The sequence below is a fragment of the Streptomyces sp. NPDC001933 genome, from assembly GCF_042890955.1.
Classification (GTDB): domain Bacteria; phylum Actinomycetota; class Actinomycetes; order Streptomycetales; family Streptomycetaceae; genus Streptomyces.
The window spans coordinates 37,195-94,865 of record NZ_JBIASS010000017.1; the positions used below are offsets into that span (position 1 = coordinate 37,195).

Here is a 57,671-nt window from a genome sequence, read left to right on the forward strand (position 1 = left end):
GTCCCCGCCCCCCCAAATAAAACACCCCCGCCCCCCCCCCCCGCCCCCGCCGCCGCGCCCCCCCCCCCCCCCGCCCCCCCCCCCCCCCGCGGCGGCCCCCCCCCCCCCCGGGCCCCCCCCCCCCCCGCGGCTCTGTCGTACCCGGTCCGCCGGGCGGCCCGGTCCGTCCGGCGGCCGTGTCCTGCCTCGGCCGCCGGACGCCCGGCTCAGGGAGTCAGCGGCGGGCGGGGGCCCTCGTCGTGGCGTGCGCCCGGCTGTGCGCCGTCCTCGCGGATGACCTCACCCTGGACGATCTTTCCGTCCGGCCGGTGGATGCGGGCCTGCTGGAAGGCGTCGGAAAGGCTGCCGGGGGTCGCGGCACGCATCCGGCGCTCCAGCGACCGTTCTGCGTACCGGCCGAGCCAGGAACGGACCGGCGGTACCAGCAGCAGGAGCCCCGCCACGTCCGAGATGATGCCCGGGATCATCAGCAGCAGGCCGCCGAGCATCAGGAAGCCGTTGCCCTTGCCGCCCGAGCCCTCGGCCGGCGGGGCGGCCGCGGCGCCGGGCTGCCCCGGCATCTGCTGGAGCGTCTGGGTGAGGTTGCTGAAGGCCCGGCGGCCGGCCCGCTTCATCACGGCGGCGCCGAGCACGATGCCCGCCACCAGGAGCAGCAGCACGGTGAACCCGCCCGCCGCGTTTGCCACGACGGTGAGCAGCCAGATCTCCAGCACCGCCCAGGCGGCGATGGCGAGGGGGACGAGGGTACGGGCGCGGGAGCGCTTGGGGGCGGTCGGGGGCGGTGTGCCGGTCGTCATGGTCCCCAGTGTGCCCGTACGGACGTCCGAGCGGCGCAAGGGGGTGATCACGGGCGCCGGGAGTGACGCCCGCCGCCGGTCCGCGGCGGGGCTCGGCGGATCAGATCGCCTTGCGGCCCAGGACCCGGTTCGTACGGGAGGTGACGCCCCAGGAGGTGACCCGCCAGAGGGCCTCGACCAGGATGTCGCGGCTCATCTTCGAGTCGCCGATCTCCCGGTCGACGAAGGTGATCGGCACCTCTACGACGTGGTAGCCGGCCTCGACGGCCCGGCGGGCCAGGTCGACCTGGAAGCAGTAGCCCTGCGAGGCGACCTGGTCGAGGCCGATGCCGTCCAGGGTCTCGGCGCGGAAGGCCCGGTAGCCGCCGGTGACGTCCCTGGTCCGCAGCCCGAGGAGGAGCCGGGAGTAGGTGCTGCCGCCGCGGGAGATCATTTCGCGGGACTTGGGCCAGTTGACCACGCGCCCGCCCGGCACCCAGCGCGATCCGAGCACCAGGTCGGCGCCCTTGAGCGCGGTCAGCAGCCTGGGCAGTTCCTCGGGCTGGTGGGAGCCGTCGGCGTCCATCTCCACGAGCACGCCGTAGCCGTGCTCGGTGCCCCAGCGGAAGCCCGCGAGATAGGCCGCGCCCAGCCCTTCCTTGCCCTTGCGGTGCAGCACCTGGACCTGGCTGTCCTCGGCGGCGATCTCGTCGGCGACCTTGCCGGTGCCGTCGGGGCTGTTGTCGTCGGCGACCAGGATGTCGGCGTCCGGCACAGCGGCGCGCACCCGGCTGACGATCGGCTTGATGTTCTCGGCCTCGTTGTAGGTCGGAATGATCACCAGGATTCTGCCGAGCGGGCCGTACCGCCGCTGACCGCCGTCGTTCACTTACTGCCCCTTAAGTCCGTACGCAGGTGCACACCATATCCAGCGGGCGGGGGCCGGTCTCCGACGCGGTCGGACGGTGCCGGGCACCGCCGGGGACAGAAGGACGGAAGTGCGGACAGAAACCCGGGTACGAGCACGGACGGGAACTACGGATGGGGGCCCGGCGCCCTTCGGGCCGACCTGGGACCCGCCGGCTGCGGGTCGACCTAGAGCCGTTGTCTACTGAACGTCCGGGCCCCACCCGGGTCGCACCGCCGTCCGGCTGAAACCTTCCCTCGCCCCCGAGGCGCGGGCGCTGAACCTGGCTGTCAGTGGTGGTGCGCCGGTGCGGCACACCACCCCATGACCCAGCGGCGTTCGACGACTGCGTGGAGGTTTAACCGGTCGGACGTCCTGTGGTGGACTCGGCCGAACCTACCGGCCGGTGGGCGCGTTCTGTCAATAGCCGTCTGACCTGCGATATTTACGGAACTTGCCTGGTCAGTAGTGAAGATCCGCAGGTCGCGGCGGAACCGGGACCACCGCGGGTGACGATACGAAATGGCCGGACGTCACTCGTTCGGCCGCTCGTAGACAGTTCGTCCGAAGACCACGGTCCGAAGACAGACCGGCAGATCGACGCCGGGGGTGAGATCCGGCAGGCCGGGCGTGCCCGAGCGGGGGTCGGTCGACCAGCGGGCGACCCGGTCGTCCGGGGCCTGGACCACCAGGTCAGCGGTGCGCCAGACCGCGTAGTCGGCGGGGGCGCCGGGCACCAGGGTCCCCGCGTCGTCCCGGCCGACGGCCCGCCAGCCGCCCCGGGTGTGGGCGGCGAAGCCCGCCCGGACGGAGATCCGGTGCTCGGGCGTGCGATGGAAGGCGGCGGCCCGTACGGTGCCCCACGGGTCGAGCGGGGTCACCGGGCTGTCCGAGCCGAAGGCGAGGGGCACACCGGCCCGCAGGAGCGCCGCGTACGGGTTGAGGGTCCTGGCCCGCTCGGCACCGAGCCGCTGGGCGTACATGCCCTCCTCGCCGCCCCAGGCGGCGTCGAAGGCGGGCTGGACGGAGGCGGTCAGCCCGAGCTCCGCGAACGCGGCCACGGTCTCGGGGGTGAGCATCTCGGCGTGCTCGACACGGTGCCTGGCGCCCCGGATCCGGGGCAGCCCGAGCGTCTCGGCGGCGGCCCTGACCCCGTCCACCACGGCGGAGAGCGCCGCGTCCCCGATGGCGTGGAAGCCGGCCTGGAGCCCCGCCTCGGTGCACGCGGTGACATGGGCGGCGATCTGCGCCGCGTCCAGGTGCGCGGTGCCGGTGCGTCCGGCCGGGCCGTCGGCGTAGGGCTCGTGCAGGCAGGCGGTGTGCGAGCCGAGCGAGCCGTCCACGAAGAGGTCCCCGGCCGCCCCGACGGCGCCGAGTTCCCGGATCCGGCGGGCGTCCTTCTCGTCGGCGACACGCTCGGCCCAGTAGCCGAAGACCCGCGGCCCGCTCTCGGCGGCGGCGAGCTTCAGCAGTCCGGCGAAGTCCTCCTCGTCGGAGATCTCGGGGCCGCCGCACTCGTGGACGGTGCCGATGCCGAGCGACGCGGCGTGCCGCAGCGCGGCGCGCTGGGCGTCGGCGCGCTGCCTCGGCGAGAGGGCGCCGTGGGCCGCGGAGCGGACCGCGTGGTGGGCGGCGCCGGTCAGCGGGGCGTCGGGGTGGTAGCCGGTCAGCCCGGTGACGCCGGGGACCAGGTCGAGCAGGGCGGTGGTGACGACCGCGGAGTGCACGTCGACCCGGGGCAGGTAGACCGGACGTCCGCCGGCCGCCGCGTCGAGCTCCCCGCGCGACGGAGGGCGCTGCTCCGGCCAGCGGGTGGCGTCCCAGCCGTGGCCGAGGACGACCCGGTCCTCGGGGTGTGCGGCCACGTACGCGCGCAGCAGGCCGAGCGCCTCGTCGAGGGTCCGGGCACCGGACAGGTCGAGGCCGGTGAGGGCCAGGCCGGTCGATGTGGTGTGGACGTGGGCGTCGGTGAACGCGGGGGTCACCAGCGCACCGTCGAGGTCGACCACTTCGTCGACGCCGCTCGCGAAGGCGTCGGCGGCCCCTTCCGAGCCCACCCAGGCGACGTGGCCGCGTTCGACCACCATGGCGGTGGCGAAGGGGTCGGCGGGGCTGTGGACGTCTCCACCGCGCAGCAGCACGGTGCGGTGTTCGCTCTGGGGGGCGGTGCTCTCGGTCATGGGACCAGTCTCGCGCCTGCCCTCGGCCGCGCCGCCCGCGACCCCCTCGGAGGCCGTCGGGCGACCCCCGGTCGGGCGCCTCTCAGATCCTCGGCGGCCGCGCCTCGTACGGCGTGGACAGGACGACCGTGGTGCGGGTGGAGACACCGGCCAGCGAACGGATCCGGGTGAGCAGGTGCTCCAGTTCCAGCGGTGTCGCGACGCGCACCTTGAGGATGTAGTTCTCGTCACCCGCGACGCTGTGGCAGGCCTCCAGCTCCGGGACGTCCGCGAGCCGCTCGGAGATGTCGTCCGGCGCGCTCGGGTCGAAGGGCTTCACCGAGATGAACGCGGTGAGCGGCAGGCCGACGGCCTCGGGGTCGACGACCGCGGCGTAGCCCCGGATCACCCCACGCTGCTCCAGCCTGCGGACACGCTGATGAACGGCCGATGTGGACAGGCCCGTGGCCTTGCCCAGGTCGGTGTAGCTCATCCGCCCGTCCTTGACGAGCAACTCCACGATCTGTCGGTCCAGCTCCTCCATACGGATCAACCTATTGCCCCAGGTCCCTCCAGGCACAGCGGCAGGAGCCCAGGAAGGGGCACCTGCGGCGGGCATGTGACGAATGCCACAGGTTTACGGGTCGGTAGCCGACCCCCTCGCGGTTACGGCAGACGCGCGACGGGAAGTGCTTGCTGTGGTCGAGGCCGTGTCGCCTGGTCGGCCCACCTGAGGGGGGAATTTCCCATGCAGAGCCTGAAGCTCACCGGACGCCGTACTGGTCCGGAACCCGTCGAGGACGGCGCTTCCGACGATTCCGTCGAGGACGCCGCTTCCGACGCGTACGACACCTTCGAGATGTACCGGGTGATCTGCCCGGACTGCGCGCAGCCGATCGCGCTGCTGGCCGACGAGGACGTGCTGCCGGAGCACGCGCTGTGCCCGACGCCGTGGAATCCCTTCGTGCTGACCGTGTGCGCCGGTACCGGCCGCCCGGCGGCTCAGTCGCGGCCCGCCGACGAGTCGTTCGACGCCCAGGAGCAGGAGACGGGCCTGCTGTTGACGCTCCCCCAGGGGCTCGACTGGCGGATGCAGCCGTTCTCGCACGCCGGCGGCCCCGGCTCACGCCCGCTGCGGGTGCAGCAGATGCGGCGTCACGCCGCCTGACGGCAGCCCCCGCGCGCGACCGGCCCGGACACCTCCGGGCCCACCCCGCACATCTGCGCCGCACCACGAAGGCCCGGCCGACGTGGTGCCCGCGGTACGGACCGCCGCCCGGGGACGGGACGAACGGGCTCTCGAATCGGCCGGACAGTGACCGGGGAACGCCCCGCACCGTTGGCCCGGTATGACCCTGCTGCCTTCAACGGCCGGTCCCGGCCGCCGCCGCCTCGCCGCTCCCACCGCCGAAGAATCGGTTCCGCAGCCCATGGCTCCCCGGTCGGTGCCGCGACCGGTGCCGCACTCCACCGATCCGCCCATCTACCGGGCCCTGCTGCGTCACTGGGAGGGCGCGGACCGCACCCTGCCGGGCCGCCACGACCAGGAGTGGAACCGGATCATGGCGACGCCCGTGTGGTCGGACCGGCCGCTGCGGGTCAGCGTGTCTCAGGACCCGCGAGGTGGCGCGCGATGACCATCCGCTGGATCTGATTGGTGCCCTCGACGATCTGCAGCACCTTCGCCTCGCGCATCAGCCGCTCGACGGGGAAGTCCTGGGTGTAGCCGTACCCGCCGAGCACCTGGACGGCGTCCACGGTGACCCGCATGGCGAGGTCCGTGCAGAACAGCTTGGCCATGGCCGCCTGGCGCGAGAAGGGTTTGTCCTCGTCGCGGAGCCGGGCCGCCTCCAGGTAGAGCGCCCGGCCCGCCTCGATCTGGGTGGCCATGTCGGCGAGCATGAAACGCAGCCCCTGGAAGTCCGCGATCGGGCGCCCGAACTGCTGCCGCCCGGTGGCGTAGCCGACGGCCTCGCTCAGGGCCGCCTGGGCTACGCCGATGGCGCAGGCGGCGATGCCCAGACGCCCGGAGTCGAGTGCGGACAGGGCGATCGCGAAGCCCTGACCCTCCTCGCCGATCCGGCGCGCGTCGGAAACCCGTACGCCGTCGAAGTTCAGCTGGGCGGTGGGCGAGCCCTTCATGCCCATCTTCTTCTCGGGGGCGGCCGCGCTGAGCCCCTCGGCGTCGCCGGGGACCAGGAAAGCGGTGATGCCGCGGGAGCCCTCGGCCCCGGTGCGGGCCAGGACCGTGTAGAAGTCGGCGATGCCGCCGTGGGTGATCCACGCCTTGGTGCCGGTGATGACCCAGTCGTCGCCGTCCCGTACGGCCTTCGTGCGGAGCGAGGCGGCGTCGGAGCCGGAGGCGGGCTCGGAGAGGCAGTAGGCGCCCAGCAGGCCGCCTCCCAGCATCGCCGGGAGGTGTTCGGCCCGCTGCTCCTTGGTGCCGTATCCGGCGACCGCGTGACAGGCCAGGGAGTGGACGCTGACGCCGAGGCCGACGGTCAGCCGGGCGGCCGCGAGCTCTTCGAGGACCTGGAGGTAGACCTCGTACGGCTGGTCGCCGCCGCCGTGGGCGGAGTCGTAGGGCAGTCCCAGCAGTCCGGACTCGGAGAGCAGCGAGAAGACCTCGCGCGGGAACCGGCCCGCTTCCTCCTCCTCGGCCGCCCGGGGCGCGATCTCTCGCTGGGCGATGTCGCGGACGAGCGCGACGAGCTGCCTGGACTCCTCGGTGGGCAGACGGCGTTCCACCAAATGCTGGGCACGGTCGGACATGACGGCGCTCTCCTCCCTGTCGGGCGTTGCGGCGGTCGCGCGCGAGGGGTGTGGGCGGCGCCGCCGGGAAATTCCGGGACTGGCCCGGAGAAGCACTGCTACCCAGCCGACGCCGGCCCCCTCGGATTACGAGAGCTGCTGGCCAGCGGCTGTGGCGGCTTGAGTATGCCCGATCGGACGATATCCGTCACGGGGTCACCGGGCGACTCGGAGCCGGGCACGACGATCACCGGAAATGGTCCGAACCATTGACCTCACTGGTCTAGTCCATCTACGGTCCCACAACAACGGCCTTTGCGCGTTCATGCCAAGTGCATGTGATGGCCGACTGCCCACCCCCACAAGCGAGTTCCCTCCCCCACGAGGAGACAAGATGTTCGGTACGCACCGTCCCCGCGCCCGTTTCCGGGCGCTCGCCGCAGCCGCCTGTACCGCCGCCCTCGGCGCCACCCTGCTGGGTGTCGCGGGCACCGCGTCGGCCGGTACACCCCCCACCACGCGGGCCGCGGCCCCCGCATCCGCCGACGCGGCCCCCACGGCGGCCGGCGACAAGGTGGTCGGATACTTCACCAACTGGGGTGTCTACGGCCGCAATTACCACGTCAGGAACATCGAGACGTCCGGCTCGGCCGACAAGCTCACGCACATCAACTACGCCTTCGGCAACGTCACCGGAGGCAAGTGCACGATCGGTGACTCCTACGCCGACTACGAGAAGGCGTACACCGCCGACCAGTCCGTCGACGGCGTCGCCGACACCTGGGACCAGGACCTGCGCGGCAACTTCAACCAGCTGCGCAAGCTGAAGAAGCTGCACCCGGACCTCAAGATCATCTGGTCGTTCGGCGGCTGGACCTGGTCCGGTGGCTTCGGCGAGGCCGCGAAGAACCCGGCCGCGTTCGCCGACTCCTGCTACAAGCTGGTGGAGGACCCCCGCTGGGCCGATGTCTTCGACGGCATCGACATCGACTGGGAGTACCCCAACGCCTGCGGCCTGACCTGTGACACCAGCGGCCCGGCCGCGCTGAAGGGCCTCACCACCGCGCTGCGCTCGAAGTTCGGCAGCAGCAACCTGGTGACGGCCGCCATCACCGCCGACGGCTCCGAGGGCGGCAAGATCGACGCCGCCGACTACGCCGGCGCAGCCCAGTCCCTGGACTGGTACAACGTGATGACGTACGACTTCTTCGGCGCCTGGGCGGCCAAGGGCCCGACCGCCCCGCACTCCCCGCTCACCTCCTACAACGGCATCCCGCAGGCCGGCTTCAACTCCGCCGACGCCATCGCCAAGCTGAAGGCCCAGGGCGTCCCCGCGTCCAAGCTGCTCCTCGGCATCGGCTTCTACGGCCGCGGCTGGACCGGCGTCACCCAGGACGCGCCCGGCGGCGCCGCCACCGGCGCCGCACCCGGCACCTACGAGGCGGGCATCGAGGACTACAAGGTCCTCAAGAACAGCTGCCCGGCCACCGGCACCGTCGCCGGCACCGCGTACGCCCACTGCGGCACCAACTGGTGGAGCTACGACACCCCGGCCACCATCGCCACCAAGATGAACTGGAAGAACCAGCAGGGTCTCGGCGGCACCTTCTTCTGGGAGCTCAGCGGTGACACCTCCGACGGCGAGCTGATCAAGGCGATCGACTAGAGCGGTAGCACCTGGTCACGGCATCAGGGACGGGGCGGTGGGCCGGTCGGCACTCCGCCCCGTCCCTGATGGGGCGGTGGGCCGGTCGGCACTCCGCCCCGTTTTCGTCCGTGTTGGGGTGATCCGGCGGGGTCCAACAGGACGTGGTTCACACGGCGTTCCCGCTCCGGCCGATGCGCAAGCGGATCACTCCGGCATGATGGAGCCGCACCCGCTCCGACCATGTGTTCCCAGGACCGCGGTGTGGCCCCGAGGAGGAGGATTCCGCTTGTCACGCCAGGTTCTGACGGTCTGTCCCGAGCGGCCCGACGGCTTTCGAACGATCGGTGAGGCGCTGGCCAGGGCGCGCAACGGCGCCGTGATCAGCGTCCGTTCCGGCACCTACGCCGAGAGTCTGGTCATCACCGTCCCCGTCACCGTCGTCGCCGAGCAGTCCCGCGGCAGCGTCGAGATATGCCCGCCCCACGGCAGCGCGGTGGTGCTCCAGGCCGAAGCCGTGATGCTCACCGATCTGGTGCTGCGCGGCCGCGACGAGGAGCTGCCGGTGGTGGACGCGCCGCGCGGCCAGGTCGCGATGGACGGCTGCGACATCACCGGTGCGTCGTGGACCGCGCTGCTGGCCCGCGGGTCCGGCTCGGTGGCGCTGCGCGACTGCCGGGTGCGCAATCCGCGCGGCGCCGGGCTGGTGGTGACCTCGGCGGTGGAGAGTTCCGCCGAGTCCTGCACGGTCGAGCACCTGGGCACCTCGGGCGTGGTGATCGGCGAGCGCGGCCGGATCACGCTGCGCGGCTGCACCATCCGCGACGCCCGTGCCAACGGGGTGCTCGCCAACGGCGAGGGACAGGGCTCCGTCGAGGAGTGCGACATCTCCTCCACCGACAAGCCGTCCATCGCGCTGGAGGAGCAGAGCACCACCCGGATCCTGCGGACCGTGGTCCACGACACCGGGGTCGGCATCCACCTCTCCTCCTCGGCCCGGACGGTGCTGGAGGACATCCGGGTGACCGGCACCAGCGGGCCCGGCATCGTCCTGTCCGGCGGCACCGATCCGCTGCTGCGCCGGTGCCGTACCGCTCGTACGAAGGGTCCCGGCCTGCTCGTATCGGACCGGGCCCGGGGCACCTTCGAGGACTGCTGGCTGGATTCGGCCCAGGAGGCCGCGCTGCACGTGCGGGGCTCGGCCTCCCCGGTGCTGACCGGGCTGACCGTGCGGGACAGCGTGCAGGCGGGTGTGCTGCTGGAGGAGGAGTCGGTCGCCGAGCTGGACCGCCTCGAAGTGCTCGACGCGGGCGACGTGGGCATACGCATACGCAGCGGCGCCAATCCGCTGGTGCGCCGGGCCAGGATCGGCGCGGCCAAGGGGCACGGTGTGGAGGTCGTCAAGGACGGCCGGGGCCGGCTGGAGGACTGCGAGATCGAACGGCCCGGCAGCGCCGGGATCCGGGTCGCCGACGACGGCAACGTCTATGTCGGCGGGGGCGGCGTGCACGGTGCCGCGCACGGCTTGTCGGTGGCGGCGGGCGGCAGCGTCGCCGTCCGGGACTGGGACGTCCGGGAGTCCACGGACACGGGTGTGGTGGTCGAGGACGGCGGCGAACTGACCGCGACCCGGCTCCGGATCGCCGCCGCCGCCGGGCACGGGGTGCTGCTGGCCCAGGGCGGCCGGGGCGCCTTCACCGCCTGCGAGGTGCGCGGCTCGGGCCGGGACGGCTTCCGGGTGGAGACCACGGCCGCGGTGTCGGTGGTGAACTGCACCGCGCGGGACAACGAGGGCGGCGGTCTGGTGCAGGCGCTGCCGGGCGAGCGGCTGGCGGTCGAGAACCTGACCAGTACGGACAACGGCAGACGTGACGCCTGGGGGCTCGGCGAGGCCGAGGGTACCGATCCGGCCGGTACGGGCGCCTCGGGCGGCGGCTCCGGCGCTGCCCGCAAGGACGGCCCGCTGGCCGAACTGGACGCGCTGATCGGCCTGGAGAACGTCAAGCACCAGGTGCGGACACTGGTCAATCTGATCCAGCTCGCCCAGCGGCGCGCCCGTCTCGGTCTGCCGGCCCCGCCGATGAGCCGGCACCTGGTCTTCTCCGGGCCGCCCGGCACCGGCAAGACCACGGTCGCCCGGCTCTACGGGGCTGTCCTGGCCGAGCTGGGAGCGCTGCCCTCCGGCCATCTGGTGGAGGTGTCGCGCGCGGACCTGGTGGCGCAGATCGTCGGCGGTACGGCCATCAAGACCACCGAGACGTTCAAGCGGGCGCTGGGCGGGGTGCTGTTCATCGACGAGGCGTACAGCCTGCTGTCGGACGGTCGGGGTTCGGGCGCCGACTTCGGCCGCGAGGCCGTCGACACACTGCTGAAGCTGATGGAGGACCACCGCGACGACGTCGTCGTGGTCGCCGCCGGGTACGCGGACGAGATGCGTGACTTCCTCGGCTCCAACCCGGGGCTGGCCTCGCGCTTCTCCCGGACGGTCGAGTTCGAGAACTACGCGGTGCCCGAACTCGTCGCGATCATCGAGAGCATGTGCGCCCATCACCGCTACGAGCTCGACGAGTCGACGTTCGGCGCGCTCGCCGCGCACTTCGAGCGGATGCCCCGGGACGCCGGCTTCGGCAACGGCCGTGCTGCCCGGCAGGTGTTCGAGGAGATGGTGGACCGTCAGGCGTACCGGCTGGCCGCGCTACCCGACGCCGACGAGCAGGACCTCACCCGGCTGCTGCCGGAGGACGTCGGCGAGGAGGCCGCCGCCGCGGTGTCCGGGCAGCCGGGCGACGGCGGGACGGAGAGCGACCCGCTGGCCCGGCTCGGGGACATGGTGGGCCTGGCCGCCGTCAAGCGTGACGTCACCGACCTGGTCAATCTGCTGGCCACCGCGAAGAAGCGGGAGGCGGCCGGGCTGCCCGCACCGCGGATCAGCCACCATCTGGTCTTCACCGGGCCGCCCGGCACCGGCAAGACCACGGTCGCCCGGCTCTACGGCGAGCTGCTGAAGTCGCTCGGTGTGCTGCCGCGCGGCCAGCTCGTCGAGGTGGCCAGGGCGGACCTGGTCGGCCGGTACGTGGGACACACCGCCCAGCTCACCCGGGAGGTGTTCGACCGGGCCAGGGGCGGGGTGCTGTTCGTCGACGAGGCGTACACACTGACGCCGGAAGGTTCCGCGGGCAGCAGCGACTTCGGGCGCGAGGCGGTGGACACGCTGCTGAAGCTGATGGAGGACCACCGCGACGAGGTCGTGGTGATCGTCGCCGGCTACACCGGTGAGATGGAGCGCTTCCTGGCCTCCAACCCCGGGCTCTCGTCGCGGTTCTCGCGGCGGGTGGAGTTCGCCGACTACTCCTCGGACGAGCTGGTCACCATCGTCCGCCAGCACGCGTCCGCGTCCGGATACGAGTGCGGTGCGGGTGCGGGTGCGGTCATGCGGGAGTACTTCGACGCACTGCCCAGGGACCGTTCGTTCGGCAACGCGCGGCTCGCCCGGCAGGTGCTGGAAGGCATGATGACCCGTCAGGCGGGACGGGTGAGCGCCATGGCGGCGCCCGGTCTGGACGATCTGCGGCTGCTGCTCCCGGAGGATGTCGTACGCCCGCAGGCGGTGCCCGAATGACGCCGGGCAGCGGTGCGCGGCGCGGCCCCGGCCGCCGCACCGGACGGGTTGCGGCCGCGGCGCTGCTGGCCGCGGCGCTGGCGCTGCCGGTGGCCTCTCCGGCCGCCGCGGCCGACGGCGAGAAGGTCAGGCTGCCGGTGATGCCCGCGCGTCTCGATGCCGGTGATCCGTGCACCGGCGGGTCGAGGGCGCGGGCCACGGCGGTGCCGTGGGAGCAGCAGAACCTCCAGCTCGCCCGTACCTGGGAGTTCGGCCGGGGGGCGGGGGTGAAGGTCGCGGTGGTGGACACCGGGGTCTCGGTACAGGCGCCTACGCTCGCGGGCCGGGTCTCGGCCGTGGGCCCGGCCGGGGAGGACTGCGTGGGCCACGGGACATTCGTGGCCGGGCTGATCGCGGCGGCGCCGGCGAAGAACGTGCGCGTCGCGGGGGTCGCCCAGGAGTCCCGGATCATCGCGGTGCGGGGCACGGACGAGCGCGGGACGGCGACCGCGGCCTCGGTCGCCGCCGGAATCCGGGCGGCCGCCGACGCCGGGGCGAAGGTCATCCAGGTCTCCCACGCGCTGGCCGCCGACTCGGCCGGGCTCCGTTCGGCCGTGAAGTACGCGGCCTCCCGCGACGCGCTGATCGTGGCCGCCGCGACGCCCGACCCGGCGGGTTCGTCGCCGGGCCGGGAGCCCGAACCGCCGCGCGACTACTGGCCTGCCTCGGCGCCCGGGGTCCTCTCCGTCATCGACATGGACGCGCGGGGCACCCGCCCGGACACCGCGCCGGCCACCCGCGGCGCGGATCTCGCCGCCCCGGGCGACGGGGTGGTGGGCGTGGGGCCGCGCGGGACTGGGCACTTCATCGGGTCGGGGGCATCGTTCGCGGCCGCCTACGCGGCGGGCACCGCCGCGCTCGTACGGTCGGCGCATCCGGATCTGTCGGCCGCCGGGACGGCACAGCGGCTGACCCGTACCGCCTATCCGGCGGATGTGCCGCGCCTGGACCCGTACGCGGCCGTCACCTCCGTGCAGGACCCGGCGGCACGCCCCCGGGCGGCGCGGGACGACTCCGTGGTGCTGCCGCCGGGCAACGGCAGCGAGGGCGCGACCCGCAGGGCGGTGTGGATCGCGGTGGCGGGCGGCTCGCTCGCGCTGCTGGTCGCTTGGGCGGCGCTGGTCGCACCCCGGGGCCGTTCGCGCGGCTGGCGCCCCGCACAGCGCCGCCGGGTGGCGGACGCGCCGGGCGACTGAGCGGCCGTACGGAACCCGAAGGGCCCCTGGGGCGGCATCCGCCGCCCCAGGGGCCCTTGAGAGCTGTCGCTCAGCCCGCGAGCGGCTCCCCGGTCTCCCCGGCCAGTGCGGTCTGCACGAGGGTGGCCTTGCGCCGGACGATGTACTGGGCGCGGCCCGGCGGCAGGTTGCGCGGCTTCACATTGCCGAACACATAGCCCTCGGACGGCGGGCAGGACAGCAGCATGCCGGGCGTGTTGACCTCGTCCAGGCGGCGCAGCAACTGGTCGTTGAGGCCGCGTCCGGCGCCGGTGGCCGAGCGGACCGCCACCACGTGCAGACCGACCTCGTAACCGAGCGCGAGGTGGTCCAGGAGCGGGGCGAACGGGTGGTCGTAGGAGCCGGCGTTGCTGACCATGTCGTAGTCGTCGACCAGGACGAACAGCCTCGGTCCGGTCCACCAGTCGCACTGCCGCATCCGGGACGGGGCGATGTCCGGTCCGGGGAGCCTGGTCTTGATCGCGCGGGCCGCACCGCCGACCAGTTCGCGCAGCGAGTCGATCGCGACGACGTGTCCGAGGCGGTACTCCTCGGGTACGGAGTCGACGAGTTCGCGGCGGTAGTCCACCACCAGGATGCGGGCCTCGGCCGCGGTGTAGCGGGCTGTGATGGAACGGACCAGCAGGCGCAGCAGGTTGGTCTTGCCGCTCTCGCTGTCGCCGATGCCGATCAGGTGCGGGGTGCGGCCGAAGTCGTGCCAGACCGGGGAGAGGGTCTCCTCGTCCAGGCCGATCGGGACGCGCAGCCCCTCGGTGCGCTCGGGTTCGGGGAGTTCCGTGGCCGGGAGGCGGTGCGGCAGCATCCGTACCGGTGGGGCCGGCGGGCCCTGCCAGTGCTCGGCGATCCGGCCGACCAGGTCGGCGACGCCCTCGGCGAGGTCGTCGGCGCTGTCCCGCCCGTCGATGCGGGGCAGTGCGGTCAGGAAGTGGAGCTTGCCCTCCATGGTCAGTCCGCGCCCGGCTCCGCGCGGCACGGTGGCCGCCTTGCGGATGTCGATCATCGAGTCCATCGGGTCGCCGAGCTTGAGTTCCAGACGGGTCAGGGACTGGTCACGGACCTGGGCGGGAAGCTCGATCCAGCGGGAGGTGGTGACGACGATGTGTACGCCGTAGTTGAGGCCGCGGGCGGCTATCTGGTGGAAGGTGGGGATCAGCGAGTCGAAGTCCTGCTTGACCGTGGCCCAGCCGTCGACGACCAGGAAAACGTCGCCGTGGGGCTCTTCGGGGAACTCTCCGGCGGCCCGGCGGCGCCGGTAGGAGGCCATCGAGTCGATGCCGCGGTCCTGGAAGAACTGCTCCCGTTCGTTGAGCACGGCGGTCACCTCGGCCACCGTACGGCTGATCCGTTCGGTGTCGAGCCGTCCGGCGACACCGCCGACGTGCGGCAGCCCAGCCAGTGCCAGGAGCGCGCCGCCGCCGAAGTCCAGGCAGTAGAACTGCACTTCGCGCGGGGTGTGGGTGAGGGCGAGCGCACTGATCAGGGTCCGTACGACGGTCGACTTGCCGCTCTGGGAACCGCCCGCGATCGCGACATGGCCGCCGGCGGCGGAGAGGTCCACCGTGAGCGGGTCGCGGCGCTGCTCGAACGGCATGTCCACCAGCCCCAGGGGCACCTCCAGCGTGCCCGGCCCCGTCGTTCCCGCCGGGGTGAGGCCGCGTTCCGGGTCGGGTTCGGGAGACGGCAGCAGCAGATCGAGCGCGGGCGGCAGGTCCAGCGGCGGCAGCCACACCTGGTGGGCGGCCGGTCCGGAGCCGCGCAGCCGCTCCAGGGCGACGGAGAGCAGTGTGTCGCCGGCGCCGGACTCCTCGGGCGCGGCGGCGGGTTCGGGGGTGCGTGTCGCGGGGGCCCGCGGAACGACCCAGTCGGTGGTCCAGGGCATCACCTGGCTGGCGACCCTGGCCTGGACGGCGGCGCCGCGGCGCTTGCGGTACGGGCCGGAGACGTAGGCCGCCCGGAACCGGGTCAGCGCCTCGACGCCGCTCTTGAGGAAGCCGCTGCCGGGCTGGGAAGGCAGCTGGTAGGCGTCGGGAACGCCGAGCACACCCCGTGACTCCATGGCGGAGAAGGTACGCAGCCCCACCCGGTAGGAGAGGTGGCTCTCCAGCTGGTGCATGCGGCCTTCGTCCAGCCGCTGGGAGGCGAGCAGCAGATGGACGCCGAGCGACCGGCCGAGCCGCCCGATCATCACGAAGAGGTCCATGAACTCGCGGTGCGCGGAGAGCAGTTCGCTGAACTCGTCGACGACGACGAAGAGGCTGGGCAGCGGTGCGAGATCGGCCCCGGCCGCGCGGGCCTTCTCGTACTCCAGCGCGGAGGTGTGGTTTCCGGCGCTGCGCAGCAGCTCCTGGCGGCGGATGAGTTCGCCGTGCAGGGCGTCCTGCATGCGCTCCACGAGGGCGACCTCGTCGGCCAGGTTGGTGATCACGGCGGAGGTGTGCGGGAGTTCGTCGAGTCCGAGGAAGGTGGCGCCGCCCTTGAAGTCCACCAGGATGAAATTGAGTGTTTCGGAAGAGTTCGTGAGAGCGAGTCCGAGCACCAGGGTGCGCAGCAGCTCGCTCTTGCCGGAACCGGTGGCGCCGATCAGCATGCCGTGCGGGCCCATCCCGCCCTGCGCGGACTCCTTGATGTCCAGCTCCACCGGGACTCCGTCGGCGCCGACCGCGACCGGGACGCGCAGCCGCGCCGAACCGGTGGAGCGTTCCCAGAGGGTGGCCGGCTCGTGCCGGTACAGATCGGGAATGCCCAGCAGGGCGGTGAGTTCGACGTCGGTGTCCAGTGGCTGCGCGGCGTCCGAGGACAGGCTCATCCGGTACGGCGCGAGCAGCCTGGCCAGTGCTTCGGCGGAGCCGGGTCCCATGGCGTCGGGGCGGCCGAGGAGGGTGGTCTGTTCCTTGCGGCTGCGGTCGGTGCGGACCAGGTGCAGGCTGTCCGGCTGGACGTCGAGGCGCAGTGTGGTGCGCCCGGGACGCCAGCTGAGGGCGCCGGACAGGTCGAGCACGACGGCGTTGCGCAGGCCGGGGCCGTCGAGGCGGTGGCCCGCGGGCACCGTGGCGCCGTCGACGACGATCACGGTGAAGGGCTCGTCGCGGCCGGGCACGGCCTCGGGGTCGAAGACGGGCCGCTCGGTGAATTCGGCGCCCAGGAGTCCCTCCAGGTCACGGAAGGTGGACGCGACCAGCCTGGAGGGGCCCGCTCCGTCCTGTTCCTGGGCGTGCTGGCTGTGCGGGAGCCATTTGACCCACTCCCATTCGGCGCGCTTCTCGTCGGCGACGCAGAGGGCGATCCAGAGCTCCTCCGGCGGGTGGAAGAAGGCGAGCTGTGACAGGACCGCGCGGACGTTGTCCCGTACGGCCCGGTCGTCGCCGCGGAACAGGATCCGGGTCCAGGACCGCAGATAGAGACCGGTGGGCTGGTCGGGAACGACTCCGTACGCCTTGATGAAGCGGCGCAGCGCGTGGGCGCAGAGCGGTTCGAGGTCCTCGACGGGTTTGGTCGCCGTGGGGGTGAGGCGCAGCGCGAGCTGCTGGTCGCCGACGGCTATCCGTACCTCGGCGAAGTCGTCGTCGGAGACCCTGCGTTCCCACAGCCGGGTGGAGCGCACCATGGTGCGCAGCACCCTGGGTTCGGGGTGCCGCCAGGCGAGGGCCTCCTGCTGGTCGCTGACCGCCTCGTGGACGCTGCGCCGGATCTGGGACAGATAGCGCAGGTAGTCCCGGCGTTCGCCGCGCAGCCGCTGCTTGCGTTCGCCGCCCTTGCGCATCATCTGGCCGACGAGCATGGCGGCCGAGGCGGTGACCATCATGCCGAGTGCCAGGTACGTGAAGACACTGCTGCCGCCGCCCGGACGCATGAACATCAGCATCATGGACACCGACATCATGGCCATCGGCAGATAGGTCCAGATCGCCGAGGAGTCGGGAACCGTCTCCGGCAGGGTCGGTGGCTCCTGGAGGTTCAGCTCTCCTTCGGGCATGTCCGGGCCGCGACGGCGGGCTGGGCGGCGGAAGAGGACCACGCTCAACGAACAGACTCCTTCGACGACGGCGACGGAAGGCCGCGGGCAGCGGCGGACCGCCCGCCGTGACGGGTGGACCGGGCCGGTGGGGCGCACGGGAGTGCCGAACGGCGCACAAGCCGGACGGTTGTGGACCAACAGGGACTGGCACGAGGTCCGTTGACGTGGTCCGGATGATGATCAGTAGTCTGCATCCGATCACCAAGCGCGTCCATGTCGCATCCGACAAGTCCCCCGAGAACGCGAGCCCTGACCTTGACCGACAGCTCCGTGGCGGGCCTGTGCCGCCTCACCATACGTGCCCCCGAAAAGACCATCGACCTTGCGGTGCCCGCCGATGTCCCGGTGGCCGATCTCCTTCCCACCGTGCTGCGTTACGCGGGTGCGGAGCTGGAGGAGAACGGCCTGGACCACAGCGGCTGGGTGCTGCAACGGCTGGGCGGCCCGGCCCTGGACGACGAGGGGACCCTGGAGACCCTCGGTCTCAAGGACGGCGAGGTGCTGTATCTGCGCCCGCACACCGACGCCCTGCCCGAAGTGCGGCTGGACGACCTGGTCGATGGCATCGCCAGTGTGGTGCGCGACCGGCTGCACGGCTGGAACGCGGATTCCAGCAGGCGGCTGCTGCGTGCCCTGTGCGTGCTGACGCTGCTGACCGGACTCGCCCTGCTGGCCTGGCCGGGGGGCCCGGTCGGCGTGCGGGCCGCCGGGGCGGGCGCGGTGGGGGCGTTGTTGCTGGCCGGGGCCGCCTCGGCGAGCCGCGCCGTGGGCGACGCGGCGGCCGCCGCGGTGCTCGGGGCGATGGCGAGCCCGTATCTGGCGCTGGCGGGCTGGCTGCTGCCGGGAGGTGATCTGGGCGGCCCCGATGTGCATGAGGTGCTCGGCGCACGGCTGTTGGCGGCGGGGGCCGCCGGTGCGGGCGGTGCGGTGCTGGGGCTCGCGCTCGCGGCCGTGTCCGTGCCGTTCTTCCTGGCGACGGCGGTGTTCTGGTGCGCCGTCGCGCTGGGCGGGGCGCTCGCCGGGCCCGCCGGTCTGACGATGGACGGGGCGGCGACGGTGCTCGCCGCGCTGGCCGTGGTGCTGGGCGGTTTCGTTCCGGCTCTGGCGTTCAAGCTGGCGGGCATGCGGATGCCCGCGCTGCCGACCAACTCCCAGCAGTTGCAGGAGGGCATCGAGCCCTACGCCGGTGGTGATGTGACCACCCGCACCGAACTGGCGAGTGGCTGGATGACCGCGCTCTACGGGGCGGCGGGTACCGTCTGCGCGGCCTGTCTCGTGGTGCTGGCCGACGGCCCGAACCTGCCGGAGACCCTCACCGCGGCGGTGCTCTCGCTGCTTCTGCTGCTGCACGGGCGCGGCATGGTCAATGTGCCGCAGCGGCTCGCGCTGCTGCTGCCCGGGGTGTGGGGTGCGCTGCTGCTGACCGTGGCGCTGGCCGTGTCCCTGGCCCCCGGCGAGCGGCCGCTGCTGGTCGCGGGGCTGGTGGCGTTCACCGCGCTGCTGGCGATCGTGTCCTGGACGGTGCCGGGGCGGCGGCTGGTGCCGTACTGGGGCCGCGCGGCCGAACTGCTGCACTCGGCACTGGCGATCAGCCTGCTGCCGCTCGCGCTCTGGGTGCTCGGCGTGTTCGCCGCGCTCCGGGCGATCAACGGCTGACCCGGAAGGTATTGCCACATGCAGTCCAAGCGTGACCAGGTCCAGGCACACACCTTCGTGATGGGCCGGCTGACCTCGGGGATGCTGCTCGCCGACCCGGACGCCCCGGAGAGCCCGTTGGGGCGGACCACCCGCGGGGTGCTGATCGGTGTGGTGATCACCGTGCTGGTGGCCGCCGGTTCGCTGGTGTACGGCTTCATGTCCCCCGGTGGCAACGATGCGTGGCGGGCGTCGGGAACCCTGGTGGTGAACCGGGACACGGGAGCCCGTTACGTCTACGTGGCGGGCCGGCTGCGTCCGGTGCGCAACTACGCCTCCGCGCTGCTGGTCGGCGACGGCAAGCTGAAGTCCGAGGACGTGAGCACGGCGTCGCTGAAGGGCACGGCGGTGGGCGCCCCGGTCGGGATACCGGGCGCGCCGGATTCCGTACCGGGCGTGGCGGACCTGGAGAAGGACCCGTGGCAGGTGTGCTCGGTGCTCGCGTCGGAGGCGGGCGCGCAGGACTCCGGCGGCTCCCGGAGCGCGACGGGTGCGTTCACCGCGCTGGTGGCCGGTGCGCCGGTCGAGGGGCGGGGCATGGGAGCGGGGCAGGGTCTGGTGGTGTCGGGGCCGGACCGGGCCCGGTATCTGGTCTGGCAGGGCAGCCGGTTGCGGCTGGACCGGGGCGGGAACGCCGCGGTGTCGCTGGGGTACGGGTCGGTGACGCCCCGGCCGGTGTCCGCCGCGTTCCTGGACGCGCTGGTGCAGGGGCCGGATCTGGTTCCGCCCGCCGTGCCCGGCCGCGGTGGGGCGGGGCCGTCGCTGGGCGGGAAGCCCTCGAAGCTCGGGCAGGTGTTCCAGTCGCGTACGCCGGGGGCGGCGCGCCAGTACTACCTGCTGCGCAAGGAGGGCCTGGTTCCGCTGACGGAGACCGGGGCGGCGCTGGCCCTGGGTTCGGCTCGGACCAAGGACGAGGCGTACGGCGGTGCGGCGCCGGCCGCGGCGGTGATCGGTGCGGCCGAGGTGAAGGCCCGCCTGGCGCCCGGCGCGGAGGGCAGCGAGCCCGTTCCGGCCGGCCTGCCGCGTACGCCGCCGCGCGCCGAGTCCGTACCGGCGGGGTGGGCGGCCTGCGCCCGGGTGCGGCCCGACCGCGGGGACGGCACGCGGGTGACCGGTGCGCTGGTCCCGCTCACCGCGCTGCCCCCGGCTTCCGCGGCTTCGCCCGAGAACATCGCCCCGGCCTGTCTGCCGGTGGACGCGACGGCCGTACGACCGGGGCACGGCGCGCTGGTCAAGGCGCTCGGCGCGGGCGGCACCGATGTCGGCTCCACCACCTACTTCGTCGCCGACAACGGGGTGAAGTACCGGCTGCTGTCCCGGGCGGCGCAGAAGGCGCTGGGGTACGACGGTGCCTCCGTCCAGGCCCTTCCGTCCCCGCTCCTGGCGATGCTGCCGTCCGGCCCCGATCTGAGCCCGGAAGCGGCCGCGGCGGGACGCGGCGTGGGAACCACGGCGCCCTCGTGTCCGCAGGTCGCGGGGGAAGCGGGGAGCCATGGGGGCAACGGCACATTGCTGTCGGGTAAAGAAAGTTGAGTGATCCTCAGGAAAAGCTCAGATGCGGACGCGGGCCATTGAGCACACCATGATTCCGATCATAGGATCACGGCCATCCAGCAGTTGAGCATGGGAGACACCGTGGCAGACGCAGGCGCGCAGGCGGGACCGGGCGGCAACCTCCAGCAGTCGAGCGAGAGCTCGACCCGGAACGGCATCCAGGCGCTCGAGGCCGCCTACAGCGGAATCCTCAAGTCCCGCCAGGACGTCGACAACACCCGCAACAACCTGAGCAAGGGCTACCAGGGCAGCGACGGCGGCCAGTACGGCGTCCTGCTGAAGCAGTGGGACGACCAGGTCAACATCATCCTCCGCAACCTGGAGGACATGGTCGACAAGCTCAACACGAGCCTGGTGGAGCACGGCAAGACGCAGGGATCGTCCAACGACGCGATCAACCAGGCGTACAGCGCCTCGCAGAAGGCGTTCGACGACCTGATGGCGTAGGACCGCCGCGGACGGCGTCGTCCCGTCGTCCGCCCCGCCGGCCGTCCGGCACCCCCCTCGCCGCCACCGCGGCGCGGTACCCCTTCCCAGGCAGTGAAGCGAGGTCTCCCCGATGCCCGACAACCTGACAGACGGTTACATCCTGGTCGACTACGGCCACATGAACAACGCCGGCGACGACATGGTCCGCCAGACCCAGGCGATCGCCCGGACACTCTCGTCCCTGGAGGCGGAGCTCGCCGAGCTGCGCAAGACGTGGTACGGCTCCGACGCCGACACCTACCGTCAGAAGCAGGCCGCCTGGGACCAGGCGGTGCGGAACATGGAAACGCTGCTGAATTCGCACGCGGCCCTGCTGACCGACATCTCGGGCAACTACAAGTACAGCGAGAACTCGCTGTCGCAGATGTGGTCCGAGATCTCCATCGGCCGCTGAGCGGGGGCACCAGATGGCCGATCTGACCCACCTCGACGGCAAGAGCCTCAAGTCGTTCGCCGAGGGCGACGTCACGGACTTCCAGACGGCGTTGGACAAGATCCGCAAGGACGACCCCAATGGCCTCAAGGCGCTCAAGAGCATCCTCGACGGGCGCACCTCGCCCACCACGCTCCAGCAGGACCCGGCGCTGGCCATCGGCCTGCTGGGGACGGACGACAGTGTGCACGGCCAGTCCCTGGTGAAGGCGGTCAAGACAGCGGCGGGTTCGGTCGACGGCATCTTCGAGAATCAGCAGACGCTCTTCAAACACATCAAGAGCGACCTGCTGACGACCATCGAGAAGCTGCTCAACACCCAGGGCAAGAGCCTCGAATCGATCGACGGTGCCGCGCTGCTCGACATCTTCTCGGACGTGGACAAGGACCTGAGCCCCACCACCACGACCGGCGCCTGACCCGGCCGCCCCTCGGGGGCGGTCCATCCCCGGCGGTCCGCCCGGGCCGCCCTCCCGGCGGTCCGGGCAGACCCGTCTCCGTACGGACTCCGCCCCGCCCGCCCCGACCCTCTTCCTCGCCTCCGGAGCGTTCCGCATGTCGACCCCGACTTCACAGAGCTACGACGCCGACGACTACTGGGGGCAGGCCGTCACCAAGCTGACCGGCTATCCGATGCCCAGCCGGAAGGGTCTGTTCACCGGCCTGAGCAGCAAGGAGAAGAGCCCGCTCTTCCGGATGAGCCTGGACAAGATCAGTGTCCAGTCGGTGGTGGACGCGGCGAAGCAGGGTTCGCTGAAGAGTGACGGACAGGACTACGACCTGTACTTCTACTCCCATGCGAACGGGCACGTGGAGATGTACCACGCGCGGCTGGTCTTCATCGGCTCGTTCATGTCGGAGAACGGCCGCAGCCGCGGGCTGGACGCTCATGAGTCCCTGTCCGGGGGAAAGTACAAGGGCAAGTACGGCGACGACTTCGACATCGGCCCGCTGGGGCAGTACATGGGCGGCCCGGGAGCGGCCCTGGGCGCTCTGATCGACTCGAAGACCACGCAGGGGGCCTCCTTCAACGGCGCGTCGGTCCCGGACGCCAACGTGGTGGATCTCAATTCCTTCCGGAACACCGCCCAGGCCTTCGACCGGGCCGCCCAGTTCTTCGTGGACCAGACGGAGATCCTCGCGGGGTGGGAGAAGTCGCTGGGCAGCGAGCAGTCCTCCTGGAAGGGCCAGGCGGCGGGAATCTTCTGGCAGTTGATCCATCAGCTGCACGGAAACTACGACAACTACAAGGAGCAGCTGGGCGCGGGCGACAAGTTCGACGCCGTCGGGGAACCCGCGTTCACTCCGAAGTCCAACCACTCCAAACAGCTGATGGCCGCGCAGCAGACGCTGCTGACCCAGGGGAAGTCCCTCCAGACGGCGTGGAACGCGTGGATGGGGCGCAATGAGCACGACCCGCACTTCTACCTGATCCAGGTCCTGGACGAGATTCTGACCTGGCTGAGCGCAAACAACATCCCGTACATCTCGGTGACCACCCGGCAGACCGGCAAAGAGAGTTACAGCACGACGTACTCCACCAAACCCGGCTTCCAGGAACCTCATCCGGCCTTCGGTAATCTGAACGACATTCAGAACTGGGCCAAGGTGGGCGAGGAGGCCGTACGGCGCTGGAACGAGTTCATCGAAACGCCCCACCCGGACATCGCGGGGCTCGAACTCGGGCTGAACGGCACAGCGCAGAAGGTGCTGTCCGACCTCAACAATGCCTGGATCGACGCCACCACACCGTTCGAGACGCCGCTCACCACCAAGAACACCGGGTCGCTGACGGAGTTCTACACCAAGGAGAAGACCGAGAAGGCCAAGGAGGAAGCAGACAAGAGCACCAAGGACCTCAACACCGCGCTGGACAACCTCAACAAGGGCATCGGGGACATGGGGAACAACATCACCCAGTCCCTCAACGACTTCGGGGGCGGGCCGGGCGGCCTCAAGGACCTGTTCGGCAACAGCGGCACGAATGATCTCAACCCCGGGTCGGGCAACGGTCTCGACGGCGGCACCGGCAAGGACCTGACCAGCGACCTCAACAAGGATCTCGGCAACGGGGACACGACGCAGACCGGCCCGCTGAATCCCATGACCCCGCTGCCCAAACCGCCCGGCAGCTCCGTCCTGACGCCTGGTGGCGGGACCACCTCGCTCGACAAGAACCGCAACGTGGTCACGACGTACCCCAACGGCGACCGGGTCACGTACGACCCGAAGACCGGCAAGTACACCGTCACCCCCCACCAGGGGAAGACCACGGTGCAGGACCTCAACCCGGGCCAGAGCGTGACCAACCCGGACGGCAGTGTCACCAAGCTGAACAAGGACGGCACGCTCACCACCACGTTCAAGGACGGCAGCCGGCAGATCGTCGATCCGGAGACCGGCAAGGTCACGACCATCGACAAGAACGGCAAGGAGACGGTCAGCGACCTCAATCCCAGGACCGAGCTCGATTGGCCGCCGAGCAGCAAGAACCGCTTCACGCCGCCGCCCACCCATCAGGACCTCAACCACGACCTGAACCGCGATCTCGACAACGACCTCGACCGGGACTTCCGCAGCGGCCTCGACCGGGATCTCAACTCCCTCGGCGGGAACTCCCACACCTCGTCGAACAACACGTCCGGCGGCGGTCAGAACCGGTCCGGCGAGGGCGACTACGAGGACTACGACAGCACGTTCCACCCGGGAGGAACGCTCGGTGCGCCGCCCGGCGCCACCGACACCCTGCCGACAGGCACGGGTGCGGGCACAGGTACGGGTGCGTCGTCGGACGGCTCCACCCCGCTCAATCCCATGATGCCGATGGGCGGCATGGGCGGGATGGGTGGCATGGGCGGGATGGGCGCCGGCGGGGGGCAGGCCGGCGGCTCGTCGGGCGAACGCGTCCGCAACGTCCTGACGGAGAACGGCCCCGGTACGCGCGGCGGGACATCGCGTGCCGGCGGCCGGCGCGGCGCCGACGAGGAACGCAGCGCCCGCAGGGCCCGTACGGCCACCAGCTCCACCGCCGTCGCCGGCGGGGCGGCGGGCGGTATCCAGGGCGGGCAGGCGACCGGCAGCGGTGAGCGCGACCGGGTGCACTGGGTGGCCGAGGACGAGGACGTGTGGGGCGCGGAAGAGGGCGGCACGCCCACGGTGATCGGACGGTGAGCGGCGCGATGGACGAGGTGTCGGAGAACTCGGGGCGCGGCGAGGTCTCGCCGTACGCCCGGTCCGTGGCGGCCCGGCTCGCCACGGCGATGGCCGAACTGGAGGCCACCGAGAAGGGCGTGGCGAAGGCCGAGGCCGAACTCCGGCAGGCGACACGCACCGTACGGTCGGCGGACCGGTCGGTGGAGGTGACGGTCGGGCCCCAGGGAGAACTGACCGCGCTGCGGTTCCTGGAACAGAAGTACCGGACCATGTCGCCGGGTGAACTGTCCGGTGCGGTGCTGGAGGCGTTCGGACGGGCCCGTGCGGAGATGGCCCGGCAGGTGATGGAGACGTTCGAGCCGTTCACCCGGCCCAGCACCGAGGTGCCCCAGTTGACGGGGGTGGACATCGACTGGGCGCGGATCTTCGGGCCCGAGGTGCTCCAGGACCCGGACGAGCGGGCCCGGCAGGAGTCGGGACACCGGTTGCGTGACGAGATCGACGAGGACGAGGAGCGCTGAACACAGCATGAGCGACGGCTACTACGCCGAACCCGCCCGTATCCAGGCCGGGTTGCGGCAGATGTTCTCGATCAGCACCTCGATCGGCTCGATGGTGGACGACTTCGTCATGGACGTGCGGGCGACGCGCGACTGGCCGGGCCAGGACGACAGCTTCGCCAAGGAGGTCATCCCGCAGGAGCAGAAGGAGCGGGAGAGCAGCAGCGAGACCGCGATCGCCCTGTCCGAAGCGGTCAACGGCGTGGCACACGGGACCTCGGTCAACCTGGCCTCGATCAAGTCCAACCAGAACAACATCCTGGACGCCATCCGTGACCACCGGATCAAACCCAACAACAGCGGAAAGCGCTGAGGCAGAGAGCACGGCCCCATGTCGATCAAGGCGACGCCCGAGCTGAACAACCTGCTGTTCGTCCTCATCGGCGAACGGCTGTTGCAGGCCGACGAAGATCTGGCGTACGCCAGCCGGCGGCCGTACCACCGGCTCGCCGACCGACTCACCGACCTGTCCGGGGAGATCGAGCAGTCGGTCGTCGGGATCAGCAGGTCACTCCCGCCCAAGGTGGGCGCGAACTACCTCCAGTCGATGAAGCTCTTCATCGACAACGGGGGTACCAACCATCTCCGGGACTTCTCCGACCAGCTGAAGACCATCGGTGACGGGCGCACCGAGACGTCGATGAACATCACCGAGTCCAAGTGGCAGATCATCGCCGAGCTGATCCGGCTGATGATCGAGCTGCTGATCATCGCCGTGATGGCGTTCTTCTCGGGTGGGGCCTCGGCGAGCGACACCGCGGTGGCGAAGGCGCGCAGCCGGGTGGTGGTGCTGACGGTGCTGGACACGCTGTTGCAGCGTACGCATCTGATGCCGAGCCTGAGCGAGGCGTTCCAGGAGGCGTTCCAGACCTTCGCGGTGCGCCTCGCCATGATGATGGCGGGGCCCGACGGGCGGCGGCCCAAGGGTTTCGACTGGAAGGCCATCGCGCAGGACGGTGTCTTCGGCGCGTTCGCGGGGTTCTTCCACGGGGCGTTCTCGTCCGGGCTCGGCAAGCTGCTCAAGAACTTCACGGGCTCGGGCCCGGTCAAGAACCTGACCAAGGACGTGACCGACAAGGCTCCCCGGCCGAAGACCTTCTCCGCGAAGAACCTGGGCAACACCGCGCTGAACGACACGAAGGACTTCCTGACCTCGGGTGGCTCGGAGGCCGTCGCGGAGATCGTGGCCGGTGGCCTGATGACGGGGAACTGGACGACGAGCTGGGATACGTTCCTGGGCTCCGGGATCAGCAGCAAGGCCGAGTCCCTGCTCGGGAGCGGCGCGTCCAAGCCCGGTACCTGGGTGAAGAACAATTTCGCCGGGACGAAGGTGCCGACCTCCAGCCGGACGGACGAGGAAGGCACGGGGGCGGGGTCCGGGAACGGAACGGGGTCCGGTGCCGGCAGCGGAACGGGTTCCGGAACCGGGAGCGGAACCGGAACCGGCACCGGTAGCCCGACCTCGACCGGAAAGGGACCGACGACCGGGGCCGGTGGGGCGTCGGGGGGCGGCAAGAACAACAGCCCGACGAACGGTGCCGGTTCCCAGGACCAGACGGACTCGACCGAACAGACGGGGCAGAAGGAACAGCCCGAGCAGACGGGGAACGACGATCGGACGGACCCCGAGTCGACGTCCCAGTCGCCGGGTTCCAAGGGCCCGTCCGGCTCGACCGGCCCGGCCGGACCGGCCACCAAGGGGTCCGTCAACACCTCCAGCAACGACAACAGCACCGACTTCACGGGCGACGGCGACAACGACAGCACGAAGAATCCGGACGGCACGGACGAAACAACCGGCGCGGACGGTACGAAGCAGGAGACCCAGCAGACCTCCGACGAGCGGACGGTGCCTCCCGCGAGCTCCGGTACGCACTCCGGTCCGTCCCACACGTCCAACACCTCCCACACCGGCAACAACAGCCCCGACGCGTCGCAGGACGAGCTGACGCCGAACAAGCAGTCGGACACACAGTCGGACGCGGAGAACGAAACGGGCCAGGACCCGGACAACGACACCGAGCCCAGCACCGGCCTGCTCACCGAGGACGGCACCTCCGGCAACGAGCCACCCCTGCCCGAAACGCAGACCCCGCCCCCCTCGCAGGCCGCCCCCGGCACCGTCACGGTGCCGGAGCATCAGCTGTGGTCGCAGCTCCTCGGCACCCCCGGCGACCCGCCGCAACAGCTGCTCGCCGATATCGCCGCCCACCGTCGGGGCATCGCGCCCTCACAACAGGAGATCGACCTCCGCAGGGAGCTGCGCGAGAAGCTGAACGGCGCCGAGGGCGGTGTCACGATCTACATCGACGACGCGGCCAACTTCGGCCACCAGGCTGCCGCCACGATGATGATGGACTCGCTCGACGAGCTGGGCTATACGGGGCCCATCACCGCAATCGCTCCCGACAACGTCCAGCAGAAACTCAAGCTCCTGCTGAGTGACAGCCTCAACGCCCGCGTCAACTGGCAGACCCGGACGTTCGACCCGGACCAACCGGCGACCGACCCCCGGGCGTCCGGGAGGCCGGGGGCCCAAGGCCTGGTCATGGTCGCGGCGAGTGACCGGCTCGACGACGACCGGGAGGCGGCAGAGCGGTTCCTGAACTTCCTGGGAACCGACCGGGCGATCGTACTCAAGCCCTATGCCTGGGACACCTCGCACCGCTATCTGTACAGCAGGCCGTCCGCGGACGGCGCGGTCGAGGTCAGGGACCTGGAGAGCACCGAGCCGTCCGAGGACGAGGGAAACGCCCTGGCTTCCGACGCGTTGTTCAACTTCCACACCCCGCTCCTCACCCAGGACGAGCTCACGGACCTGATCGACCGACGGGTCACCGACCCGGCCGTCGCCGCCGGGCTCAAGGCGGTCGTCCGTGCCGTTCACCAGAACGGGACCGAGGTCATGCCGGTCTACGGCCTGCACAACGTCGCCGATCCGGGCCGGGTGTCGGCGCTCACCTCCCTGGCCGCCGGGATCACCAGGGCCGGGATCGGCAAACCGTCCGTGATCCTGTCGTTCGGCCGCACCACGGTCGACTACGCCCCCGCCCACACCGATGCGCGCCTGAGCCGGACCGAGATCACCGCCGGGGGCCTCGACCAGCAACTCGCCCGGCTCGGGCCGGATGACGTCCTCGTCGTGCAGTCTCCCGGCCTCCCCCAGGACGTGTTCCGGCAGGTCTTCCAGCTCGGCACACTCCCGGCGGTGCTGGAAGGGGCCAACACCACGAACCTGATGCAACTGCTGGGCCGCCCGTACTTCTCCGCTCTGACCCATCACACCCCGTACGACAGGCTCGACCCGGTAGCGGCAGATCATCTCGGCCAGGTGACCAAGGCCATCACCCATCCCAGTCAGTGGGGCCGCAGAGCCATGAAGCAGTCGACGCCCGAATGGACGGCGTTCCAGAACGTGCGCACGGCCCATTCCGTGATGCCGTCGCTGCCCAAGGACGGGGAAGGACGAGTCCTGACACGGGACGAGATGAACCGACTCCTGGCAACGGGTGTGCTGAGCACGGAGGACCTGGAGTCGCTGCTCGGTGACGGCGAGGACGTCAGGGCCGTCGTGAAGGACCCGTACACCGGCCTCGGGGTGACCATCACCAAGGACCAGTACGCCTCGGTCCTGACCAAGCTGCAGGAACTCCGGGACGACCATGTCGTCAAGGTCCGCCGCACCATGGACCGCATGTCCGTCGTGCCGGAGGAAGGCGCGACCGAGGTCATCGCGGAAGCCATCGACGAGCTGATGCGGCCCGGCTCCCGGCTGCACACCTACTTCGGGAACCTCCGGGCCAAGGCGCACGATCCGAACAACGACCAGACACTGCAGGCCCTTCGCCTGGCCCTCACCGATCGTCCGGCGTTGCCCCGGACCGAGTCTCTCGACCACGACGAGAACCAGGAGGACGACGACTCGCAGGATTCGCAACGCTGGCGGACCGACTGGGACCAGCGGGAAGAGTCCGAGTCCGACGACGAATCCGGCGACGAGCCCACCGACGACCGTTCGTCGAGTTCCGACAGCATCCGGACGCGGACTGTGAGCCGACAGGAGAGCACAGCCGAGGAGCAGAACGAGGACGACGAGGAGGAGGCAGCAGCGGCCGGGGAGAACGAGGGCAAGGACGAGGACGAGGAATCCAGGACCACCGATTCCCCGGCCGCGAACGCCGACGACGGCTCCGAAATCGACATCAGCCTCGGCCTCTTCGGCGACACCCCCACCACCCCAAAAGCCGACGACGAATCCGAAATCGACATCAGCCTCGGCCTCTTCGGCGACATCACCACCGAAGCGACGACGGATATCTCACCGGCCATGGATACCGCCGCCACCGATTCCACCACGCCGCCTCCCCGGCTCTTGCTCAGGTCCGTCCGCTCAGCCGATGACCCCACCGTCGACTCGGACGAAATCGTCCGGCAGACGGTCGCGGACAACACGTCCGACTCATCGGTCCTCGCCTCGTACACCCAGACGGACTGGGCGCAGCGGAGTGGGCGCTTCAACACCGTCATGACCTCCACGACCTTCCAGGACCACCATCACCAGGAATCGTCGATGTACCGCCGGCAGCGCCGGCTGCCCTGGGGCGGCCAGAAGGTGTCCTTCTTCGCTGCGCACGGCACTCCCACCCGGGTAGTGCTGACGCGGGAGGACGGGACGACCATGGTGATCAGCGGACGGGAACTCGGCCGCTATCTGGAGCACTCCGCCGACCTCGGTCCGAAGGACCGTCCCATCGTGCTGTACGCCTGCTCCACCGGCGCCTCGCCCACGCACGGCGGGCTGTCCGTCGCCCAGCACGTCGCCAATGTGACGGGCAGGACGGTGTACGCACCCACCACGACGGCGGGTACGGCGATCGGTGCCGATCAGCGGATACGCCCGGTGCTCTTCCGGGACAACCAGGAGAACCCCGGTCACTGGATCTCCTACGCCCCCGAGCCCGCCGGTGCCGAACTCACCTCGCTCGCCCGCACGGCGGGTCTGCACCCCCCGGCAGTCGCCACGGACGGCACGGACGCCGCAGGCGTCGGTAACTCCACCGGAGCCACCCCCTCCGAGGACACCCCCGACCCCTGGGCCACGACGCGAACGCTCCAGCTGGTGCGTACCCTGCGCGGCACCTTCGGCACACAGATCGCGCAGTCCCCCGACCACGACTCCCTGCTGGCGGCGCTCGGCGCGCTCGACAACGAGCGTTTCGGCGGGAACGACGCCGTCTGGGAGCCGTACCGCGACGGGCGGATGACACCCGATCTGCTGCGTCGCATCACCGAAGGACTGTCAGGGTCCGACATCCCCGGCCTGGACCGGTACTCCGCCCTGTTCGACCGGGTCAGCGAGGCACCCACCGAGAACGGACCGGCCGCCGCCGCACGGCAGGACGACCTCCGTTCCCCCTCCCACGACGTCACGCAGGACGCGCTCGATGCGCAGCAGAGACAACAGGAATCACAGCAGGAGATCCGACAAGAGAACCAGCAGGAGGACCAGCAGCTGGCATCGACGTCCACCACGAACACCTCCTCCACAGACGTGGTCCAGCTCGTCGTGGCCAAGCTCGCCGAACAGCGCCCGGCCACCATCGACGACCAGATGACGGAGGCATCGCTCGACAGCGCGGTCCAGCAGTTCCCGGGCGGTCTGAAGCTGCCCACGTACATCACCGGAGACGGCGTGAGCCGCGATTCGGCCTTCACCTACGGTGAGAGCCAGGTGATCCAGCGCGGCGTCGACAACGTACTCACCCGCATAGCCACGTCGGCGCTTCCTGTCCCCGCCCGACGCCCCGGTGTCGTCAAGAACAACCCGCTCGGCGAACTGGAACGGGCCCTGAAGCAGACGCCCCATCTGTTCCACGGGGACGGCTGGCTCTCCGCTCCGTTCAAGGACACCACGGGGCGCATCCGCCAACTGCGGGTCTCCCAGCGCCCGCAGGCCCCCTGGTCCATGATCACCAACGAGAAGGGGGCGCCGATCACGCTCGACCCGGTGAAGGTGGACCAGATCCATCGCAGCCAGATCACCTCCGGAAAGTCCGAGACGGCCAGTTCCTCCAGGCAGTTCGGTGTTGCGGTCCCGCTGGGCCCGCCCATCGGGTCGGCGAGCATGTTCGGGCGGGTGGGCCTCACCCTGGGCTTCACGAAGTCCGTCGACTTCAACCTCCAGGACCAGACCCTGAGCCAGGTCGAGAGCCGTCACTCCGACGAATCGCATCTGTACCTGAGTGATGTGCTGTACACCGTCGAGTTGACGGACCCGGCGCCCGAGAAGCACGGGAAACTCAAGAGGATCACGGACCGGTTCGGCCGGCCGGGAACCCGATCCACGGAACAGGCCGAGGACGCCCCGATCACGTTCGGTGTGAAGAACGGGCTGCTGCTGCGTCTCCCGGACAACCTGACCGCCGAATACAACCGTGAGCACGCACCTCATGAGATGACGCTCGGCGAGCACAGTGACTACCGCACTGTGCACACCGAGGGATACGGCTCGGTCGCGGACATCCACGCATGGGCGGTGAACAACGCCGAAGCCGTCGTCGGCTCGGCGATGCACGCGGAGATCACCCGGTTCTTCAGTTCGGAGAACTTCATCCGGACCGCGGACCGGATGGCGCACGGTCCGGTCACCAGCCAGCCCCTTTTCACGGATTCCGGCGAACCCGCCGGCGTCTTCGTCGTGGACAAGATCGTGCCGGGAAAGGCCACCCATGTCTCGGGGACGAACGCGGCCGAACTACGGAACGCCATTCAGCGGGTCATCAAGAACGACCGCAGCACGTCCACCGCGTACAGCCAGGACCTCCAGTTCACCGTCGGCCCCAGCTTCTCCTTCGACGAGTACGCGACGAGCGCGGCCCAGCCGCGCGTGCAGGTGGCGGGCTTCGCGCAGTTCGGCAACCGCTCCACCCGGACCACCGGCTTCGGCGGTTCGGGCAGCCGCAAGATCGTCGGACGCGCCAAGAAGGTCCGCACCGAGCTGTACCTCGTGGAGAAGCAGGTCCACGTCCGCAGATCCGGAGGGAAAGGCAGCAGCACATTCACCGTACGGACCCTCGACCGGATGACCCGCGCGGAGGCGCGCCGCCTCGCCGGATGGGACGACGGCACGACCCTGCGCACCCGCTCGGCCCAGCACCCGGCCGGTAATCCCTCCGTAGCCGAGGGGAGCAACAGCGACAGCAACGGCGTCATCACGCCCGTGACACCGCACACGGGCGAGCCACTGCCTCCTGTCTATCTGCCGGAGGACCATCCGACGCTGCTCGGCATGACCAGGGTGGAGGCGTTCCTCCCCGACAACGACAGCAACGGCACAGACACCGAAGGGAACGCTGCCGGGGGCGCGTCCGGGGCGAACACGCCACCGCCGCCGTCCCCCGCCTCGTTCCTCACCGAGCTGACGAACAGTGTGATCGCGGCCGTCGGCGAGCAGCACCCCGGTCTCGTCGCCCCGCTCGCCGACTTCACGGATCCTTCGGACAAGTCGAAGGGGTGGCGGGGCAAGAACCACTTCAACGCCGCTCTGCAGAACACCCTGAGTGTCATGGACGCCCTCAGCCATCACAGCGTGGCGGGACAGCTGGAGTCCTTCGCCGCCGACGGACTGCGCATCCGTCTGGTCGACATCACCGGAACCAAGCGGAAGTACCGCTGGATCCAGGTCAAGGGCGACCTGACCGGACGCCGCTACGAGGGCACGCGCAACGAGCTGATCCTTCGAAGCAGCACACCCGGCACTCAGCGGCTGGACAGCTCGGGCACGGTGTCCCACAGCAGGGAGTTCGGCGTCGACGTCGGGATTTCGGCGCGTGAGAACAACACCGACGCCTTCAAGCAGCCGATCAACAGCGGTGTGATCACCCCGGCGGGCCGGTTCGCCTGGCAGAAGACCCGGAAGACCGGCTCCGGCGCCACCGTCTCGTACGAGCCCCTGCACGCCACGTCGGGGCCGTCCCATGTGTTCAGCTACCAGCTGTCGGTGACCGTCACCAGCGGTGGGTACTGGCGGTTCCGCGAACCGCTCCGGTTCCTCGGCCTGCTCGGCACGGGGCTCTCCGTCGGTCGCAATGCGGAGATCGACCTCATCGGCGGCACGGCACGCCGTCCGGCGGTGACCGGTCGGGTGCTGCTCGACGTGCCCGATGAGCACATTCCGCCGAACCCCCCGAACCCGCAACAGGAGCAGGAACGGACGCCGAATCCGGGTCGTCCCGCCCCCACCCCCACCCTCCTGAGCACCAAGCAGGTCCAGGAACTGCTGAACGGTGACACGGACGAGAACACCGACGAGAGCGCTGACGAAAACTCGGGCGGTGACACGGAGATCCACGAACTGACCGACCTGTCCGGCTCGTTGACCCCGTTCAACGATCTGCCCAACCAGGTCATCGCCGTCGCCGGCAGCTCAGAGCTGGGACAGGCATTGGAAACGGCGCTCAAGGACGGCTCCGGCAACGCCTGGCAGTTCAGCCTGTACGGAGCCGCACCGCACGATGCGGTGATACGTCAGTTCCAGCCGCAGGTCCTCGCTTCGTTCCTGGACCAGTCGGTCACCCCTGCGGGCATGCGCATGGTCGAGTTGTTCGGCGCAGGCCCGTACATCAACCGCATCGGCCGTCTCGTCCACCGGGTCTCGTTCGGGAATCCGGTCGTGCAGTCGAAACCCGTCGCGGTGGAGACCGAGTTGACGCTCGGCGCCGAGACCCAGGTCTCCCACGCGACGACCTCGGTCACAGTGGCCAAGCTGAATTTCGGGCTCGCCTACGCGCGCAGCCACGACCAGGGGCCTTCGCTGGTCGGCACGTACGGGCTGATCCTGAACGGGACATGGACGAAGGGGCGCACCGCGACGGTGACGAATACGGTCGCGGTGGAGAACGACCGGGACGACGAGAACCTCAAGTACCTGGTCACCGCCGACATCCAGCACGAGGTCGGCTTCACGACAAAGGCCCACGGGCTGGCCGGCCCCCTGCGCGCACTGCTGCCGATACTGAACACGCACTACGCGGGATTCAAGCTGAACGTACCCGGCGGATGGCTCGGCCACATCCCGGAGAAGACCGCACACCGTCTCGGGCTGGTCGGCCAGGGGCTTCCTCCCGTGCCCCTCTACAAGGAGGACTCCTGGTCCCCGGCGCCCTGGCTGAAGGACACACCGTTCGGTTCGTTCCCGGTCAATTCCCTGGACTCCTCCCGGGCCGCCCGGGACTTCGCCGAACTCCTCAAGTCGCAGGGGGTGGACGTCGCCGGACGGGACCACATCCTGGACTTGGTGTCGCCGCGTGCGCTCCTCGCCCTTCGGCAGCAGATGGCCGCCGCCCGGAACGGGGTCACTGCGGTGACCCGCACCGCCTGGACCAAGCTCGGCCAGGTGTCCATCGGCTCGCAGCGTGCGACGGTACGCATCGAACTCGTGCAGGAGAACACCGAGTTCGACGGAATCGATCACAGCGTCACGTTCCAGGAGACCCTGGCCATGACCGAGACCGTCGAGGTGAACGGCGTCAAGGCCGTCACCACGACGACGGGCTTCTCGGTCGGCGAAGCGGTGCGGACCCAGAACACCACAGCCCCCACCGCCGGGCCGAGCCTCTCCGAGTCGCTCGCCGTCACCCAGCAGAGGACGGTCACCACATCGGCGAGCCGTACGAAGAACTACACGTTCTATCCCAACGAGCCCTACGCCGACTTCCTCACCACGTACCGGCTCCGCATGGTGCTGGTGAACTCCGACGGAACGGAGCTCACGTCGGGGGACTTCCCGGTCGGCACCCTGCGCGAGCAGCTGCCGCTCAGCCTGGCCATGCCGGACGTGAACGACGACGTCGACGCCGACGCCGTACAGGAGAGCGTCTCGTCCTCGACGCAGCAGATCGCCTCGGTCTCGCAGCAGGAGACCACCGTCGAGGAGACAGCGGAAACACAGCCGCTGGAGGACCAGAACCTGTCGCCCAGCATCACGCTCCGGCGAGCAGGGCAGCTCACGACCGCGGAGATCGAGGAGTGGCGGCGAGCGGGTGGGACGGAGCTGTTCACCATGCCGTCCAACGGCTTCATGCCCCGCCGGATCACCGGCACCGACACGGCGCTGGACGCCGCTCACCTCGCCATGGCCAAGGCGTTCAACACCAAGCTCCCGCACCTGCCCAAGTCCACCGATCCCGTCGAGCTCACCGGCCCGCAGCTGACGGAGGCGGCGGCCAAGGCCCGGAGGTCGGGCCTCGCCCCCCAGGGAATGGCCTCGGGGCAGGCGCTGTCCGACGGACTCGCGAGCACCCAGACGGCGGCCTTCTTCGCCAACACCGCGACGTCCGACGGCTATCTGGCGGCCACGATGCACGATGCCGGTATCGCCCTGGACACCCAGGGCAGCTACCGGCTCTTCTCCCGCCCCCAGCTGAATCAGGCGGTGCTGCTGAGCGTGGCGGCGGACGCCACGATGGAGAGCCCCGAGCGGCAGACCACGAGTTCGGACGTCTCGATCACCGAGACCGGCGCGCAGGGCACGACGCTCGGTATGACCGTCGGCACGTCCGTACCGCCGGTCGGCACCATGTCGCCCGCGCCGACGGGCAGCGGGGGGAACACCGGCGAGTCGGGGACCCTCAAGATCGCCTCGGCCGACGGCACCCAGCAGAACATCAAGCCCAAGACGGGCCGGGCGTTGCTGTTCTCGATACCCACGGACTGGCTGGGCGAGGCGACGATCGTCCACGGCAAGCTCGCCGGCGTCTTCCTTCCGGGAAGCAGGTCGCAGGTCGTCGAGTACCGGACCAATGTCCTGGCCTGGGTACGGGAGGACGTGGCCCGCGAACTCGGGCTGATCGACGACACGACCTTCCCGGCCGACGTCACCGCCGCCTGGACCTCGGTGGCCGCCGCGAGCAAGGCATGGGTGGACGCGGACAAGGCGTACTGGAAGGTCCGGCGCGCCGCCACCGAGTCGACGGAAGACGATCAGGCCGCAGCCGACCGGCCGGCGCAGATGGAGCAGCTGGCCGCCCTCTCGCGGGAGGCGATGCGGGAGTTCCGCCGGGTGCGGGCGGCGACGGACCGGCTCACCCGGTGGTACCACCGCACACCACGCCGCGGCCCCAAGCCTCCCCCGGTGGTCTTCACGGCCCCCGAGTCACCGAAGCCGGAGACCCCCGGGTTCACCGTCCCGGACACGGCGCAGGACTCCTCGAACACCGCGCAGGCGATCGTCTCCCCGGACGGTGACACGTACACACTGCATGACGTACCCGAGGACGGCGACGCCTTCTTCCACGCACTCGCGGCCGGGCTCCGGAACAGCGGCAACTCCGAGAACACCGCAACGCCCGTCGCCGAGTTGCTCGGACGGATGACGGACACCCTGACGAACGACTCGGGCGACCTGTTGGACTTCACGACTCCGGACCTCCTCGACAGATTCGCTCAGCAGGAACTGGCGGACGGCGGCCCCACGTTCGCCGAAGGGTCTCCCGAGAAACGCGAGTTCGACGATCCCGCAGGCACCCTGCCGCTGTACGCGCAGCTGTCGCCCGACGAGCGCAAGGCACTCGCGCTGGCACAGCTGCGGCGCCCCGGCAACGCACCCGACAACACCGGCTGGGACCACGGGGCCGCTGACCTGCTGCCCGCGCTCGCCGCCCGGACCTTCGGCGTCAGGGTGACGGTCGTCCGGGACGACGGCACGTTCCAGGATTTCGATCCCGGTACCACCGACGAGCCCACGGAACGTGTGGTGCTGTACCTGAAGGACCGTCACTACCAGGCGGCCCTGTCCCCCGTGCTCACGAACTCCGAGCCGCAACGCTCGCTGGACGACGGCTCGATGAACCACGACGATCAGGTCAACCACCAGGACGACACGGACGCGCGGCAGACCGCCAACACCTCGGTCGACGGCCTTGACGCATCGGAGACGGGCGACCTCGCAGACGGCGAGTTGAACCCGCTGGCAAGAGCCACGTCCACGTCCACGTCCACAAGTGACAACGGCGACAACAACGACGACGACGCGGAACAGGGCAACCCTTCCCCCGAGTTCCTCGCAGAGGTCCTCGCCGATGTCCTCGAAAGGCACGAGGTGCAGGACATCGTCGTACGGCAGGTGACTCTGCGCCCGCTCAAGGATCCGCTCAAGTCCGCGATGGCCACGCTGGAGCTCGCGCCCCGGGGGCTGTCCATGGGCGACTTGGGGCTGACCAATGTTCAGATGCTGACGGTGCTCGCCCACCACCGTCATCTGTCCATGAAGGCGTGCGACGAGTTGCGCGAATATCCGGTGTTCGCGGCGATCCTCCGGCACACCGACGAGGCTCCTGCGGCGCTGGCACGCATAGCAACGCAATGACGGACACGAACCGAGGCTCACAGATGCAGCACACCGACGGACCGGCCGGCCAGGAACTACCGCCCGTGCCCGATCACATCCGCGAGGCCGCGCGGGAGGCACCGGACCACTGGATCGGCGTCGTCGACCCCGCCTGGACGGACGATGCCGCCCCGCCGCCCTGGGCAGTGGCCGGGGAATGGCGGTCCGGGCTCGACGGCGAGGTCGTGGAGTGGCAGCCCAACGACGACTACCGGCCGTCCCCACTCGCCCTGGGCTGGCCCGAGCCGACCGATCCGGTCGATGCCGCCGTTCAGCTGGCCGTCACCGGGTACGGCCCGCTGAGCGATGCCGTCGAGGCGCTGGCAGCAGCGGAGGCGGCGGTGCTCCGGGCGCCGGACGGAGGTCCGTTGGCCGTCTCCGGTGCCGACGGTTCGCCCGCGATCCCGCTCTTCACCGCCGTACCCCATCAGCCGTTCGAGGGCGCCCTGGCGCACGACACGGTCGCCGTCGCCGATCTGGTGCGCGGCCTCCCCACGGACCAGGTCCGCCTCTCGGTCAACCCGGCAGGCCCGGCACGCATCCTGCTGGACGCGCGCCAGGTGCTCGACGCCGTCCGTCCCGCCGTCTCCACGCCTGCCACCGTCTCCACCGAGTCGTCCAACCCACTCCCCACCAGTCCCGTCACCCAGAGGACCCCATGACCACGTCCAGGAACGAAGAAACCGCGGCCGCCTCCGAGCCGGAGGCCCACGCCACCTCGGAGGCCGCCACGGGCGAGACCTCGGTACGGGCCGCTCGCGCGGCGTCCGCCGGGGGCGGTAGCACGGCAGGGGCCGCAGAGCCGTCCACCGCTCCGGAAGAGACAGCCGGCCAGGCACCGCAGAAGCCCGCCGAGGCGTCCGCCGAGACCTCCGGAGCGGCGGCAGAGCCAGGGCGGAAGCACGAACAGGAGGAGGAGACGGCAAACGGGGCACCGGCCGCCACCGCTGCCGAGGGCGAGACCGCGACCGCCGAGGCGGATGCGGAGTCCGATGCGGAGGCGGAAGCCACCGCGACCATGACCGCCACCACCACGGCCGACGCTCCCGAGAGGACGGGTCGCCCGAACAAGGCGGTCCTGGCGGGCGCCGCCATCGCCGGTGTCCTGCTGGTGGCGGTCCCTTTCCTGGTGAATGCCGGTGGGGGCAACGACGGCAAGCGTTCGGCAGGCGGCGGCGAGGCCCCCGGGACCCTGCTGGGTTCCGGCAAGGGAGACATACCCGGTGCGTTCGCGTCGGCAGCGCCTTCGCCCCGTAAGCCCAACGGCAAGCAGACGCCCGGCGGCAAGGACGGCGAGAACACCAACGGCGGCCCCTCCCCCGACGGCGCACACGGCTCCACCCCGCTCAACGAGGGCGGCGGCTCCACCGGCGGGACCACCGCGGACGGCGACAGCTCCGCGCGGAAGTCCGGTGGCGGCACGAAGACCACGGCCGGGAAGACCACCACGAACAAGAAGGGCACCGGCAGCGCGGCGAGCGGTTCGGGCGGCACCACGGAGAAGGCCGCCCCGCAGTCGACCGTGGTGTACACCGGCGTCGCCGGTCCTGGCTGCCCCACTCCGGCCGGTGGCGGTTACCAGCAGGACGGCTATTTCTCCGAAGGCAGCGCCGGCTGGTACACCCGCCCGTCCGGCGGCTGGTCGGGCAACGGCTGCAACGGCCGCTACGTCTCCGTCCCCATGTCGGGCGACACCGGTGTCGACGCGAAGAGCCGCGTCAAGTGGTGGTGGAAGCCCGGCACCGGGGCACGCACCTGCCAGATCTCGGTGTACATCCCGAACATCAACAACTCGCTGTACGTGGGCGGGCACCCCACGAAGTACCACGTGCTGGTGAACGCCAACGACCGTACGAGCATGTACAGCAGCTTCACGATCAACCAGGTCGCCCACCGCGGCCAGTGGGTGGACGCGGGCACCTTCGCGCTCAAGGGCTCCACGATCGGGGTGAAGCTGCTCGACCGTGGTGACGACTGGTCGAAGGGATGGGAGAAGGCACATCACGCCGCCGCCCAGATGAGGGTGACCTGCCGCTCCTGATGATCTGCCGCCCCTGATGATCTGCCGCTTCGGGCCGGCCCCCGCCGGGGGCCGGCCCGTCGTGATCAACAATGACGGATGTTGCATGATCATGCGAAGCGGTGCATAATCTTGCCATGTCCAAAGTCCTCACCTCCCTCCCCACCGGCGAGCGCGTCGGCATCGCCTTCTCCGGCGGTCTCGACACCTCCGTAGCCGTCGCCTGGATGCGCGACAAGGGCGCCGTCCCCTGCACGTACACCGCCGACATCGGCCAGTACGACGAGCCCGACATCGCGTCCGTGCCCGGCCGTGCCTCCGCATACGGCGCCGAGATCACCCGGCTCGTCGACTGCCGTGCCGCGCTGGTCGAGGAAGGGCTTGCGGCGCTCTCCTGCGGTGCGTTCCACATCAGGTCGGGCGGCCGCCCGTACTTCAACACCACGCCGCTGGGGCGCGCCGTGACCGGCACGCTGCTGGTACGGGCCATGCTCGAGGACGGGGTGCAGATCTGGGGCGACGGCTCCACGTTCAAGGGCAACGACATCGAGCGGTTCTACCGCTACGGCCTGCTCGCCAACCCCCACCTGCGGATCTACAAGCCCTGGCTGGACGCGGACTTCGTCACGGAGCTGGGCGGCCGCAAGGAGATGTCCGAGTGGCTGCTCGCACACGGGCTGCCGTACCGGGACTCGACGGAGAAGGCGTACTCCACGGACGCCAACATCTGGGGCGCCACGCACGAGGCCAAGACCCTGGAGCACCTCGACACCGGCGTCGAGACGGTCGAGCCGATCATGGGTGTGCGGTTCTGGGACCCGTCGGTGGAGATCGCCACCGAGGACGTCACGGTCGGCTTCGACCAGGGCCGCCCGGTGACCATCAACGGCAAGGAATTCGCCTCCCCGGTCGACCTCGTCATGGAGGCCAACGCGATCGGCGGCCGCCACGGTCTCGGCATGTCCGACCAGATCGAGAACCGGATCATCGAGGCCAAGAGCCGCGGCATCTACGAGGCCCCCGGCATGGCGCTGCTGCACATCGCCTACGAGCGCCTGGTCAACGCGATCCACAACGAGGACACCCTGGCCGCGTACCACAACGAGGGCCGTCGCCTCGGCCGGCTGATGTACGAGGGCCGCTGGCTGGACCCGCAGGCGCTGATGATCCGCGAGTCGCTCCAGCGCTGGGTCGGCGCGGCCGTCACCGGCGAGGTGACGGTGCGGCTGCGGCGCGGCGAGGACTACTCGATCCTCGACACCACGGGCCCGGCGTTCAGCTACCACCCGGACAAGCTCTCGATGGAGCGGACCGAGGACTCGGCGTTCGGCCCGGTGGACCGGATCGGCCAGCTCACCATGCGGAACCTGGACATCGCCGACTCCCGTGCCCGGCTCGAGCAGTACGCGGGCCTGGGCCTGGTCGGCAGCGGCCACCCGACGCCGATCGGCGCCGCACAGGCCGCCTCGACCGGTCTGATCGGCGCCATGGACCAGGGCGGCGCCCAGGCGATCGCCTCCCGCGGCGAGGCCACGGACGAGGAGACGATGCTGGACCGCGCCGCGATGGAGTCCGGCACGGACTGACACCGGACCCCGGCCACCGGCCGTACGCATCCGGACAGCGGGCCCCGGCGGATTTTCTTCCGCCGGGGCCCGTCGGCGTACGGAGAACGGCACGTGCTCCCGATGCCATGTCCCGGCAGGACGGACGCGGCTTCCACGTCACCGATGGTTCACGCACCGCTGATGAGGTGATCCACGCCGGTGCTCCCCGCCGGCCGGATCAAGGAGATTCCATGCCCAGTCAGCGCCTTTCCCGCAGTCACCTGATGGCCACCGGCGCGGTCGTCGTCGCCACCGCCACCGCCGCGGTCGCCCTCACGGCGACGGCCGGTGCGTCCGGCACGAAGGAACACGCGAAGGCCGCCATCAAGGACGGCAAGGCGAAGAACGTCATCCTGCTCATCGGTGACGGCATGGGCGACTCGGAGATCACCCTCGCCCGCGACTACACGGTGGGTGCGGCCGGCCGCCTCGACATGGACAAGTTCCCGCTGACCGGTGCGTACACGACCTACGCCGTGCACGCGGACGGAACCCCCGACTACGTCACCGACTCCGCGGCCAGCGGCACCGGCTGGGCGACCGGCGTGAAGACCGTCAACGGCCGGATCTCCAAGACTCCGGGCACCGACAAGGCCGTACCGACCATTCTGGAACTGGCGCAGAAGGGCGGGTACGCGACCGGCTCGGTGACCACCGCCGAGCTGACCGACGCCACCCCGGCCGTCCTCGCCTCGCACGCCACCGACCGCTCCTGCCAGGGCCCCGCCGACATGGCCAAGTGCCCCACCGACACGATCGCCAAGGGCGGCCCCGGCTCCATCGCCGAGCAGAGCGTGAACCACAAGGTCGACGTCCTCCTCGGCGGCGGCAAGCAGCGCTTCGACCAGAAGGTGACCGAGGGCCGGTACAAGGGCCTGACCGTCACCGAGCAGGCCCGGAAGCTGGGCTACCAGGTCGTCACCGACAACGCCTCCCTGAAGGCGGTCAAGGGCGGCAAGCCGGTGCTCGGCCTCTTCGCGCCCGGCAACGTTCCCACCGAGTGGACCGGCAAGCCCGCCGCGGTCGGCGGTACCGACCCGCAGCGCTGCGTCACCTCCAACCCGAACCGCCCCGCCGGCACCCCGGAGCTCGCCGACCAGACCGCCAAGGCCATCCAGCTCCTGGAGGCGAAGCAGAAGCGCGACCACGGCAAGAAGGGCTTCTTCCTCCAGGTCGAGGGCGCGTCGATCGACAAGCAGGACCACGCGGCCGACCCGTGCGGCCAGATCGGCGAGACCGCCGCGTTCGACCGCGCGGTGAAGACGGCGCGCGCGTACGCGGCCAAGCACCCCGACACCCTCGTCGTCACCACCGCCGACCACGGCCACAGCAGCCAGATCGTGCCCCTGGAGGCCCAGCCGCCCGGCCTGACCTCCACGCTGGTCACCGACGAGGGCCAGCAGATCAAGGTCAACTACTCGACCAACACGCCCGGCCAGTCGCAGGAGCACACCGGTACCGAGGTCCGGATCGCGGCCCAGGGCCCGCAGGCCTACCGGGTCCTGGGCGTCACCGACCAGACCGACCTGTTCACCACCCTCCGCGAGGCGCTCCGGGTGCGCTGAACCACCCGGGAAACCGTCCCGCGGCCCCGTCGGCACGAGCTGCTCGCCGACGGAGTCACGGTGGACAAATACGGCTATCTCGCCCAGGACGGGCGGGAACGCTGCCGTCAGGTGGCCGAGGCGGCCGTGGCGCCGCACATGCTCGCGGCGGGCCGAACGACCCCAGGACGCGGCGCTGACTCGGTGCCGGATTTGCGGGCCAGTAGAGGTAACAGACCCCGCCCGTACCGCTTCTGACCTTGCCGTTCGCGTCGTAGCGCTCGGTGCGGAGCCAGATGTTCTCCAAATGGGAGGGTGCCGCGTAATATGCGTCACCCTCCCACGAAAATGAGCAGGTCAGAGGCTTGGAGTGCGTGACGTCACCGAGCGCGCCTCCCTCCCGTGCCGACCTGGTGCTGAGTTCCACTGGAGTCCGTTCCGGTCCACCGGCCAACCGGAAATCTCCGGGTTCGACGCGGGCCCGAGCTACCAGCGGCGGCGTGGCGGTACCGGGTTGAGCTTGGCGGTGAGCGCCGAGAGGAAGGTCGGGAGCTTGTCGACCATGGCCTTGGGGACCGGGGTGGTCTGGACGGTGCCCCTCCTCACGTCCTGGACGACGAGGGCATAGGTGCCGTTCTCCTCGATGAGTTCGGCGGCAAAGAGCAGTGTCTGAGTGGAGGTTTCCATCAGAGCCCCTGGGCTCGTGTGTCGTTGAGCCAGGCGGTCCACGCCTTGGTGGCCTGCTGCTCGTCGGTGTGCTCGGCGAACAGGTGGTGGCCGAGCCAGATCGGCACGTTCCAGGTGCTGCCGTTGAAGAACCGGTACAGGGCGTCCGGGCCTCGCAGGCCGACGAAGTCGGTGCTGAGCCAGTCGACGACCACCTCCACGGGGTCGTCGTCCGGGCCGGGGGCGAGGAGCGTGAACCGGTCGCCGACTGCCGCGTCGTCGGCGAGGCCGAGGCGGCGGCGCAGGGCGGCGAAGTCGGCCGGGTCGGCGGTGGGTTCGGGGCGCTGGGACCTGACGTAGACGGCGGGGCGGCCGACGAAGTGCCGGAGGTACTCGGCGAGGGCGTGCTGGTGGAAGTCGACGTACTTCTCGGCCACGTCCGTCTTGGCGTCCCAGTTCCAGGCGTCGTCGACGATGCCTGTGTGCACCCAGTGGATTCCCATCCGCAGGTGGCTCGTGACGCCGTCGGCCGACTCGATGCGGTAGCTGAGCGTGTTGGAGAACCCGCCGTCCTGGGTCGCCCGCACAGCGAAGTGGTGCGGCGGGTCCCACGCCACGACGGTGGCATCTCCCCGGGTGACCTTTCCGCCGACGCGCGGCTCGATCTCCATCGGATAGAGCCAGCCGAGGTTGCCGGGGCCGGTGGCGACCGCGTCCCAGACCTGGTCGGGTGGGGCGGGCAGGTCCTGCTCCCGGCGGACCTCGAACTCTCGGGCCATGGTCGGTTCTCCTTCGTCGTCGTTCACGTGTCAGTAGGCGAGCGGGAGGGCGGTCAGCCGCCGCTGCAGCGGGTTGTTCCGCCAGTCCAGCACCGCCCCATCGGCCAGCCGCAGCTCGGGGAGCCTGCGCACCAGCGTGCCGACGGCCACTTCCGCCTGGAGCTTGGCCAGCGGCCCGCCGAGGCAGAAGTGCGGGCCGTGGCCGAAGCTCAGGTGCCGGTTGCCGGGGCGGGACAGGTCGAGCCGGTCGGGTCCCTCGAAGCGCTCGGGATCTCGGTTGGTCGCGCCGAGGAACAGGTACACCAGCTCGCCCTCCCGCAGCGTCCGTCCGCCGATCTCCAAGTCCTCCGCGACGACCCGGACGATCGCCTGGGTCACCGTGTCGTAGCGGGCCAGCTCCTCGACGGCGCCGCGGATCAGGCCCGGGTCCGCACGCAGCCGGGCCAGCTGGTCCGGGTGGCGCAGCAGGGCCAGCATTCCGTTGCCGATCAGGTGGGTGGTGGTCTCGTCGCCGGCGGTGATCAGGACGAAGCAGGTGGACAGCAGTTCGGAGTCGGTGAGCCGGTCGTCCTGCGTCTGGGTGGCGACCAGGGCGCTGATCAGGTCGTCGCCCGGTTCACTTCGGCGCTGCCGGATGAGCCCGGACAGGTACTCCTCGTACTGGTCGATCGCCGCCTCGGACTTGTCGATGTCCTCGCTGAGCCGGCCGAAGCGTCGAAACCAGCTCTTGACCTGCGGTCGGTCCTCGACCGGAATGCCGAAGAGCTCGCAGACGACGGACATCGGCAGCGGGGAGGCGACCGCCTCGATCAGGTCCATGGTCGGCCCGGCCGCGACCGCCTCGTCGATGAGCCGGTCGACGATCCGCCGGACGCCGTCGCGCAGGGCCTCGACACGCCGGGCGGTGAAGGCCCTGTTGGCCAGTTTGCGCAGCCGGGCGTGGTCCGGCGGGTCGGTGTTGGTCATCACCCGGCCGAGCCGCTCGGTGAGGCGGCTGAGGGCTTTGAGGTCGCCGCCGAGCGCGCTGTAGGCGCGGGTCATCCGGTCCCGGTCGTTGGACAGCCGCAGGTCGCTCAGCGCCGCCTCGACGTCGGCGTACCGGGTGAGGTACCAGACGCCCTGGGCGCTGCGGTGGACCGGGTCCTCGCGCTGCATGCGGGCGTAGAAGGGGTACGGGTCCCGCCGGGCCTCGGGGGTGAACAGGGCCGCGGCGAGGTCGTCGGGCCGGGCGGTGCCCGCGGCGTCGCGGGCACCGTCCAGTGTTCCGGTGGAGGTCACGTCGGCCCGCTACCGCTGGGCGTCCATGGCTGCCGCGAGGCTCTTGGGCCGCATGTCGGTCCAGGCCTGCTCGACGTGCTCCAGGCAGGCGGCGTGGGTGTCGGGGCCGTGGGCGACGGTCCAGCCGGCCGGGACGTCCGCGAACTGCGGCCAGAGCGAGTGCTGGTTCTCGTCGTTGACGAGGACGAGGAAGGTGCCGTCCTGGTCGTCGAAGGGGTTGTTCATGGGTCAGTCCTCCTGTTGGAAAAGGGTGGTGTCACCGGTGGCCTCGGCGATCCTGGCGGCCAGGATCGGTCCGATCTGGGCCAGCGATCCCATTTGGGTCATCTGGTCGTGCCGGGTGGTGATCTCGTGGGATTCGATCCGGCCCGCGATGTACGGGTGCCAGACCTCCGGACCGGCGTCGTCGTGGCCCCGGTCGATCGTGGAGTTGAACAGCAGCAGGTCCCCGTCGTACCTGCCAGGAACGAAGTCGACCGCCAGCTTCGCGTTGTTGATCATGATCTGGACGATCACCTCGACCTGCCGCTCGTTCAGGCCTGCCAGCGCGCTGCCCCGCCGGTTCAGCACCTCGGCGACCTCGGCGTAGGTGATTTCCCGGTCGCCCAGCTCGTCCGGGTCGACGTCGAGCACTCCGACGAGCACGTCCCGCACGGTGGGCACCGGCGCCTCCTCGAACTGCACGTCCTTCACCGGATAGGCGTCGAGGATCGCCAGCAGTGCGGTCCGCTCGCCGCGCGCCTGCAGTTCGCAGGCCAGCGCGTGGGCGATCAGCCCGCCCGCGGACCAGCCGAGCAGCAGGTACGGGCCCTCCGGCTGGATCTTCTGGACGTGGTCGGCGTAGTCGGCCGCCATCTCTTCGTAGGACGTCGGCAGCGGCTCGGGCCGGCCGAGGCCGCGCGCCTGGATCGCATAGACCGGGTGCTGCGGGCCGAGGTGGTTCAGCAGCCCGCTGTACGACCAGCTGATGCCGCCGCCGGGGTGGACACAGAACAGCGGCGTGTCCGTTCCCGTCGAACGCAGTGGCAGCAGCACGTCCAACGCGTCGTCCGGATTGTTCATGGCCAGGCGTTCGGTGAGCCCGGCCACGGTCGGCGCCTCGAACAGCAGGCGCAGTCCCAGCTCCAGGCCGAGGGTCTCGCGGACCCGGGAGGCCAGCCGGGCAGCCAGCAGCGAGTGCCCGCCCAGGTCGAAGAAGCCGTCGTCGATGCTCACCTGCTCCCGGCCGAGGACCTCGGCGAACAGGCCGCACAACAGTTGCTCCTGCGGCGTCCGGGGGCCCCGCCCGGCGTCCGACGCCCCGTAGTCGGGGGCGGGCAGGGCGGCCCGGTCGAGCTTGCCGTTGTCGGTCAGCGGCAGCGCGTCCACGGTGACGAACGCTGCCGGCACCATGTAGTCGGGCAGTTCGCGGCGCAGTCGGCCGGACAGCTCGGTCGTCTCGGGTGCGCCCTCGGGCGCGGGCACCAGGTAGGCGACCAGCCGCTTGTCTCCCGGCCGGTCCTCACGGGCGACCACGGCGGCCTGGGCGACGCCCGGGCAACCCGCCAGGACGGCCTCGACCTCTCCGGGCTCGATCCGCTGACCGCGCAGCTTGACCTGGTGGTCGACGCGTCCGGCGAACTCCAGCGTGCCGCCGGGGAGCCACCAGGCAAGGTCGCCGGTGCGGTACATCCGGCTCCCGGGCGGCCCGTACGGGTCGGCGGTGAAGCGCTCCGCTGTCAGGCCGGGGCGGCCGAAGTAGCCGCGGGCCACGCCCGTCCCCGCGAGGTACAGCTCACCGACCATGCCCGTCGGCACCGGCCGCAACCGGTCGTCGAGCACGTAGGCGCGCATGTTCGCCATCGGCCCGCCGATCGGTACGGTCGCGGCGTTCTCGGGGAGGCTGTGCACCGGGTGACAGGTGGCCAGGGTGGTGGCCTCGGTGGGCCCGTAGCCGTTGACCACCTCGATGCCGGGGCAGGCCGCGAGCACCCGGGCGGCGGCGGCCGGGGAGACCACGTCGCCGCCGGTCCACACCTCGCGCACCCCTGCGAGCAGGCCCGGGCGCTCCTCGGCGACCAGCCGGAACAGTCCGGCGGTCAGCCACAGTCCGGTCACCCCGTGCGTGGTGATCGTGTGCTGCAGCAGATCGAGGTCGAGCTGCTCGGGCGGTGCGACCACGACCCGGCCACCGTTGAGCAGCGGAACCCACAGCTCGTAGGTCGAGAGGTCGAAGGCCGTCGGGGAGTGCATCAGCACCCGCTCGTGTCCGCCACCACGCCATTCGGGGGTGAGCGCGAGGCCCACCACGTCCCGGTGGGTGACGGCCACGCCCTTCGGCCGTCCGGTCGAGCCGGAGGTGTACATGATGTACGCCAACTGCCCTGCTTGGCACGGGACTTCCACCGAGACGGGGTCGGCGTCCTCGGACTGAACCAGCGCGGTGAGCACCTCCGGGGTGAGCACCAGGGCGGCTCCGCTCTCCCGCAGGATCAGGTCGATCCGGGAGGAGGGGAAGCGCGAGTCCAGGGGTACGTAGGCGCCGCCCGCCTTGATGATCGCCAGGATCGCCACGACCAGCTCCGCCGAGCGGTCCAGCATGACCGCGACCGGTGTCTCCGGCCGTACGCCCTGGCGGATCAACGCCCTCGCCAGGCGGTCGGCTCGCAGGTCGAGCTCCGCGTAGGTCAGCTCGGTGCCGCCCGCCACGACCGCGACCGCGTCCGGTGTGGCCCGCACCTGGAGGGCGAACAGCGTCGGCACCGCGGCCGACGGCAGCTCTACGGCCGTGTCGTTGACCCCGTACAGCAGCTGGTGGCGCTCCGCACCGGACATGAGGTCGATCCGGCTGATCGGCCGGCCCGGGTCGGCGACCGCCACGCGCAGCAGGCGGGCCCAACGCTCGAACAGCAGCTCCACGGTGGGCGCGTCGAACAGGTCGGTGGCGTACTCCACCGCGCCGACCAGACCGTCGGCGCCGCCGTCCGGGCGGAACTGCTCGGCCAGGCTGAACGTCAGGTCGACCCGTGAGGTCCCGGTCGGCGCCTCCAGGTGGCCCGTCTCCAGCCCCGGCAGCACGAACTCGCCGAGCGGCGCGTTCTGCAGGGCCAGCATGATCTGGAACAGCGGGTGGTGGGCCAGCGACCGCGCCGGGTTGGCCACTTCGACCAGGTACTCGAACGGCACGTCCTGGTGGTCGTACGCGGTGAGCGCCTTCTGCCGCACCCGGCCGAGCAGTTCGGCGAAGCCGGGGTCGCCGCTGGTGTCGGTGCGCAACACCAGGGTGTTGACGAAGAAGCCGACGAGCTCGTCCAGCGCCTGGTCGGTACGGCCGGCGATCGGGCTGCCGATCGGAATGTCCGTACCGGCACCGAGCCGGGTGAGCAGAGCGGCGAGACCGGCCTGCAGCACCATGAACATGCTGGCGCCGCGCGCGGTGGCCAGGTCACGCAGTGCCTGATGCAGCTCGGCGTCCAATCGGACCACGACCCGGTCGCCCTGCTGGGAGGCCACCGGCGGCCGGGGCCGGTCGGCAGGCAGCTGCACCTGCTGCACGATTCCCGTCAGCTCGTCCTTCCAGTACGCCAGTTGCCGGGCGAACAGGCTGTCCGGGTCGGTGGCGTCGCCGAGCAGGTCGCGCTGCCAGCGGGTGTAGTCGGCGTACTGCACCGGCAACGGGGACCACTGCGGTTCCTCGCCCCGGCAGCGCGCCGCGTAGGCCGTCGCGAGGTCACCGGAGAGCGGCCCCATCGACCAGCCGTCGGCGGCGATGTGGTGCACCACGATCAGCAGCACGTGCCGGTCGGGGGCGAGCGCGTACAGCTCGGCCCGGACCGGCGGTTCCGCTGCCAGGTCGAAGCCGCGCCGGGCCGCGTCCACCAGCCGCTCGGCCAGCCGGCTCTCGTCGAGCTCGACCACCGGCAGCGCCGGGTGTGACTGCGCGGTACTCAGCACTTCCTGGTACGGGACGCCGTCGGTCTCGCGGAAGACCGTCCGCAGGCTCTCGTGCCGGGCGATCACGTCCGCGAGCGCGGCGTGCAGGGCCGACCGGTCGAGACCGCCGGTCAGGCTCAGTGCGAGCGGCATGTTGTAGGTGGCGCTCGGTCCGTCCATCCGGTGCAGGAACCACAGGCGGCGCTGGGCGAAGGACAGCTCCACCCGCTTCGGGCGGGGCCGGGCGGTCAGCGCGGGCCGCGCCGCTCCGGAACCGTCCAGACGGGCCGCCAGACCGGCCACGGTCGGCGTCTCGAACAGGGTCCGGACCTCCAGCTCCGCGCCGAGGGTCGTCCGGACCCTGGAGGCCAGGCGGGTCGCCAGCAGCGAGTGCCCGCCGAGGTCGAAGAAGCTGTCCTCGACCCCGACCTGTGCCAGCCCGAGCACCTCGGCGAACAGCTCGGCGAGGAGCTGCTCCTGCGGGGTGCGCGGCGCCCGCCCCGCCACGGCCGAGGCGAGGTCGGGGATGGGCAGTGCGCGGCGGTCGAGCTTGCCGCTGGCCGTCAGCGGCAGCGCGTCCAGCGCCATGAACACCGACGGGACCAGATAGTCGGGCAGCCGCCCCTGCAGCCAGTCGCGGAGTTCGCCGAGGAGGGCGCCGGTGCCGCGGCTGCCGGTCGGACGGTTGGTCAGCGACGACAGCACCCTGTCGGTGTCCCCCTCCGGCCGGTACGACTCGACCGGGGAGCCGTGGAGCGTTCGCGGGTCGGCGAAGACGACGTCCACGGCGTCGGCCGCGGTGGCCGACCAGGTGACGGCCACCGCGCGGCCGAACTCCCGTCCGAGGGCGTGGAAGTCCTCGGGGTCGGGGAGGCCGCTCTCCTCCGGGGCGTGCAGCCGCTCCAGCAGCTCCGCGAGCGGCACGTCCCCGTCCTGCACGTCCCGGGCCAGGGCGGCCTCCCGCACCACACGGCGGTTCGGCACCCCGGTGATCCGCAGCACCTCGGCGGGCGGCTGGGCAAGCAACTCGCGCAGACCGGCCGGCCCGGCGATCTGCCGCGCCCACGCCAGCTCGACGGACCGACCCGGGGTCTCCGGGGCGACCGGCGGCTTGTGCAGCGTCACGTCGTAGCGGTAACGGGACAGTTCGTTGTGGTGGCGGCCGCGCTTGACCTCCACGGTCACCGCGCCGATGTCCGTTCCGTGCTTCCGCAGAACGGCGAAGAAGTCCGGGTCGACCAGGAGTTCCTTCTCCAACCTGACGGCCTGCTCCACCGCGCGGCGCACGGCCGCGCGGTCGGCACCGTGGTCGGCCCGGTGCAGCTGGACGGCGGCGGCCAGCGGCTGCAGCAGCCGCAGGTTACGGACGTCGCCGATGAAGAGTGCGCCGCCGGGGGCGAGCAGCCGCATCAGCTTCCCGATCACGTCCGCCAGGTAGTCGGCGGACGGAAAGTACTGCACCACCGAGTTGATCACGATGGTGTCGAACTCCCCGGCCGGCAGCCCGTCGGTGTCGTGCGCCGGACGGGTCTGCAGCACCACGCGTCCGGTCAGCCGCTCCTCCCCCGCCACCTGAGCGGTCAGGGCGTCGATCGCGGTGGCGGAGAAGTCGGTCGCCCAGTAGGTCTCGCAGTGGGGTGCGATCTGTGAGAGCAGCAGACCGGTGCCGACACCGACTTCCAGCACCCGGCGCGGGCGCAGGGCCAGGATGCGGTCCACGGTGGCGTCCCGCCACTCCCGCATCTGCTCGACGGGAATCGGGCTGGCATCGTAACTACTGTTCCAGCCGACGAAGTTGTGACCGAAGGCCGCTTCGTCGGGGGCGATGGGCAGGGCGTCGTAGATGCCCTGCCACTCGCTGACGTGGTCCGCTTCCAGCCCGCTGTCCCGGGCCGCGTCCTGGTACGGGACGACGTAGCCGACGAGCCGGTCGTCCTGGGCCACGACGGCGGCCCGGGCGACCGCGGGGTGTTCTGCCAGCGCGGCCTCGACCTCGCCGGGCTCGACGCGGAAGCCTCGGACCTTCACCTGGTCGTCGGCGCGGCCGACGTACTCCAACTGGCCGTCACCCAGCCGGCGCACCAGGTCGCCGGTGCGGTACATGCGCTCACCGGTCCCGAACGGGCAGGCGACGAACCTCCCCGCCGTCAGGCCCGGCCGGTTCAGGTACCCCCGCGCGAGACCCGCGCCCGCGACGTACAGCTCCCCCGTCACGCCCGGCGGCACCGGCCGCAGCCGGTCGTCCAGCACGTACACCCGGGCGTTGGCGATCGGCCGGCCGATCGGCGGCACACCCGTCCCCGGGGACAGCGGGTCGCTCATGGTCGCGCACACCGTGGTCTCGGTCGGGCCGTACGCATTGATCATCCGGCGTCCGGGCGCCCAACGCTCCACCAGCTCCGGCGGACACGCCTCACCCGCCACCACCAGCGTCGACGCGGTCACCGCACCGTCCGGCACGGCGGCGAGGACGGACGGGGGCACCGTCACATGGGTGACGTCGAGGCCCGGATCGGTCAGCGCGGCAAGCGACTCGGTCGCGGGAGGCAGCACCAGGGCCGCGCCGCACAGCAGGGCGGTGCAGATCTCCGACACCGAGGCGTCGAAGCTGGGCGAGGCGAACTGGAGCACCCGGCTGTCGGGTTCGATCGCGAAGCGTTCGATCTGTCCGGCGATCAGGCTCGCCACACCGCCGTGGCCGACCACGACGCCCTTGGGGAGGCCGGTCGAGCCCGAGGTGTAGATCACGTACGCCGGGTGCCGGACATCGAGCGCGACCTCCGGGTCGGTGTCCGGCCAGTCGCCCTCGGTCACCATGGCGGGGTCGTCGACCACCACCGCCGGACGGGCATCCGCCAGCATGAAAGCGATCCGCGCCTGCGGGTACGCCGGGTCCACCGGCAGGTACGCCGCCCCGGCCTTCAGCACACCCAGGACCGCCACCACCGACTCCACCGACCGCGGCAGAGCCACCGCCACGACCTGCTCCGGACCGACCCCCCGGGCCATCAACGCATGCGCGAACCGGTTCGCCCGAGCATCGAGCTGCCCGTACGTCAGCCCGGTCCCGCCACAGACGAGCGCGACCGCCTCCGGCGTCGCCGCCACCTGCGCCGCGAAGGCCCGCGGCAGCGGGACGGCGCCCACGTCCCGGGCGGTCGCGTTGTCCCGTTCCAACAGCCGGTGCCGCTCGTCGGCGTCGAGGAGGTCGATGTCTCCGATCGGCTGCTCCGGGTCTGCGGTGGCGGCCTCCAGCAGGAGCGTCCAGCGCCGGACCAGGGCGGCGACCGTCGAGTGGTCGAACAGGTCGGTGGCGTACTCGACCGCGCCGACGATTCCGGCCGGGTTCCCGTCCGGACCGAACTGTTCGACCATGCTCACTCCGAGGTCGAACTTGGCGGTTCCGGTCGCGACCGCGTAGGTGGCGACGTCCAGGCCGGGCAGCGAGAACCGGCCCGTCGGCGCGTTCTGCACGGCCAGGATGGTCTGGAACAGCGGGTGGTGGGACAGCGAGCGGGACGGGTTCAGCGCCTCCACCAGGTGCTCGAACGGCACATCCTGGTGCGCGTACGCCGACAGCGCCGTCTCCCGCACCCGGCCCAGCAGCTCGACGAAACTCGGATCACCACTCGTGTCGGTGCGCAGCACCAAGGTGTTGACGAAGAACCCGACCAGATCGTCCAGCGCCTCGTCCGTGCGCCCCGCGATCGGACTCCCGATCGCGATGTCCGTGCCCGCACCCAGCCGCGTGTACAGCGCCGCCAACGCCGCCTGCAGCACCATGAACAGACTTGTCCCGGTACTCCTCGCCAACTCCACCAGAGCACTGTGCAGTTCCGCGTCGAGCTCCAGGCCGATGTGGTCCCCGTGCCAGCCGGCGACGGCCGGGCGAGACCGGTCGGCGGGCAGCTGGAGCAACTCCGGCAGGTCGGACAGCTGCCGCTTCCAGTAGTCGAGCTGCTCGGCGAACCGGCTCTGCGGGTCGGCGGCGTCACCGAGCAGCTCGCGCTGCCACAGCGTGTAGTCGGCGTACTGCACCGGCAAGGCCGGTCGGCTCGCCGTCCGGCCTTCGCAATGGGCCGCGTACGCCTGGGCCAGGTCACGGGCCAGTGGGCCGGTGGACCAGCCGTCAGCGGCGATGTGGTGCATGACCAGCAGCAGCACGTGCTCGTCCGGCGCGACCACGAACAGCTCCGCCCGCAGCGGCGGCTCCGTCGCCAGATCGAAGGGCTGCCGGGCTGACTCGGCGAGCCGCTGCGGCAGTTCGACCTGTGTCACCTCGGTCGACCGGACCCGGAGGCGGACCGCGGCCGGTTCCAGCACGCGCTGGCAAGGTACGCCGTCGACCTCCGGGAACACCGTCCGCAGGCTCTCGTGCCGGGCCACCACGTCGGCCAGTGCCCGGTCCAGCGCGGGCCGGTCGAGCGTTCCGGTCAGCTGCAGCGCCAGCGGGATGTGGTACGTCGCGGCGGCGGCGTCCATGCGGTGCAGGAACCAGAGCCGGCGCTGGGCGAAGGACAGCGGCACCGCCTCGGGCCGCTCGTACGCGGTCAGCGCCGGGCGGGCACGGCCGGCCTCGGCCAGTGCCTCGGCCAGGCCCGCCACGGTGGGCGCTTGGAAGAGTGCGCGCAGCCCGAGCTCCACGCCGAGCACCGAGCGCACCCTGGCGACCAGCCTGGTGGCGAGCAGGGAGTGCCCGCCCAGGCCGAAGAAGTCCTCGTCGACCGAGACCCGCGGCACGTCGAGCACCTCGGCGAACAGCTCGGCGAGGATCTGCTCCTGCGGCGTGCGCGGGGCCCGCCCGCTCCCCGCAGGAGCGGCTTCGGGCGCGGGCAGCGCCGCCCGGTCCAGCTTCCCGTTCGGCGTCAACGGCAATGTGTCCATCACCACGAAGACCGTCGGCACCAGGTAGTCCGGCAGACGCTCGCGCAGGTGTGCCGCCAGCTCCACGGGACGGACGGCCAGGTCGGGACGGGCCGCCACGTAGCCGACGAGCCGGTCGTCCCGGGCCACCACGGCGGCCTGGGCGACCGCGGGGTGTTCTGCCAGCGCGGCCTCGACCTCGCCGGGCTCGACCCGGAAGCCGCGCACCTTCACCTGTTGGTCGGCGCGGCCGACGTACTCCAGCTCGCCGTCCGTCCGACGCCGCACCAGGTCGCCGGTGCGGTACATGCGCTCACCGGTCCCGAACGGGCAGGCGACGAACCTCCCCGCCGTCAGGCCCGGCCGGTTCAGGTAGCCGCGTGCCAGACCCGGGCCGACGACGTACAACTCCCCTGCCACGCCCGGCGGTACGATGCACAGCCGCTCGTCCAGTACGTACGCCCGGAAGCCCGCGACCGGTCGCCCGATCGGCGGCACACCCGTCCCCGGCGACAGCGGGTCGCTCATGGTCGCGCACACCGTGGTCTCGGTCGGGCCGTACGCGTTGATCATCCGGCGTCCGGGCGCCCAACGCTCCACCAGCTCCGACGAGCACGCCTCACCCGCCACCACCAGGGTGGTGGCCGTGAGTTCGGCGCCGTCCAGCGCGGCCAGGGCCGAGGGCGGCAGCGTCACGTGGGTGACGGGGAGCCCTCGGTCCGTCAGAGCTTCCAGCGGGGCCTCGGCGGGGGCCAGGACGAGGGCGGCGCCGGTGAGCAGTGCGCTGCAGAGGTCCCAGAAGGACGCGTCGAAGCTGGGCGAGGCGAACTGGAGCACCCGGCTGCCCGGCGCCATTCCGAGCCGGTCGACCTGCGCCGCCACCAGGCCCGACACACCGGCGTGGCTCACGACGACGCCCTTGGGGCGGCCGGTCGAGCCCGAGGTGTAGATCACGTACGCCGGATGCCGGACATCGAGCGCGACCTCCGGGTCGGTGTCCAGCCAGTCGCCCTCGGTCACCATGGCGGGGTCGTCGACCACCACCGCCGGACGGGCATCCGCCAGCATGAACGCGATCCGCGCCTGCGGGTACGCCGGGTCCACCGGCAGGTACGCCGCCCCGGCCTTCAGCACACCCAGGACCGCCACCACCGACTCCACCGACCGCGGCAGAGCCACCGCCACGACCTGCTCCGGACCGACCCCCCGGGCCATCAACGCATGCGCGAACCGGTTCGCCCGAGCATCGAGCTGCCCGTACGTCAGCCCGGTCCCGCCACAGACGAGCGCGACCGCCTCCGGCGTCGCCGCCACCTGCGCCGCGAAGGCCCGCGGCAGGCTCGCCCCGGCCACCCCGTCCTCGACGGCGGGCAGCAGCTCGCTGCGTTCCTCGGCGGACAGCAGGTCGATCCCGCCGATCGGCCGGTCGGGCGCGGCGGCGACCGCGGCCAGCAGCCTGGTCCACCTGGCGGCCAGGGCCTCGACCGTCGAACGGTCGAACAGGTCGGTGCTGTACTCGACCGCACCGCTGAGCCCGGCCGGCGCACCGTCGGGCCCGTGCTCCTCCGCGAACCCGAAGGTCAGGTCGAGCCGCGCGGTCCCGGTGAGCACGGCCATCCCGGAGACCTGGAGGCCCTGCAGTTCGAAGTCGCCACCTGGCGCGTTCTGCACGACCAGACCGGTCTGGAACAGCGGGTGGTGGGACAGCGAGCGGGACGGGTTCAGCGCCTCCACCAGGTGCTCGAACGGCACATCCTGGTGCGCGTACGCCGACAGCGCCGTCTCCCGCACCCGGCCCAGCAGCTCGACGAAACTCGGATCACCACTCGTGTCCGTACGCAGCACCAACGTATTGACGAAGAACCCGACCAGATCGTCCAGCGCCTCGTCCGTACGCCCCGCGACAGGACTCCCGATCGCGATGTCCGTTCCCGCACCCAGCCGCGTGTACAGCGCCGCCAACGCCGCCTGCAGCACCATGAACAGGGTCGCCCCCGATCGTCGCGCCAACTCCACCAGGGCGCTGTGCACTTCGGCGTCGATCCGGAGTTCGAGCAGGTCTCCCCCGTACGACATGGCGGCCGGGCGCGGCCGATCGGCAGGCAGTTGCAGCTGCTCGGGCAACCCGGCCAGCGTCTGCGTCCAGTAGTCGACCTGGCGGGCGAACACGCTGTCGGCGTCGCCCTCGTCGCCCAGGATCTCGTGCTGCCACAGGGTGTAGTCGCCGTACGTGACCGGCAGCGACGGCCATGCCGGTGCCGCGCCACCCTGCCGGGTGGTGTAGGCGGCGGCCAGGTCACGGGCCAGCGGGCCCATGGACCAGCCGTCCCCGACGATGTGGTGCATCACCAGCAGCAACACGTGCTCGTCCGGCGCGACCGCGAACAGCTCCGCCCGCAGCGGTACTTCCGAGGTCAGGTCGAAGTCGCGCACCGCCACCTCGCGCAACAGGGCGGGCACCTCCGTCTCGCCGGCCGTGCGCACGGTCAGCGGGACAGCGGCCTCGGCGGCGTCGAGCACCCGCTGGTAGGGAACTCCGCCGGCGTGCGGGAAGACCGTGCGCAGGGTCTCGTGCCGGGCCACCACGTCCACGAGCGCGGCGCTCAGCGCGGCCCGGTCGAGGTCTCCGGACAGCCGCAGGGCCAGCGGCATGTGATAGGTGGCGCCCGGCGCTCCGAACTGCTGGAGGAACCAGAGCCTGCGCTGGGCGAACGACAGCGGCATCAGTTCGCGGCGGGGCCGGGGCACAAGAGCCTGCCGCGCGGTTCCGGCGTCGTGCAGCCCGGCCGCCAGTCCGGCGGGGGTCGGGTTCCGGAACAGGGCGCGCAGCTCCAGTTCGACCCCGAGGGTCGCCCGGACCCGCGAGACCAGCCGGGTGGCGAGCAGGGAGTGCCCGCCCAGGTCGAAGAAGTCCTCGTCGACACCGACCCGCGCGATGCCCAGCACCTCGGCGAACAGCTCGCACAGGATCTGCTCCTGGGGCGTGCGCGGCGCCCGGCCGCCGACGGTCGTACCCGGCTCCGGCGCGGGCAGCGCCGCCCGGTCCAGTTTTCCGTTCGGCGTCAGCGGCAGCGCGTCGAGCAGCACGAACGCGGACGGCACCAGGTACTCCGGCACCCGGTCGCGCAGGTACGCCGCCAGCACCGCCGCAGTCGCCCCGGCCCCGTCCGAGGGGACGACGTACGCGACGATCCGGTCCTCCCCGGCGAGCACCGCGACCTGGGCGACGCCCGGGTGCGCGGTCAGCTCGGCCTCGATCTCGCCCGGCTCGATCCGGAACCCGCGCACCTTGACCTGGTGGTCGACCCGGCCGGCAAATTCCAGCTCGCCGTCGGCGTGCCAGCGCACCAGGTCGCCGGTGCGGTACATCCGCGTGCCCGCCGGACCGTACGGGTTGGCGACGAAACGCCCGGCGCTCAGCCCGGGCCGGTTCAGGTAGCCGCGGGCGATCCCCGCCCCGGCCAGGTACAGCTCGCCCAGTACGCCGGGGGCCACCGGTCGCAGTGCCGAATCCAGCACGTAAACCTGGCAGTTCGCGATCGGACGGCCGATCGGCACCGGTAGCGGGCAGTCGGCGGGGTCGGCCGG

General features: G+C 71.1%; 29 protein-coding genes and 1 pseudogene (1 of these 30 running past the window's edge). 18 read left to right on the top strand and 12 right to left on the bottom strand.

Annotated elements, in window-relative coordinates; translation table 11 throughout:
* Positions 1 to 206 precede the first annotated feature (206 nt).
* The 4 genes from fxsA to ACFYY7_RS32930 all read right to left on the bottom strand — a co-directional run bounded on the left by fxsA (position 207) and on the right by ACFYY7_RS32930 (position 4,386).
* Complete coding sequence (gene fxsA, locus ACFYY7_RS32915; protein WP_388667494.1) at positions 207 to 797, bottom strand: FxsA family membrane protein; 591 nt, start codon at positions 795 to 797, stop codon at positions 207 to 209.
* Positions 798 to 897: 100 nt separating this feature from the next.
* Positions 898 to 1,665 carry a polyprenol monophosphomannose synthase gene (locus ACFYY7_RS32920; RefSeq protein WP_266735594.1) on the bottom strand — a complete coding sequence of 256 codons (768 nt, stop codon included), beginning with the start codon at positions 1,663 to 1,665 and terminating at the stop codon, positions 898 to 900.
* A gap of 551 nt (positions 1,666 to 2,216) precedes the next feature.
* Positions 2,217 to 3,863, bottom strand: a complete 1,647-nt coding sequence (locus tag ACFYY7_RS32925; RefSeq protein WP_388667495.1) for an amidohydrolase — start codon at positions 3,861 to 3,863, stop codon at positions 2,217 to 2,219.
* An 82-nt stretch (positions 3,864 to 3,945) separates the two neighbouring features.
* Complete coding sequence (locus tag ACFYY7_RS32930) at positions 3,946 to 4,386, bottom strand: Lrp/AsnC family transcriptional regulator (protein WP_266735596.1); 441 nt, start codon at positions 4,384 to 4,386, stop codon at positions 3,946 to 3,948.
* Positions 4,387 to 4,590: 204 nt separating this feature from the next.
* On the opposite strand from ACFYY7_RS32930, the gene ACFYY7_RS32935 reads away from it, so the two are divergent.
* Both ACFYY7_RS32935 and ACFYY7_RS32940 read left to right on the top strand, forming a co-directional pair.
* Positions 4,591 to 5,010 carry a hypothetical protein gene (locus ACFYY7_RS32935; RefSeq protein WP_388667496.1) on the top strand — a complete coding sequence of 140 codons (420 nt, stop codon included), beginning with the start codon at positions 4,591 to 4,593 and terminating at the stop codon, positions 5,008 to 5,010.
* A 181-nt stretch (positions 5,011 to 5,191) separates the two neighbouring features.
* Positions 5,192 to 5,479 (top strand): hypothetical protein, encoded by a 288-nt coding sequence (locus ACFYY7_RS32940; protein WP_388667497.1) that lies wholly within the window; start codon positions 5,192 to 5,194, stop codon positions 5,477 to 5,479.
* Here ACFYY7_RS32940 and ACFYY7_RS32945 read toward each other — a convergent pair.
* Positions 5,442 to 6,614: an acyl-CoA dehydrogenase family protein gene (locus tag ACFYY7_RS32945; protein WP_388667498.1), complete on the bottom strand. Its 1,173-nt coding sequence runs from the start codon at positions 6,612 to 6,614 to the stop codon at positions 5,442 to 5,444. The two genes, ACFYY7_RS32940 and ACFYY7_RS32945, sit on opposite strands and share 38 nt — an antisense overlap.
* Before the next feature lie 373 nt (positions 6,615 to 6,987).
* Between ACFYY7_RS32945 and ACFYY7_RS32950 the strand changes: the two genes are divergently transcribed.
* From ACFYY7_RS32950 to ACFYY7_RS32960, 3 genes are all read left to right on the top strand, one after another.
* A complete protein-coding gene (locus tag ACFYY7_RS32950; RefSeq protein ID WP_388667499.1) occupies positions 6,988 to 8,259 on the top strand; it encodes a glycoside hydrolase family 18 protein in 1,272 nt (423 codons plus the stop codon).
* A 268-nt stretch (positions 8,260 to 8,527) separates the two neighbouring features.
* Complete coding sequence (locus tag ACFYY7_RS32955) at positions 8,528 to 11,857, top strand: right-handed parallel beta-helix repeat-containing protein (RefSeq protein ID WP_388667500.1); 3,330 nt, start codon at positions 8,528 to 8,530, stop codon at positions 11,855 to 11,857.
* On the top strand, positions 11,854 to 13,092 hold the full coding sequence (locus ACFYY7_RS32960; protein WP_388667501.1) for a S8 family serine peptidase: 1,239 nt from the start codon (positions 11,854 to 11,856) through the stop codon (positions 13,090 to 13,092). Before ACFYY7_RS32955 ends, ACFYY7_RS32960 begins: the two co-directional genes overlap by 4 nt.
* Before the next feature lie 70 nt (positions 13,093 to 13,162).
* On the opposite strand, the gene eccCa is transcribed toward ACFYY7_RS32960, so the two are convergent.
* Complete coding sequence (eccCa, locus tag ACFYY7_RS32965) at positions 13,163 to 17,104, bottom strand: type VII secretion protein EccCa (RefSeq protein WP_388667594.1); 3,942 nt, start codon at positions 17,102 to 17,104, stop codon at positions 13,163 to 13,165.
* A gap of 297 nt (positions 17,105 to 17,401) precedes the next feature.
* Between eccCa and eccD the strand changes: the two genes are divergently transcribed.
* The 13 genes from eccD (at position 17,402) to ACFYY7_RS33030 (ending at position 42,606) form a co-directional block, all read left to right on the top strand.
* On the top strand, positions 17,402 to 18,802 hold the full coding sequence (gene eccD / locus ACFYY7_RS32970) for a type VII secretion integral membrane protein EccD (RefSeq protein ID WP_383713682.1): 1,401 nt from the start codon (positions 17,402 to 17,404) through the stop codon (positions 18,800 to 18,802).
* Positions 18,803 to 18,820: 18 nt separating this feature from the next.
* On the top strand, positions 18,821 to 20,374 hold the full coding sequence (eccB, locus tag ACFYY7_RS32975; RefSeq protein ID WP_388667502.1) for a type VII secretion protein EccB: 1,554 nt from the start codon (positions 18,821 to 18,823) through the stop codon (positions 20,372 to 20,374).
* A gap of 102 nt (positions 20,375 to 20,476) precedes the next feature.
* Entirely contained in the window at positions 20,477 to 20,842 is a 366-nt protein-coding gene (locus ACFYY7_RS32980; protein WP_266735610.1) for a hypothetical protein, read from the top strand.
* A 112-nt stretch (positions 20,843 to 20,954) separates the two neighbouring features.
* Complete coding sequence (locus tag ACFYY7_RS32985; protein WP_266735612.1) at positions 20,955 to 21,278, top strand: WXG100 family type VII secretion target; 324 nt, start codon at positions 20,955 to 20,957, stop codon at positions 21,276 to 21,278.
* 13 nt (positions 21,279 to 21,291) lie between these two features.
* Positions 21,292 to 21,735, top strand: a complete 444-nt coding sequence (locus tag ACFYY7_RS32990) for a type VII secretion system-associated protein (RefSeq protein ID WP_266735613.1) — start codon at positions 21,292 to 21,294, stop codon at positions 21,733 to 21,735.
* Positions 21,736 to 21,871: 136 nt separating this feature from the next.
* Complete coding sequence (locus ACFYY7_RS32995; RefSeq protein WP_388667503.1) at positions 21,872 to 24,487, top strand: AAWKG family protein; 2,616 nt, start codon at positions 21,872 to 21,874, stop codon at positions 24,485 to 24,487.
* 89 nt (positions 24,488 to 24,576) lie between these two features.
* Positions 24,577 to 24,990, top strand: a complete 414-nt coding sequence (locus tag ACFYY7_RS33000) for a YbaB/EbfC family nucleoid-associated protein (protein ID WP_388667595.1) — start codon at positions 24,577 to 24,579, stop codon at positions 24,988 to 24,990.
* 7 nt (positions 24,991 to 24,997) lie between these two features.
* Positions 24,998 to 25,342 (top strand): hypothetical protein, encoded by a 345-nt coding sequence (locus ACFYY7_RS33005; protein WP_388667504.1) that lies wholly within the window; start codon positions 24,998 to 25,000, stop codon positions 25,340 to 25,342.
* Positions 25,343 to 25,360: 18 nt separating this feature from the next.
* Positions 25,361 to 37,393, top strand: coding sequence for a hypothetical protein (locus tag ACFYY7_RS33010; RefSeq protein ID WP_388667505.1), 12,033 nt, complete (start codon positions 25,361 to 25,363; stop codon positions 37,391 to 37,393).
* 65 nt (positions 37,394 to 37,458) lie between these two features.
* Positions 37,459 to 38,076, top strand: a complete 618-nt coding sequence (locus tag ACFYY7_RS33015) for a type VII secretion system-associated protein (protein ID WP_388667506.1) — start codon at positions 37,459 to 37,461, stop codon at positions 38,074 to 38,076.
* Positions 38,073 to 39,455, top strand: coding sequence for a hypothetical protein (locus ACFYY7_RS33020; protein ID WP_388667507.1), 1,383 nt, complete (start codon positions 38,073 to 38,075; stop codon positions 39,453 to 39,455). The genes ACFYY7_RS33015 and ACFYY7_RS33020 overlap by 4 nt, the downstream gene beginning before the upstream one ends.
* Before the next feature lie 116 nt (positions 39,456 to 39,571).
* The gene (gene argG / locus ACFYY7_RS33025; protein WP_351264708.1) at positions 39,572 to 41,020 is read left to right on the top strand and encodes an argininosuccinate synthase; all 1,449 of its coding nucleotides are present in this window, start codon (positions 39,572 to 39,574) and stop codon (positions 41,018 to 41,020) included.
* A gap of 212 nt (positions 41,021 to 41,232) precedes the next feature.
* Complete coding sequence (locus tag ACFYY7_RS33030) at positions 41,233 to 42,606, top strand: alkaline phosphatase (protein ID WP_351264711.1); 1,374 nt, start codon at positions 41,233 to 41,235, stop codon at positions 42,604 to 42,606.
* A 151-nt stretch (positions 42,607 to 42,757) separates the two neighbouring features.
* Here the strand turns inward: ACFYY7_RS33030 and ACFYY7_RS33035 are convergent.
* The 6 genes and pseudogenes from ACFYY7_RS33035 to ACFYY7_RS33060 form a co-directional block, all read right to left on the bottom strand.
* Positions 42,758 to 42,889 (bottom strand): annotated as a pseudogene (locus ACFYY7_RS33035) (peptidase C39 family protein); the annotation flags it as partial.
* Between the two features lie 182 nt (positions 42,890 to 43,071).
* Positions 43,072 to 43,272, bottom strand: coding sequence for a hypothetical protein (locus ACFYY7_RS33040; RefSeq protein WP_388667508.1), 201 nt, complete (start codon positions 43,270 to 43,272; stop codon positions 43,072 to 43,074).
* Entirely contained in the window at positions 43,272 to 44,030 is a 759-nt protein-coding gene (locus tag ACFYY7_RS33045; protein ID WP_388667509.1) for an SRPBCC domain-containing protein, read from the bottom strand. The genes ACFYY7_RS33040 and ACFYY7_RS33045 overlap by 1 nt, the downstream gene beginning before the upstream one ends.
* A 30-nt stretch (positions 44,031 to 44,060) precedes the next feature.
* Positions 44,061 to 45,308 (bottom strand): cytochrome P450, encoded by a 1,248-nt coding sequence (locus ACFYY7_RS33050; RefSeq protein WP_388667510.1) that lies wholly within the window; start codon positions 45,306 to 45,308, stop codon positions 44,061 to 44,063.
* Between the two features lie 9 nt (positions 45,309 to 45,317).
* A complete protein-coding gene (locus ACFYY7_RS33055) occupies positions 45,318 to 45,533 on the bottom strand; it encodes an MbtH family protein (RefSeq protein WP_388667511.1) in 216 nt (71 codons plus the stop codon).
* A 3-nt stretch (positions 45,534 to 45,536) separates the two neighbouring features.
* A protein-coding gene (locus ACFYY7_RS33060; RefSeq protein WP_388667512.1) for a non-ribosomal peptide synthase/polyketide synthase crosses the window boundary here: on the bottom strand, positions 45,537 to 57,671 show its 3' portion. Its footprint extends 11,793 nt past the window's final position; 12,135 of the gene's 23,928 nt are visible here — the last part of the coding sequence; its start codon lies beyond the right edge, outside the window — the gene reads right to left on this strand; it ends in the stop codon at positions 45,537 to 45,539.

Coding starts and splice junctions, on each gene's coding strand:
- eccB (WP_388667502.1), top strand. CDS start 18,821: ATGCAGTCCAAGCGTGACCAGGTCCAGGCACACACCTTCGTGATGGGC.
- argG (WP_351264708.1), top strand. CDS start 39,572: ATGTCCAAAGTCCTCACCTCCCTCCCCACCGGCGAGCGCGTCGGCATC.
- ACFYY7_RS33030 (WP_351264711.1), top strand. CDS start 41,233: ATGCCCAGTCAGCGCCTTTCCCGCAGTCACCTGATGGCCACCGGCGCG.
- ACFYY7_RS33055 (WP_388667511.1), bottom strand. CDS start 45,533: ATGAACAACCCCTTCGACGACCAGGACGGCACCTTCCTCGTCCTCGTC.
- ACFYY7_RS33010 (WP_388667505.1), top strand. CDS start 25,361: ATGTCGATCAAGGCGACGCCCGAGCTGAACAACCTGCTGTTCGTCCTC.
- ACFYY7_RS33045 (WP_388667509.1), bottom strand. CDS start 44,030: ATGGCCCGAGAGTTCGAGGTCCGCCGGGAGCAGGACCTGCCCGCCCCA.
- eccCa (WP_388667594.1), bottom strand. CDS start 17,104: ATGCCCGAAGGAGAGCTGAACCTCCAGGAGCCACCGACCCTGCCGGAG.
- ACFYY7_RS32930 (WP_266735596.1), bottom strand. CDS start 4,386: ATGGAGGAGCTGGACCGACAGATCGTGGAGTTGCTCGTCAAGGACGGG.
- ACFYY7_RS32985 (WP_266735612.1), top strand. CDS start 20,955: ATGCCCGACAACCTGACAGACGGTTACATCCTGGTCGACTACGGCCAC.
- ACFYY7_RS32990 (WP_266735613.1), top strand. CDS start 21,292: ATGGCCGATCTGACCCACCTCGACGGCAAGAGCCTCAAGTCGTTCGCC.
- ACFYY7_RS32945 (WP_388667498.1), bottom strand. CDS start 6,614: ATGTCCGACCGTGCCCAGCATTTGGTGGAACGCCGTCTGCCCACCGAG.
- ACFYY7_RS32960 (WP_388667501.1), top strand. CDS start 11,854: ATGACGCCGGGCAGCGGTGCGCGGCGCGGCCCCGGCCGCCGCACCGGA.
- ACFYY7_RS32935 (WP_388667496.1), top strand. CDS start 4,591: ATGCAGAGCCTGAAGCTCACCGGACGCCGTACTGGTCCGGAACCCGTC.
- ACFYY7_RS32940 (WP_388667497.1), top strand. CDS start 5,192: ATGACCCTGCTGCCTTCAACGGCCGGTCCCGGCCGCCGCCGCCTCGCC.
- ACFYY7_RS32950 (WP_388667499.1), top strand. CDS start 6,988: ATGTTCGGTACGCACCGTCCCCGCGCCCGTTTCCGGGCGCTCGCCGCA.
- fxsA (WP_388667494.1), bottom strand. CDS start 797: ATGACGACCGGCACACCGCCCCCGACCGCCCCCAAGCGCTCCCGCGCC.
- ACFYY7_RS33040 (WP_388667508.1), bottom strand. CDS start 43,272: ATGGAAACCTCCACTCAGACACTGCTCTTTGCCGCCGAACTCATCGAG.
- ACFYY7_RS33000 (WP_388667595.1), top strand. CDS start 24,577: ATGGCCGAACTGGAGGCCACCGAGAAGGGCGTGGCGAAGGCCGAGGCC.
- ACFYY7_RS32995 (WP_388667503.1), top strand. CDS start 21,872: ATGTCGACCCCGACTTCACAGAGCTACGACGCCGACGACTACTGGGGG.
- ACFYY7_RS33005 (WP_388667504.1), top strand. CDS start 24,998: ATGAGCGACGGCTACTACGCCGAACCCGCCCGTATCCAGGCCGGGTTG.
- ACFYY7_RS33020 (WP_388667507.1), top strand. CDS start 38,073: ATGACCACGTCCAGGAACGAAGAAACCGCGGCCGCCTCCGAGCCGGAG.
- ACFYY7_RS32925 (WP_388667495.1), bottom strand. CDS start 3,863: ATGACCGAGAGCACCGCCCCCCAGAGCGAACACCGCACCGTGCTGCTG.